The following is a 57671-nucleotide window of genomic DNA, read 5'->3' as shown; positions in this document are numbered from 1 at the left end:
GATCGAGCTGGTCAGGAAACGTTTTGAGGGAGCTCTCATTATCGATCACCACTTTTATTCCGAGTTCTTTTCCACGTCCCACTTTGCTTAACAATAGACCTGCAAGACTCTCGTTCTTAATTCTTTGATTTAAAAAACGAGTGAGTGAACCTTTTTCTTCTGATATTTGAAATACATATTGCATCGCTTTTTTCATATTGCCTAACTGAAGAAGCCCTGCAATCGTATGAAGCTTGTTCATGTGTTCGTGATTCTGAACTCGTAGTGCCTCTACAAATGCCTTTACACCCGTTAGTTCTTCCGCCATCTTCGCAACTTCTGTCCTATCTTGGAAGATAGCAACAGCACCAACTATTCTGTTGTTCACTTTTATTGGCACTCTGTTACTCATGATAACTTTTCCACTTACACGAATCTCTTGATTATAAACAGGACGACTCAGTTCAATGATTTCAGGAAGACGCGTATCTGGTATCACTTCACGAATCTGTTTTCCAACAACGTCTCCGCTCACTGAGAATATGCTTTTTGCTTTTTCATTAAAGATCGTGATGAGCTCCTCTTTATCAATAGCGATTACACCTTCATGCATAGAGTGGAACGTTGCTGTCCTCTCTTCGAACATACGAACGATCTCGTGCGGTTCTAAATAGAACATCTGCTGTTTAAGATGACGAGCTAACAGATAGGAACCGATCACACCAAACGAGAGAACTAAGAGTAGGATGAGAGTCATCTCATCTGTCAGATCGTGAAACACTTCATAATATCCTGGGATTACATGACCGACCACCACAACGCCGATCTGCTCCAACTCATCATTTTTTATGGGAACAAAAGCCCTTACAGCTGTACCCATCTCTCCCTTAGCTTTTGAAATAAACGTATGGTCAGCAAAGGCTGCACCTTCATCACTCCCTTTAGACACCGTACCAATCATATCTTTAACAGGATGAGAATATCGGATATGATCCATGTCCATGACCACGACATAATCTGCTTCATTAATGATTCGTATCTTTTCAACGACTGGTTCTATCTCGTTCCAGCCTCTATTTATCTGAATGTATTTCTTCACTTCGGGAAGCTGTGCAACGGTGCGTGAAGTAATCATTGCCCGCTTACCAAGCTCTTCTTCCTGAATATCGAGGATCTTACCAATAATGACGACACCTCCGATTAGGATGGCATAGAGCACGATTCCAAACGTTAGGATCATGATTTTTGTTCGAATGGGTAATCGTTTCATCGTCATTTACTAGCAACCTCCTTTTCATTGTCACTATTGTATCATTTCAATTTCAATATGTTAGACTATTTAAAAAAGTAACGGATTTGGGGTAATTCATGGATGAAATCTTTCATTGGGATCGCACTGATACTGATAGCGGGTTTAGGAGTATCAATCTGGATTGGTTTTCATACAAAAATGGCCGAAGGAACACTTCCCTATGATGATGATCAAAAAGGCATACAGGACCAAGTTGTCATCAAGTTTAGTCACGTGGTTGCAGAGAATACTCCTAAAGGACTTGCTGCACAGCGTTTTGCAAAACGGATAAACGAGAAATCTAATGGTCAGATTAAAATTGAAGTGATTCCAAACGGTGGACTCTACTCCGATCAAGAAGAACTTGAAGCGCTGCAGCGTGGTGATGTGCAGATGATCGCACCTGCTACGACAAAGCTAAGCACATTTTCACCTAAATGGCAGGTTCTTGATCTTCCTTATGCCATGCCTACTCGTGAAAGTATTATAAAGGCGTTAAACGGAGACATTGGGAGCACGTTGCTTCAATCACTAGAAGAGAAAAATATGAAAGGCCTTACGTTATGGATTAATGGATTTAAACAAATTACAACAAACGACGGGCCGGTCGTTCACCCTAATGATCTAAAAGGGCAAAACCTGCGAATCATGCCTAGTTCTGTGCTTGAGAATCAATTTGATCAAGTTGGAGCTAAAGCAATTGGATTGGATTTTAACGATACGTACCGATTATTGGAATCTGGAGAATTAAACGGTGAGGAGAACACGATCTCTAACATCTATTCTAAAAAATTCTTTGATGTGCAAAGTCACCTTACGATAAGCAATCATGGATTTTTAGGATATGCTGTAATCATGAATGATGAGTTTTGGAGCAATCTTACGAAGAAGCAGCAAAGAATCATAACTGAAGCTTTGGATGAAGCTACTAGCTGGAACCAGACTCAATCTTTCGCGATGAACCAGGAACAGCTTGCATTAATCGAGAGAAACTCTTCGATCGATATTCATTATCTGACAGAGGAAGAAAAAAGAGAGTGGGCGAAGATTTGGGAGCCTGTGTACCGAGAGTTTAAAAGTGAGATTGGAGAAGATTTACTTTCCAAGATGATAAAATTAAGAAATTCATATAAAGACTTTTAACTACTAATGACAAAATCCGGGTGCTGTTCACTTACTTTCAGCACCCTTTTTTGTTCCAATCATTCACACATTTTTGGCAAATACATGTTTCGCGATCTGAAGCAGCAGCTTTTAGAAGTTGAGATGGAATCTGAACTTTCATACACCAACATGTTTCCGGGTTCTTTTCATCTGAAATCGAACAGGCGTTATTACCTTTACATAACGGGCACTCAGACATGATTTTTGACCGTTAACTGCATCTCTTTTCCCCATTCTGCTAAAGACTTTAGTGATGGAATTAAAGCTTCTCCTGTCTCCGTTAATGAATACTCCACTCTAGGTGGTATCTCCATGTATTGCGTTCGCACCACGAGACCTTGTTTTTCCATCTCTTTTAAAGACTGAGATAAAACCATGTTTGTAATTCCTTCTACCTGACGCTTTAGTTCGTTATATCGTATCGTCTTATTTTTCCACAGTGCCCATATAATCGGAAGTCTCCATTTACTCCCTATTAGTGTTAGAGCAAATGTTAACGGACAATCCTCTTTTCTTTTATAACCTTCATCACTCATGTTAAGGCTCCTTTAATCAGTTTTTACTGACTTAGTAAGAAATTACTGCATACTTGTTTTCGTCTTTCTATGTACTAAAATTATAGCGTAATGAATTACGTATGGGAGTGATTAAAATGGACTTAAATTACGAGATTATTCCTGATCAAAAGATTGAGGTTTGCCGACAACTCTGCAATGAACTCATGAAATATCAACAAAAAAAAGCGGTAATCAGCCCTGAATTATTTGATTTCATGAACTTCGACACACGCTTGGTCCCATCTGTAAAGAAAGCCATACATAACTACATCGTTGTTGTTAAAGATAGAAATGAGTATGTGGGATATGTGTATGCAAACATTTCTCCTAAAGAAGTGTATCGCAATGATTTCGCGACTTTTTTTGACATGAATTCTGTACAAAATGAAGCAGTCGGGTGCTTATCTCAATTTTATATAAAAGAAAAGTACAGACAATTTGGAGTGGGTTCTAAACTATTTAGTATGTGTATGAACTGGCTCTCTTCTTTTAATGGAGTGAATGATTATTTTATCTTTGTATCCAATGGGAATGATGACGCACTGTCCTTTTATCAACGTAAAGGGTTTTCAAGCAGTCATGAGATATTAGACGGTTTCATTACGGTGCTACACAGTAAGAAAGTAATTGAAAATGAAGATTCTATTACATTTTAGGCCCATTTAACTGTTTTCATCTCCTATTTAGTTCCTTCCTTTGTAGCTAGTTTTCTCGTTTTACAAATCTGTAAAATGAAATTAATAAAAGTATTGTAGAATAAAACCTGTTTCACCAACATTTTGAAATATGTGAAACAACTAGAAATGAAGCTACAAGGGGAAAAAACTAAATGGATGGAGGCGTTGATGATGAAAAGGCATGAAAACAAAAAGTTCCTTTCACTTTTCTCAGTTGTAATTGCTTTAGTGGTTAGCACGCTAGCATTTATACCAGCTCTTCAAGCAGCTGGCGATGGATCGTGGACTAGTCCTTATTCAGTTTCTCAAAGTATTTCGAATCAGAACAATTCTGCAAAAACTGTTCAAGGGTATGTGGTGGGACAACCAACTGCCACAACCACCGTAGTAACAAGCAATTATCCAAATGATTATGCACTTGCTTTAGCAGACAGTCCTACTGAAACAAACACAGCTAACATGGTGTATGTTCAGATTCCAACTTCTTACCGGTCACAGTTTGGCCTAAAAACAAACCCTACTTTAAAAGGTCAATCCATAAAAGTTACGGGAAGTCTGGCGGCTTACTTCTCACATGCAGGCTTAAAAGATCCAACAGCTATGGAAAAAGCATCTGGTACAACACCAACAGATCCGCCGACAGATCCTACTGACCCACCAACATTTGATGAATCGTATTATGATCCTGCTCAAGGAAAAACGGGAGCAGCATTAAAAACAGCTCTTCACAATATTATTGATGATCATACTGAGCTCTCTTACGATGCCGTGTGGAACGCACTTAAAGTAACCGATCAAGATCCAAACAACAGCAACAATGTTATCCTTTTATACACTGGCCGTTCACAGAGCAAAACAAGTAACGGTTCTGGAGTAGATAATTGGAACCGTGAGCACGTTTGGGCAAAATCACATGGTGATTTCGGAACCGCGATGGGTCCAGGTACGGATATCCATCACTTGCGCCCAACGGATGTCAGCGTAAATAGCTCTCGTGGAAACCTTGATTTTGATAACGGTGGCACACAGCATTCCGAAGCACTTGGCAACTATTATGACAGCGACTCATGGGAACCACGCGATGCCGTAAAAGGCGATGTTGCCCGCATGCTGTTTTACATGGCTGTTCGTTATGAAGGTGACAGCGGTGAACCACAACTAGAATTGAACAACAACGTCAATAATGGAACGGCTCCTTATCACGGTAAAATGTCTGTGTTGCTTCAGTGGCACTTAGAGGATCCGGTTGATAACTGGGAACGCAACCGCAACAACATCATTTATGAAGACTATCAGCACAATCGTAATCCATTCATCGATCACCCAGAATGGGCTGAGGAAATCTGGTAGGAAGTTTGTTGAAACTCCAATCCCTATATCAAAGGGCAGACTCCATTTTAGAGTCTGCCCTTTGTTTAATTTTGTTGATGAGGAAGATCATGCTTTTTCGTCGTTTTACGGTACGTGTTTTTATTTTTGTTACACGTTAGCCGGTAAATGATGTTTTTCCACCTGAGATCACCATAGATTAACCGCTAATATCTTTACTTCTACCTATAATGAACCTCGTTCCACCTGAAAATGCTTAGGTTTCACCTCATCAGCCATCTTCCACATCAAAATCCTTAATAAAAATAAAACCAGCTTAAAAGGGCATTGTGTAACCCCCTTAAACTAGTTTTACATGAATAATTCATAATAGATGAGACAAATGCCACACGCCGCCCAAGAAATCATCGCAAACACGGTTACAATCATATTTTCCGACCATCCGTACTTAATACCGTAATGATAATGAATGGGCGTGAATCGGAAAAGCTTCTTTTTTGTGCGTTTAAAATAAGCCACTTGAATGATGACAGAAAGCTGTTCTGCAAGATAGATTATGAACAGGATTGGTATCAAAATCTCCACGTTTTCAATGATGGCGAGAAACGATAAAGTTCCTCCAATCGCGAGTGAACCCGTATCCCCCATGAACGCTTTTGCCGGATACAGATTATAGATTAAGAATCCTAGAATCGTAGCAATCATCACTAAGCAAAAGACTTTCACTTCCGTATACTCACTGATTACAAAGAAAAAGAAGTATGTAGGAATCGCCACCATACCGAGGAGCCCGTCCATGCCATCAGTAAAATTGATCGCGTTTGCCGTCCCGACAATAAAAAGTGTGATGATGATTAGGTAAATGATGTATGGAAGAACAAGGTTCAGTGATTCCGTCACCCGTATGCTTGTATCAATGTCGAAAAGATCGATGCCGACATATAAGAGTAGGATGGTGAACGCGAACTGAAATTTTAGTTTTGTCTTTCCTGATACCCCGCCAGGATCCTGTTTTGAAGCTTTCCAAAAATCATCTAAAAAACCAATAAAACTAAACAATATAAACGTTGCTATTAGAAAGAGCATGATGGGACTTGTCGTGTAATAATAAAGCGCGACAAAAATCCCTACAAAAAACACACTTCCTAACATTAAGGGTGTCCCCTTCTTTTCTTGATGATCTTGAGGAAGTTCTACTCGAATGGGTTGTGTGAGTTTTAGTTTCTTTAACGTCAGTATTAACAGAGGGGCAAATATTACAGTTAACAAAAATGTGATAAAAGCAGGTGCTAGCTGTAACAACACGATTGTAATCTCCTCTCTTATTTGTCCACTGTAACTATTCGAGAAAAGATGAAAAGTTCCTTTAAATTGTAGGGGGTCTGACCCGGGTCAGACCCCCTACAATTTCTCTACAATTTAACTAGTACAAAATGCTGTGGGACTTCCGAGTGATAGACACCTCAACGCGGGCTTGCTACTGTAAGTAAGTGTAAGAATATTCAGAATAAGGAGAATGACTCATGAGAGGAAAACGTGTTTTAGTATGTACCATGCTAAGTACAGCCATGTTGTTATCCAGTTTCACTCCTGCTATTTTTGCAGAAGGTTCCTCCAATCATAATAATCGAACACATCACGGTGACTGGAACCAGCCCTCTAAATCATCACCTGTTCTTCATCCTGGAACACCTGAAAGTGCCTCACTAAAGAGAGAACCACTAGAGCAAATCGGTCCGTTTATTGAAAGCGAAATCGAGAAACGAACCATGCCAGGCGCTGTCGTTCTTATCGCTAGAAGTGGAAGCATCGCAAAACATGATGCATATGGCTTCTCCGCTCGCTACATAGACGATCAGTTCACAGAGATGGATCAACCTGTTGAGATGAGAAAAGACACCATTTTTGACATTGCCTCGATCTCTAAACTCTTCACAACGACAGCTGCAATGAAGCTATACGAACAAGGAAAGTTCAATCTAGATGATCCTGTCGGAAAATATATTCCAGAGTTCAATGAAAACGGAAAAGAGAGCGTAACCATCCGGCAGATCATGACGCATACTTCCGGGTTTACAGCATGGATTCCTCTTTACAGTATGGGAGCAAATCGCGAGGACCGGTTGCAGATTGCTTTAAAGTACGGGTTAAAAAATAAACCTGGTACAACGTATACATACAGTGACTTAAATTTAATTACACTTGGTGTTTTAGTTGAAAGATTGTCAGGTCAACGTCTCGATGACTATGTAAAAAAGAACATCACTGAGCCACTCGGAATGAAAGATACGATGTACAATCCTTCGGCAGAACTTCGTAACCGAATTGCTGCCACAGAATATCAGCCAACAATCGGCCGTGGCATGGTTTGGGGTAGCGTGCATGATGAGAACGCGTGGAGTTTAGATGGTGTTGCAGGACATGCTGGTGTGTTTTCCACCGCTAAAGACCTCGCCATTTTTGGACACATGATCTTAAAGGATGGTAAGTACGGCAAAACACAGATCCTCCAGCCAGAAACGGTTAGCTTATTAACAGAAAACCAACTGCCACAGTTTCCAACCAATTCACACGGACTTGGCTGGGAACTAAATCAAGGTTGGTATATGGACGCTCTCAGTAATGAAGAAACACTTGGACACACTGGATATACGGGAACCTCAATGGTTGTGTCTCCCAAAAATAAAACGATTGTACTGACCTTGACGAATCGCGTCCATCCTTCTCGTGCTACAGTCTCGATGAATCCAATACGACGTAAGGTCGCACAATTAACAGCTGATGCGATTTCAGTCCCGCTTCATCAAAGAGAAAAATCTTGGTTTGCAGGATATGGCGATAACCTGAAAAAAGGATTAACGTATGAAGTCGGTGAAAATCAGGATACTCTTCATTTTAACCACTGGTTTAGTATTGAAGATGGAAGTGACAAAGGTACCATTCAAGTTTCAAGTGATAATGAAACTTGGACAACACTACCAAATATATATACCGGAAAAGAAGAAAGTTGGTCTCGTGAGAAAATAGAGCTCCCTGTGGGAACAAAGTTTGTTCGTTTCCTCTATGAAACTGATGCATCTGTTAACGGCAGAGGATGGTACGTGGATGATGTATACGGAAGTGATCAGCGAGGAAAGAAAAACCGATTAGCAGTCGTTCAAAACGATTGGATAGAACGTGGTTGGTAAAAGTGGTTGGTGCAACAAAAAGCAGTTTCGCCTTTTTTCGCGAGACTGCTTTTTTTATCTTAATTATCGTTGTTCTTCTTGTAGTTGATACACATTATGAATGAATTCTTGAGTGAGTTTAAATTGATCTTGATATTCAACAGGTAATTTTTCAATTACAATTGGCCCTTTACTCGTATCAATTTCAGCCTTTGCTAGAATGGTTTCGTATGTCATGAGCGCATCAATAAATAATTTGTATTCATAGGATGAAAGCAATTCCTTGCTCGGAACATCACCGTTCAATTTATCAAAATAAGGTTGAAGTACAAAAGAATTTACTCTTATCTTTTCTTTTTCTTCTTTAGGCATCAGGTCATAATTAATATTACCAAATTGATCACCATACTTGAGCTTTGCATCTGTCAGTACATTCAGTGCTTCTCGAAACTTCTCATACTCTTCCTTACCCATTTCCCCTTTTGCTTCTGATAACTTTGCATCAAGAGTCATGTAACCCTCTAATGTAGCTGAAGCCACATGCTTTTTTACATTAGCAAAAGAACCATATAAACCATCCGCTAATAGCGATTGATAAGCAAAAGCGCTCGTTGGAATGATAAATAATGCAATAAGGAAAGCAGCAACATATCTTTTCATGCCCCAATTTCTTTTTTGTGTAAACTGACTCATAACCTTGTTTTTCAACTCAGGAGGTGGACAAACATTCCTAGCCTCTTCATTCAGTGCCGTTTTTAACTGGTTTACATGTGCCATTATACATTCTCCACCTTTCTTAGAAAAATGTTTCCTAACTCTTCTTGCTTACGCAGCTTCTTGAGTGCTGTATGAACTCTGGACTTAACTGTTCCAACAGGAATTTTTAAAATGGCCGCTACCTCTTCTTGGGAATGCTCATTAAGATAGCGCAAGATTATGACTTGTCTCAATTTAAAAGGAAGTTGTTCTACTAGCTGAACAAGTTGTTTATTTACAAAGCCATCAACGACTTGTGGAGAAAAATCATCTTCAACCTCAGAAGGTTGTTGAGATATCTTTTGATAGTTTCTAAAACTGATCCACCGCCTTCTTCTATAAGCAGAAATTTGTTTGATCGCAATCCCTTTTAACCATGGCCGAAATGGTTTGTCGGTGTTGAAACGGTGTAAGTTTCTTAGTACTTCTACATAAATTTCTTGAACGACATCATCAACATCTGATTTATCGTCTAGTAAAAAATGAACCGTTTGATAAACATCTTGAACTGTATTTTCATAAAGTTCTCCATAAGCATGTTTACTTCCCGATCGTGTACGTCGTATAAGTTCTTCAAACTCTGTTTTTGTATCCACTCTCACCTCTCCTTTACCTTTCACTATCTATTGGTAAGAACATTCCATTTCGTTCATTTTTTCTCAAAATAAAAAGTAGTTCCGCAATAGGACAGAACTACTTGGACAGTTTTTCTTTAATTCTTATGCTCATAAATGGGGTGTCACACTAGGATTTCTTAAGTAGATCTCGTAAACCCTTTGGGAAAAGGAGCTTACGATTTTCCATAATATCATCTAGGTCTATCCATTTCGCAATTGTCTTTTGCTGTCCCTCTGTTACAACAAATTTTTCTGCCAGATATAAATCTGAATCTACGAATTCTACTGAATAAATCTGTGAAATTTCATGCCCCATCTTTTTATCGACAAAAAAAATATTCTCTACACATGTCATGTAATGCTTTACCTTAATAGCTGCGCCTATCTCTTCGTAAAATTCACGAACGATCGCTTGGTCTGATTTTTCTCCAAATTCTATCGTTCCACCTATAGGTCGGTAATATGTCCCCGTTCCTTCCGAATGATTTCCTTCACGTTCTTCTAACAAAATTCTGCCATTGTTTAAAAGAATACCAAGTGTGTTGACTCTTAGACTCATACAACAATCCTCTCAGGACGTGTATAGACATTCATAGAATCTCCTCTTACAAAACCAACCGTCGTGATTCCTAGTTCTTCCGCTGATTGCAGAGCAAATTCTGTTGGAGCTGATTTAGAGAGAACAATTTCACAGCCGATCTTTGCTACTTTTAACAAAATCTCAGATGAAATCCGACCACTAAACACGAGAATCTTATTCCCTATGAAAATATCATTTCTTAAGCAATATCCATAGATTTTATCCAGTGCATTGTGACGTCCGATGTCCATTCGGCTCAGCACAATTCCGTTCACATCACAAAGTGCTGCATTATGTACACCGCCTGTTTTTTGAAAAACCCCTGCTCCTCTCTGCATCTCTCGCATCAACCGTAAGCAGTCTTCAGGCGTAACTCTCACCCTAACTTCATTCATCGTTTTCGCTGTTCGTGCATCATTCGCAAAAACAAAGCCTTGCCTGCTCATGCCACAGCATGAAGTTATGTATCTTTTATTCTGTAGATTTTGATAGACCGGATTCAAGCGATCTGTTGTCACGTGTACAAAGCTTCCATCTTCTTGCACCCATATGTCTTTAATATCTTTATAGTTTCGGATGATTCCTTCAGAAGCTAGATAGCCTACGACCATATCCTCAATGTACTCAGGGCTGCATACCATCGTAACAAATTCTTCCCCATTGATCTTGATCGTTACAGGAAGCTCGGTTACGATAGTGTCTTCTATGTTCACTGCATGTCCGTTCTTAATCTGCAGAATGCTACGCTTAGTCACAATCGGTTTCATAAGACAATCACCCCTTCGCTATGCGATTGGTTTATCAAAAACAAAAACAGACACCGCCATGTCTTCATCCACTTTAAAATCTGAGAACAGATGGATGAATTTTGCGCCCGTCACATCTTCTAATCCTTCTGGTGGTGCTGTTGCATAAACGTCCTGAATCAGACGCGTCCTTGCAGCATGCACCATCTCCTTGCCTTCAGCCGTTCGAGCAATGAATTTTTCAGTTGGTGTTAAATTCCCGTACATGGTTGAGATTGCCATGTTTTCTACAAAGACCGTATGTATTTTCTCAGGTCCTTTTCCTAATAAGTTCTTACGGAGTTTACGAATAATATCATTAAAGTCATGCACTTTCTTCGTCATTCGAACATCACCACTATTTCTCCATTTTTTACTAATCATACATGACGTACTTACTTTTCGCACGTGATTAAATGAAAAGCTAGAATACAAGTCTTGTTGTTTCTTGATCATGTAAACGCTATAATAAAGAAGAAAAGTTGGAAGAGAAAATCGTTCACACTGTTTTTTCTTCCATCTCTAAATTACATAATGATCTATCTTTTATTCCAAATAAAAGAGATCCAATGCTGGATTGGCCTAATGGTATGACCTGCTATTACACTATTCCACCATGAACTCACATTTTCTGTACGTCTATAGAATTTGTGCTTTCGTGGTGGATTTTTTTGTACGATCAGTAAGTTTTACGATGCTTAAGTATCGAAAGAAAGGAAGAATACAAATGGATAAGTTGATTCAAATCTCAATTGACGGAAACAAATACGAAGCTCCTTCTGGCACTTCCATTCTCGATATTATAAATAAAAATGAACTATCTCACCCTCAAATTTGTTATACCCCACAAGTTGACCCGATCGAAACGTGTGATACTTGTATCGTGGAGGTTGATGGCAAGCTGATGCGTTCATGCTCAACGATGGCACTCGACGGTATGACGATCGAGCGATCTTCTAAACGAGCAAAGGATGCGCAGAACGAGGCGATGGATCGCTTACTCGAAAACCACCTTCTCTATTGCACGGTTTGTGATAACAACAACGGCAACTGCAAACTGCATAACACAGCTGAACTGATGGAGATTGAACATCAAGCGGTTCCATATTCGCCAAAAGAAGAAATGGTGGATCTTGATATGTCTCACCCGTTTTACCGTTATGATGCCAACCAATGTATCACATGTGGTCAGTGTGTGGAGGTGTGTCAAAACCTGCAGGTGAACGAGACGCTTTCGATCGACTGGGAACGAGAACGTCCACGCGTGATTTGGGATGCCGGATCAAGTATCGACGATTCCTCATGTGTCAGCTGTGGACAATGTGTTACCGTCTGTCCGTGTAACGCTCTTATGGAAAAATCAATGCTTGGCGAAGCGGGCTTCATGACGGGATTAAAGGAAGAACTACTTGAGCCGATGGTCGAACTTGTAAAAGAAGTTGAGCCTGGCTATAGTGGTATTTTTGCCATTTCTGAAGTGGAAGCCGCTATGCGTGAAACACGTACGAAAAAGACAAAAACGGTTTGCACGTTCTGTGGTGTTGGCTGTTCGTTCGAAGTTTGGACGAAAGGCAGAAAGATTTTAAAAGTAGAACCGAGTGAAGGTCCTGTGAACGCGATCTCCACGTGTGTTAAAGGAAAGTTCGGCTGGGATTTTGTAAATAGCGAAGAACGCCTTACTACACCACTCATTCGTAAAGACGGCGTTTTTGTAGAATCCACTTGGGACGAAGCACTTACACTGATTGCTGATAAGATGAGCGCGATAAAAGAAAAACACGGTAGCAACGCACTTGGCTTTGTTTCGTCATCTAAAATTACGAATGAAGAAAACTACTTGATGCAAAAGTTCGCGCGTCAGATCATCGGAACGAACAACGTTGATAACTGCTCTCGTTATTGTCAGTCCCCTGCAACCGACGGATTGTTCCGTACGGTCGGTATGGGTGGTGACGCAGGAACGATTCAAGATATCGCGCAAGCTGGCCTTGTCATCGTTGTTGGTGCGAATCCGACAGAAGGACATCCCGTTCTTGCCACGCGTGTAAAGCGCGCGCACAAGCTGCACGGACAAAAATTAATCGTAGCCGATCTTCGTAAACATGAACTTGCAGAACGCTCGGATATTTTCATGAGTCCGAAGCAAGGCACAGACCAAGTTTGGCTCATGGCCGTTACGAAGTACATGATCGATCAAGGCTGGCACGATCAAACATTTATTGATGAGAACGTGCATTATTTTGAAGATTTTAAAGAAGTACTTGAAAAATATACGCTTGAATATGCCGAGGAACATACAGGGCTATCGCAAGAAACGATTATAGACGTGGCGAAAATGATTCGTGACGCTGACGGCACATGCATTCTTTGGGGAATGGGTGTAACGCAAAACACAGGTGGAAGTGACACTTCTGCTGCGATCTCAAACTTGCTGTTGGCAACCGGCAATTATCGTCGTCCTGGTGCTGGTGCTTACCCGCTTCGTGGCCATAACAACGTTCAAGGTGCTTGCGATATGGGTACGTTACCTGCATGGCTTCCGGGGTATCAGCATATTACAGATGACCTCGCCCGAGCGAAGTTTGAAAAAGCATACGGTGTTACGATTGATAGCAAACCTGGTAAAGACAACATCCAGATGGTTGAAGGCATCGGAACGGGTGAGATCAAATCCATGTATCTAGTCGGTGAAGACATGGCGCTCGTTGATTCAAACTCCAACCACGTTCATGAGATGCTCAGTCAGCTAGAATTTTTTGTTGTTCAAGATATTTTCTTAACGAAAACCGCACAATACGCAGATGTCGTTCTACCTGCAGCTCCTTCTCTAGAAAAAGAAGGAACCTTTACGAATACCGAACGCCGTGTGCAGCGTTTGTATCAAGCACTGCCAACAACAGGAGGATCTCGTCCGGACTGGGAAATCATCCAAGCCATCGCCATTCGAATGGGTGCTGATTGGAACTACAGTCATCCGAGTGAAATTTTTGAAGAGATGGCGGGACTTGCTCCCCTGTTTGGAGAAGCAAACTATGATGTGCTAGAAGGATGGGGCAGTTTCCTTTGGGGTGACTTTAGCGGGAAGAGTACACCACTTCTTTACACAGATGGCTTTAATTTTCCTGACAAAAAAGCACGCTTTGCATTATCTGACTGGATGCATCCAGCTGAGTTTCCTGAAGAGTTCGACCTTCATATCAACAACGGGCGCATGCTCGAACATTTCCATGAAGGTAACTTAACGAACAAATCAAAAGGTATCCAGCACAAAGTACCGGATGTTTTCGTTGAAGTGTCCCCTAGTCTGGCAGAAGAACGTGGTGTGATCGATGGATCTGTTGTACGGTTAATCTCGCCGTTTGGAGCCGTGAAGTTGAATGCACTCGTTACGGACCGTGTAAAAAACAACGAGTTGTATCTTCCGATGAACTCCGTGAACAACGAGACGGCGATCAACTTTTTAACCGGTCCAGCTGTTGATCATCGTACACATACACCAGCTTACAAACAGACGAAGGTACGAATGGAAATCATCAGCCGCGAAGGTGAAGTGAAGCTACCTGGCAACAATCCAAGAAATAAAAAACGTTATCCGCAAAACGGTGTTGAAGTACAGCGTAAATGGAACCGTCCGGGCTATGTTCACCTGACGGATGAAGTGTAAGGGGGCGGAATTAATATGGCACAACCAACTACTGTAATAAAAAAGAACATAAAAACTGAAGAGCAGATTCAGCAAGAGAAGCTAACTGAACTGCAAAAAGCATTAGCTGAGAAGGAAGTAGCCCTGTCGAGAGCACTCGATGTGATTGGTGAGCTTGATAAGATCGGAGCTCTGGAAGCCGCAAACTCCATGCTTGTCGCAAAAGATAAAATCGCAAGCATCGCACTCGGTCAAGCAACGCGCGAACCCCTCACGAACATGATCAACAACTTGATGGGTGCAGCAGGTGTTCTGACCAAGATGGATCCAGAGGTTACGGCTAAGTTGCTCGATAGTGTTGTTTCTGGCTTGAAGCAAGGGGAAGAGTTTGTGGAGAGCGATAAGAAGGTCGGCGCTTTTGATATTGTGAAGTCGCTTAAGGACCCTGATATTAATCGAGCGATCGGATTTGGTCTTCACTTTTTGAAAGGCATGGGGCAGGAATTGAAGAAATGATGATAGGGTGAGGTGACGCTTTGTTGGCGTCACCTCTCTATATTAATCCACTAAACTAACTTAACTTGCCTTTGAGTTTGGACAGATTATAATGGAGATTGGACAGATTACTCAACGAATAGGACAGATTATTGCTAAGATTGGATAGATAGTCCTCAAGATCGGACAGATTATCATGTCAAACCCTATATTGGAAAGTCCAATAAAGCAATTAACCGCTCTCTGCCAACAGAATGTATGAGCAATGGTATGCGGGGACCACTATTGCTGCTCAAAACAAGCTGATAAATGATCCCGAATAACCTTTTTTGGTTACTCCTCTTCTTTTTAGGATCATCTTTCACATGACAAACATCGTAAACGCTTCTCATCAACTCGTCATCTTGTAAATCTATACCATCAAGTAAAACATTTACAAATTCTGCAATCCACTGTCTCTCAAGATCAGTAAGAGTCTTAAAAAATTCTTGATTTATCTTGTCATTAATTAGAAGCACTTTCTCTGAACACCAATTTTTCAACCAATATTCAGCTCTTTCACAAACTCCAGCTACCTCTTTCAGCGTATACTCCTCCCCTGTTCTCTCCAACACTTCTCGAACGAGTGAGACATCAAAATTCACAAGGGGCATTATACTCGCCACATGGCTAAATTTAGGTTCACGTCTTATCCTTGAATGTACTGAAGAAAGTTCCAAAGCTGCTGAAATCTCTTCTTTCAAACGACCTTGCTCTGCTTGACTAAATCTTTCATACTCTGTATAGTTTCTGATCACGTCATCATCTAACCCAATATGAAAAGGTGCATTCGGCTGATACTTGGCAAACATGAAAAGGATAACTTCTGGTGTATAGATCTTTAACAAATCTCCGGGTGTAATGTTGTTTCCTGAAGAACTCGACATCTTCTCACTAGATCCTTTTATGCAGATAAAATCATACGGTTCATACTCTGGTGCTTGAAAGTTAAAGATGTGAGATGCGATCTCCTTGGAAACATTAAAGCTTCCTGTCGCAGAAGAATGGTCTCTTCCACCTGGTTCAAACACCACTTCTTCAGCCTTCCACCTCATCGGCCAATCCACTTTCCAATTCAATTTAATGTTTGTCGCTAGTGCTACCTCGATAGAGTTTGAATGACCACATGAACAAATGTAGCTTAGTCTTTCGTCTTGAAATTCGTGAATGTTCACCGTATCTTTCCTGCAAACTTCACAATACACATTAACTGGATAAAATCGCTCTCGCTCTTCCATACTGTGTTCACTAGTTTTGAAATTCATTAAGATATCATAAATCTGTTTGCGATTTTGAAGAGCATGAACGATCTGAGTTTGATACCTTCTTGCCCCATACTCCTTGCTTTGATAGATGAAATCAGGAACAATCCCAAACTCTCTCAATGACTGTTCAAACTCTTTTTCAAAGTGCTCAGCATAAGAAATGTGGCACCCAAACGGACATGGAATCTCTGAGTATGGCATTCCAATGTATTGCTCAAAAGTAGGATCCACATTTTTAGGAACCTTACGAAAACGATCAAAATCATCCCATGAAAAGATAAAACGTGTTTTCTTCCCTAGCTGTTGCAGTGCTCTTACAACGAAGTATGTGGTAACCACTTCTCGAAAATTTCCGATATGAACCGAGCCCGATGGACTGATGCCTGACGCACAAACATACGCTTCACGATCTGGGTGCTTTCTTATTAATTCTTCTGCTATTCGAAATGCCCAATGCATGTTGAAATCACTCCTCATTTTTTATAAAAGAAAAACAAAAAAAGCCCTCACCCCCAAGATTATTCATCTTGAGGACGAGAGCTTATTAGCGTTCGCGGTACCACCTCAGTTTGTTCATATGTCACCATATCAACCTCTTCAGGTACGGCAATGAAAAATAATCACTTGCGTATACCCTATCTCTATAACGAGAGATCCCGTTGTAGTATCAGCAAGCTTCCTTGCATCCTTACAAAGCTCTGAGTCTTTTTTCGTTAAGTTCATTACTGCTCTTTCACACCAACCAAGAGCTCTCTGGAAATAATGTTACTTAACTACTTTTCTCTTCATAGCCATAAATTGTTAAATTTTTATTAGTATAATCAGTTTTGTGGAAGTTGTCAAAGCATTTTGAGATATAAAAAAATAACAACCCCAAATCTTGTTTGATTGGAGGTTGTTATAATCCATTCTTTAATGTTTCTCAATGAACCTTAAAACATAATCACATAATTCATAAAAGATTATTCCTGCAATTGTATAAAGAAAAGCATATCCTAAAAGATAAATTCTTTTTACAAACCAATTATGATGATCGACTCTCTTCCCTGACCAATAAGCGATGCCCATTAAAAGTGCCGAGAGCACATTGACTGTTTTAGTAAAAAAGGTATCTGCCTTCCTAAACGTGCCCCATTCGTACCAATCAATCATCGTGTTTCCTACTAAAAATATGGCTAAAAAGTAAGCTCCTTGCGTTCCTAGTATCGCCATCAAACCAATTCTTACTAGTTCGGTCATTACAGAAAAACATTCCTCTCGAGGTAAATGAGAACAGAATTTATCAGTTTAAAGGCAATCATTGCAAGGATAATATAAAGAAATAAATAACCGCTTAGTAGCACTGGTCTCAGAAACCATTTCCTCTTTTTTACTTTTAAACCTGCCCAATAAGCGACACCAAATACGAGTGCCGTTAAGAAATTCACAGTTTCTCAAATATATTTTTAGGCTTAGGAAAAGTACTCCATTCATACCAATCCATCATAACTTTGTACAGAAAAAATATTGCAAAAAAATATGCAGCTTGTGATGCTTAGCTCTGCCATCATTACTCCTAACTACTAAATCTAACTATCAAAATTCTCATCTCAATTATTAATCTCAAACTCCTCCCTCAAAACCCCCATAACAATAGTGTCATAATACTTCCCATCAATATAAGTATCATTTCTGAGGCGTCCTTCAACAGCAAAGCCACATTTTTCGTATGAACGAATGGCACGCACGTTTCCACTCCACGTATCAAGCTGTACACGGTTTAAATTCATCGTCTTAAATAAATAATTGAGCAAGGCCTTTAACGCATCGGTCCCATATCCTTTACCCCAAAGTTCCTTCTCACCAATCCCTATGCCTACCACACATCGCCGCGCGATAATATCTAAGCTGCGGTATCCGATCGATCCAATATGACGCGCGTCTTCCCCTCTTGTATAGATCGAGAACTCTCCTACTTCACGTTTATCAATGGTACGAATATCTTTTTCATAGCTTGCTTCGATCTGTTCAAGCGGCATATGACTATATCGATAATAACCAGAACCTGCATCAAAACGTGCGGTTTCTTCATCATTTCGCCAGTGGTATGTTCGCTTATGATCTTCAAGTGAAACTGGTCGTAACTCTACTTTTCTTCCGGATATCATAGTGGTGATCCCTTCTTTCAGCTCGTAATCTAGTAAAATACTTCATATAAAAACCGCAGATACGTACCATTGGCATCACCCCTCTCACAACTGTATATTATTTTAAAAACGCCTTAATCTTCGGGAAAATCTTTACCGCCGTGTTGTAAAAAACATCTTCATGATATTCTTCAGGAATGATATCTTTTATAAAGTCTATATACGGCTGCACCGGCACAAGCGGCCAGTCTGTTCCGAACAAAAATTTTTCATAGTTATCCGTAAACGTTAACGCATGGCGCAAGTGATTAAAGAAGCGTGGTGAATCTTTGTATCTCGTAATATCTTCTCTTGTTCCAACCACTAACCCCGACAGATCGGCATACATATTACGATTCTTGTAAACAACTTCTGCTCCGTCTAATGTCCATGGATCGCCGAAATGCGCCATCATAAAATTTATGTCCCGATGCATAACCGCTACTTCGTCTAGCGTCAAAGGATGAGAGTATTTCAACAAACCACGCTCTGAATAGGTATCACCTGTGTGAAAAACGACTGGCAATCCGTATCTAGCCGCTAGCTTATAAACTGGCTGATACACCTCATCATACGCATAGTACGGATAATAACCGAGGTAGATCTTGATACCAACAACTTCAGGGCGCTGCACCGTTTCTTCAAGCTGTATCAATTCTTTCTCGCCTAAGTGATACGGATTGATGCCTGCACAATACACGATGTTTTCAGGTATGACTGTATCTAGATCAATACCCATTGGGGTTGGAGCTAGAGGGTCAGGAAAACCCTCTACCTCCTTTTCTGTTAAACCCATCGCGATGCCGAGCACAACGCCAGATTCTCGGTACTCTTTGATGATTCCTTCATACGAATAGTCAAGTTTAGAAAGGTTTGTTGCCGTATGTTTAAAGCTTTCAATGTTTGAAAAATGCATGTGTGCATCGATTATTTTCATAAGTTTGCCCTTTCTAGTAGAACTTAATTTTCTTCAGATCTTCTAATGCGGTATCGGGGATAACTCTATCATTGAATACATAAAACACCGGTGAAGTGAATTGCTTAGCACCGTGCTCAAGGCTCACCTTTTCTGTGTAACCAAGCTCAATGACTTCTAAATTGATATACGAATCAACTTTTATAGCGTTTTGGTCTGCTACAATTTGAAGCAGGTTCTCATGATCATCAGATCCGTAAATCACGCTGCGTTCTACTGTCATTTCCTGCTCACCTTTTGCACCAGAAATCATGGTCCACTCCCCATTTTCAGATTGAAAGCTTCCCCAGCTCTTCGCAGGCTCTGGTCCTGGATTCAAAAAACATCCTGTGTAAAAGTTCTTACCTTCCAAATAGCTCTCCATGTTCTGGACGATTTCCGTTGTATGACAGAGTACTGGAACTCCTGGCAGCATCAAGAAATATTTATAAATGTGAACGCCTTTAAACATCTCATGTTTCTTGTAAATAGTAGATATCTTAAGCCCTTTCCACATGTTCCCTTTGTTGTCTTCCTTTTCTACAAATTCAACAGTGCTTTCTTCTTTTAGCAAAGAATGAAGACTCATGCCTTGCAGGAGGCCTGCAATACCGCCGAACCAAGGATTCCACCACGATTTTGGTGTTGGTTTTGGAAACGGTGAATCCATCCACTCTTGGTCTCTGTATTGAAGAGAGAACAACGTTGGTGCGAACTGTGCTGAAGCAGAAATCTTCATTTCTCCATTATCTACGGAGTACACTTCGAGACCATCTTCTATCGACTTTTCCAACTGAACGGGTTGATCCTTCTTCATAAAAGCGGCTGATTGCCGTGTAACATGAACAGCACCTAAATTCATTTTGGAAGTTAATACATGTATCCCTCTATCGTCAGGTAATTCAATATCAAACTCGGCCTGTGTTAACTCTTCATCTGAAGCGAATAGGTGACTCTGCAGAATCTCATCGTCTAACTTCAATTCAATAAACCCGTTAAAAAACGAAGACTTATAATCTCTCACAACAGCTTTGCACTCACCATTATCAACAAAAGGATTTCCCCCGTTAACCGATACGTTCATGTGATTGGTTAAGCTGGTTGGTTTATCATTCTTTTGCGTCGCATATTCTCTGAACGATTGCCAATCACGGAAAGCACCAATTGTCATGGTGATCGGTTCTGTAGCAACGGTTTCTTGAGGAGATAATTTGCCTAACTTATTTTCAAAATACATGAACCAACTGGAGAAATTCACCTTTCCTTCTCTTGGCCATGAAATGCCTCTAGGGTTATCATTTCCACGAAGAAAAAGCCAGTTTTCCGTAAGTTTACTAGGATTCCAATAAGATAAGCCAGATCCCATGGAATCATTTAGTTCAATGTACTTTCCTTCATAAGGCAAGACACCTTTATCGAGCATCGGACACATAATTGGCGTATTCAGCCATACCTCGTCAGCTGTTTCTACATCGCTAATATTTGTAATTTCATCATATCGTTCTACTAGACCTTCACTGTACAACTTCACCACGGTTGCAAGCTGCAATTCTGGAAAAGCCTGTGATTGAAAAGTTGCTCTTAATCCTGCATAACCATCTTCTTGCAATGGTTCAATTTTCTCAGGACGAAGTCGCGTTATCTCTTCTGAGAAAGGCTTGCCAAGCTGAGGCACCATGAATGCCAATTTGTAATCCACATCATCTTTCCCGGGTGAAATCCAATTGTTGAATTTATCAAGTTTTATTGTATATTGTCCGTTGCATACATGATAAAAATCGTCACACTCTCCAGCGAATTTAGCTCCAATTCCCTGTAGGGCAACACCCAGCTTTTTCGTAAAAGTAATGATATCTCCATTGGATTTCGTTGCGGAGATTTGGACTTCGGCAGAGTAAAATCCGTTCTTTTTTATCACAAAAGGAACAGTTACCGATTGCTTTCCTTTCGGTGTCAAAGCAACACTCACATTTCGATTCTGAATGGTAACCAATTCTGATGATGGAAGTTCAAAGCTAAATGTGACTTGTTCATCAAAATTATTTTCAAAGTTAAAATAAAGTTGAGAAGAACGACCAACAAAACTAAGGTTATCTGGCGTGTTACAGCTTAATTTAACGGGATACTTAGGACGAATTCCTACTCTAAATTGCGCCTTTTTCCCATTGATTAATAATTGAGAAGTAACAGCTGGGTGCGTTCTCCAAACACTTTGATCTTCAGTAATCGGATTTACCACGAAAGGAATCTCAATCTCTTCTTCCTTTTGAACCGTGATTTTTCTTGAAGTCGCAAACTGAATGTTCTTATCGTCCACACCTTGGATCTCTACGGTTAACGGCTTACCTGTTTTATTAATCATGTGGTATCGAATCTTGTATTCAGAGCCAAAAACAAGATTAAAGTGTTCAACATCCGCTAAGATTTTATAATCGTCTGTTTCGATGGAGCGAAGCCCTCTTCCAAAACGCTCAAATTCCATCTTCAAGTTACCGAGAGTCTTATGATTCCAAGAATACCCATAATAATGAAATTCATTTTCGTTGTTTCCATCAGGTGTCGTTTCAATCGTACGTGTACTGTTTTCGTACCATTTACCATCCGTAAAATAATCTAAAACCGCTTCTGTTTGCATCACAGAAGGCATAAAGTTCATAAGATGTGTCGTGTCATCCCGATCTTCCCAGAAAAAGCCGCATTTTTTATACAGTGGAACTGCCTTTGTGTTCCCTGGCCATGTATATAGATCCAAACGCGGCCACTTCATTTCAATCGCTTTTTGAAGCGCTTTTAGTACAAGCTTCTTACCGATCTTCTTACCATGATAATCTCCTCTTACATTCAATAACGGGATGTAGAGCGCTCCCTCATCTTCTCGATATTCTCCTAAACTGCAATAGCCTACGACTTTATCTCCATCGAGTGCAAGATATAAATGGAGGTTTGATGAGTTCGATTCTTTCTTTAATACTTGTTCTTCCGTCATGATTGAGTTTCCGCCGCCCCAGCCATCTTGGCTTTTATTCCACATTTCAGCGACTGCTGCTGCATAGCTCGAATCATATTCTACTATCGTGATCTGATCGGTAATGTGCTTATTCAATACTTCCATTTTTTCTAACCTCCGCTTTTTCAATATTCAATATCGTACCGTTGTTTCGTTCTACTCAGCTTCTTCAAAATAAAAAGCCACCCAGAAATAGATGGGTGACTTTTTATACAAAAAAATACATAAAAAGGCCCCAGAATGTATACACATCCTGAGGCTCTGATTCACGTTTCATTAACAGATTGAGGTCTCATTAAGAAGGTTGTGTATTGGACAATATAATGTTGTTTTTGTAGTGTCTAAAAATTTAATCATGTCCAACGCCTCCTTATCTTGAAATTTTTTCCTTACCTTTTGTATTGTAAAACAAATGGATATAAAAGTATATATAATTTTCGGAATATTTATTTTTTTACCGTTACGCTAGGATATTCGCTAAAGCTAAGCCTATGATTAATAAACCTGCTCCTTTGTTGATGGTACCTAAGTGCGGCTGAATACTTTTTATTAACAGGCTTACCACTATGCTTAAAAACATCCACCAACAGGTAGCACCGATAAACACACCGCTTATTAAGAGCAATGCAATTTGTAATGTCATCTCACTCTCACCAAACCCGAGACCTACAAACATTGCTGTAAAATTCAAAATTGTAACAGGGTTTGTAAGCATTAAGAAGAAGGTCGAGAAAAACATCATCAACTTGCTTTCCCCTGCTAACTGAGCGGCTTGATTTGGTACTTTCTTTAAGATTGTTTTCACCCCTAGGTAAAGTAAAAAGATGGTACCGAATATTTTAAGTAACATTTCGTATTGGATCAATAATGATGACACAGCTGAAAAGCCTAATACTGCAATGCTTGCATAAACAATGTTAGCTGTAACTGCTCCAAAGCCAGTTAAAAATCCCGCCGACTTCCCTTGTGAGAGTGTTCTTTGTATACAAAGCAGACCGATTGGCCCAACTGGAGCGGATATAGAAAAACCTAGAATGATACTCTTTAGTAATAACATTAAAAACTCACGATCCAATCATTAAACGTATAAGTGAAAACATACCGAACAAACATATGATAATTCCTGAGATAACATTAATCATAGCCATGTGCTGCTGATTCATTCTTCTACTCATCATACTCACTGTAGTTGTTAAAAAGATCCACCAAGCAGCCGAGCCGCAAAAGATTCCAACAATCAAAGTGATGGAAGAGATAGCACTTGTGTGAGTATTAACAATACCTAACCCCGCGAATATGGCAGCAAAAGATAATATGGTCATGGGGTTCGTTAATGTTTGTAGAAAGGTTGTAAAAAAAGCGGAAGTAAGACTACTACTCTTTTGAGGTGTGCCATCCATAGGTCTTGCTTTAGAAGTTAAGATTTTCAGACCTAAGTACAATAGGAATACTCCCCCAATTAGTTGAATCCACAATTTATGGCTCATTATGAATTGAGAAACCATCGTGAGACCAAGCCCTGCAATCAAACCATAAATAACATCTGCACATGCTGCACCCAGTCCCGATACAATTCCCACCACACGACCTTGCGTTAATGTGCGCTGCATGCATAATACACCGATTGGTCCAACTGGAGCCGCTATTGAGATTCCCAGTATTAAGCCTTTTATAAAAAGTTCGGAAAGCACCTTTTATTCACCTGAAAAAACATGCGGTTGTATAGGAACTTCGATCGACTCTTTTGTCGTATCCATCACAATCGTTGTTTTGGTACGAACAACCCCTGTTAGTCCTTTTAATTCATAGCTAATAATTCGATCTAAATCCTTCGTGTTTCGAGATCGAATTTTTAATAAGTAATCATCTTCTCCCGCGATATGATGACATTCCATCACTTCTATTAACTCTTCAATACGTGCTAAGAATGGAGCGCGATGCTCTGGACGTTCCAGTGAAACCGCAACAAAAGCTGTGAGTTCACTTCCCACCTTATCAGCTTCAATTCTTGCACCAAATCCTTTGATCACACCATTTTCCATCAAACGGTTAACGCGTTCAGCGGTAGCTGGAGCGGATAGACCTACCTGAGTAGCTAAGTCTGCCCATTTCATTCTCGCGTTTTTTTGAAGAAGATGTATCAATTTTCTATCAAATGCATCCATAACCCAAAACCTTCATTTCGTAGTATTTTTAACTACATTACCTTCTAAAATAAATTAAATCAATAATTTTCATTTATAACATAAGAAAAGAACCTCTTATGTAAGCGAGGTTCTTTTGCAATCTATCAATTTTAGAGTTAGGACAAATATTATTCAAATACTTGCCTTAATTCGATCTGACCTTCTCCGTTTCCTTGTGGATCAGGCATCTTCATCGCCCATTCAACGGCTTCTTCCCTAGAGTTCACATCAATCAGAATAAACCCAGCGATCAATTCCTTCGTTTCGGTAAACGGTCCGTCCGTAACCACTGGTTTTTCTCCTGGAAGCAGATAAGAGATTCACATACCATTTGAACTTGGGTGTAATCCTTTAGCAAGAACCCGGACGCCAGCCTTAACTAATTCTTCATTGTACTTTCGCATCGCTTCATTAAGCTCTTCATTCGGGCGGTTACCACCTTCTGAATTTTTTGAAGCTTTAACAATCAGCATGAATAGCATAGCCATTACTCCCTGTATGCAGAAGCTATTTTTTCTTCTTTTAAGTATACAACGAACGGAAACCCTCAAAATCGACAACTCAACTAAATAAATTTATTAAAGAGCTGACCTGCTTAAATCTTTCCTGCGATAAACGCTCAGCACAACTCCAATCAAGATAGCGTTTAATAGAATCGGTACCAACCCGTAACTAATAAACGGCAGTGACATGCTAGTAAGTGGGAAAAATCTGAACGCCATGCCGATATTACTCACCATTTGAAAAAGTAATAAAGATAAGCTGCCTATGATCAGAAGTTTTCCAAAGTAATCTCTAACTTGCTGTGTCGCGATAATCACTCTTGCTAGTACTAATAAAAGAATAAGCGTAAGAAAGATCGCCGCTATCCAGCCATAGTGATACGTGATGCTTACAAATGCAAGATCAGTGTGTGCTTCAGGTATGAACTGTTTAATACTCTTATTTTCCCCGAACCATCCTGCACCAGATATTAACTTCTGAATTTGAAGCACCTGATACCCTGCTCCATCAGCTACTTTTCCAGGATTCAGAAAACCTATCATTCTATCTTTTATATAATACGGTTGATACTGCCAAGAGAAAATACCAATTAATAGTAACGAACCTACCGTAATGCCTGAAACAACACCTTTTTGACGATTGGAAAATTTGCTCCACCATAACATGGACAGGACCATGGCAAGATACAAGTAAGTCGTTGCGATACTTGGAATCATGAAGAATAATAACAGCGAAACAAAGAATAATAGTATAAATTGATAGACTTTTAAGGTATCTCGGTTAAAGAAACAAGCCCAAGCAATCATAAAGAATGGAAGTGCAGCAATACTTTCTATCGTTAGCTGTCCGATATGTAAAAATGGTTTCCCATTGATCGTACCACTTGAAAAGAAAAGTAAAGATAACAGCAACACAGTACCTACCCCGTAAAACACCCATCCCCACCTTACTAACTTCCGATAATCAACAAACATCAGACCTAAAGCAACAATCATGCCAAGGACAACCAATATCATCTTTCTCATTAGAAAGTAATGATTGCTGTCATATCCAAGAGAAAGTACAGGCAGAAATCCTAGCAAGAGTACAGCCGTCAATAAAGTCAGTAAGATCCAATCAACTCTTGGACGATGAATATTGTTTAACTGAATACCTAGAGTGATTGGACTTCCCATCTGCTCAATCGCTTTTTGTTCGGCATCCACATCAGAGTATCCTTTATTTACCCATCGCATTTTTGCTTCTTTCATATGATAATTCAACTCAGCAGAAACTTGTTCTTTTGCTTCCTTTGAACGAATCTGATTCGTAACTTCGTTTAGAAACGACTTTCTGCGATTTTCCATTCCGCTCCTCCTATCAGCTGTTGCAGAATGACTGATGATCGTTTTCCCTTATGTTCTGCTTGCTTTAATAATCTTTTACCTTTACTTGTTAACTGATAAAACTTGGTTTCTTCTTTTGATATCCAGCTTGATTGAATGACCCCATTACTCTCTAAACGGTGCAACAAAATATAGAGAAATCCTTCATTGTCATCAAATTGTTTTATACCGCGAGCAAGAAGTAAGTTCGCTAACTGATAGCCTGTCTTTTCTTGGTTCAATAACTGCAAAACGTTTAATACAATCTGTTCCCTATTTCCTTGATTACTCAATTTATTTTGTATGGTTTCGCGATGTTTTTCTGTGAACCTTACCTGTGAAAACGTCTTGTCGTTCATGATTTTTTTTAAGTTTTTCAAACGGTTCTCCATCTCTAACCCTCCAAACGTATTTTCAATAGTTCTTTAGCTCGGCGCATTCTCGTTTTAACCGTATTTTCACTAACTTCAGTCACCAAAGCGATCTCCTTAATAGGTAGCTCCTCATAATAAAAAAAATAGATAACCTCTCTGTACTTGATTTCTAGCTGCATGATTGCCTGAATTAACTTCTCATCATCTTCTTTTTGAATGACTTCATGTTCAACTACATCCACCTCAGTCCGATGTAAAGAAGGCTCCTCATCAGTGGCGAAAACTTTATTTTTATACCAGCTTTTCAAAAAGTCCTTACAATGGTTAATGGCAATTCGCCATAACCATGTTTTAAATTTTGATTTTCCGTTATATGTATGCAATGCGTTATAACACTTAACAAAGATATCTTGTGTTAAGTCTTCAGCAATGCTTGTATGGTTCACATAAGAATAAACCAACTGCAGCAAATCTTGTCCGTGCTCATTCATAGCTTCATTGAATATGTGCTCTTTATCTTCAGCCGAGATCACTTCAACTAACATGTTTTCCATACCAATCCCCCCTCTCTTATTATTAGACGACGAACGATGATTGCAAGTTTTTGTTAATCAAAAAAAAACAGCGTTTTATAACGCTGTCCTGCTTTTACCCTTTGAAAGAATATGCTGGCATTCCTTTCACACCTGGTCTTACTTTAAACAAACCGCCCGCTTCTGGAAATCTTTCTAGGTTCTCTGCACTTGTATTTTTCCTAGCTGTTGTTACATACAACTCGTCCATATTTTCTCCGCCAAACGTGCATGATGTAACATTTAATGATGGGATTGGAATAGAATATAGCTGTTCGCCTGTTTCTGGGTTCCACCGGGAGACTTGCGCACCGCCCCAATGAGCGATCCAAAGCATGCCCTCTTCGTCAATCGTCATTCCATCTGGAGCACCTACTCCTTCTGGAAAGGAAATCACTTCTGTTGCATTTTGGATATGGCCCGTTTGAAGATCATATTGGAATCTCGTTACTTTTTTCGTTGGTGTATCAATTAGATACATATAGGATTGATCAGGCGACCACGCCAAACCATTCGAAATCGTTAAATTTTCTCGCTTCTTTTCCACATGAAGATCGTGATCTAAACAATAAAGAGAGCCTTTTTCAGCTTCTTCACTTAAACTCATCGTTCCTGCCCAAAACCTACCGAACGGGTCACACTTCCCGTCGTTAAAGCGATTCTCAGGAAGCTCTTGTTCAGGGTCAACAATAGGTGTAAGTTTTTCCGTGTTAAGATCTAGAAAAAAGAATCCGTTCTGAAGAGCTACGACTACACCATCTGACTCCCTCGGTACAACCGTTCCTACCATCTGATCTAGTTGAATCTCTCGATTTTGGTGGGAGCGTGGATCGTAGATGTTAACCTTTTTATCTAAAATGCTAACCCAATACAAGACGCCTTGTTCCGAGTCCCAGCACGGTCCTTCACCTAAAGGGGCTTTTGCAGAAACAACTAATTCCGCTTCACTATTAAACATGATTTATTCCTCCCTAATCTATGTTGTATGTAATATGTATCTTCATAAAGATAACTTTGTAGCATCAAGTATATCATGAAGTATTAATTACTTTATTAATGAATCCATCGGAGAGTTGGATGATACCATTTCTTATTTAGCTTATAACATATAATTCAAGAAATTCCTTGAGTTAACCAAAATATCCAAATCTATAACCTAAAAAAAGTGACGGATCACCATTCCCCGTCACTTTCCTCATTTATGCTGTTTCTTTCCCTTCACTCACACGTTTAAACTGACTTTCCTCCGTCAATTGCTGAGACAGGCTGGACAGCTTAGCTCCAACGAGATACGCCTGTTTAATTTTTTCATTTTGTTTAATTGAAGTTATAGACATTTCTTCAGAACTCGCTAGAGTTTCTTGGGAGATGCTTGAAAATTGAATAGCTGCCGTTTCAATCTCAGGCAATGCCACTTTTAATTCTCGAAGAGCAACACTCATTTCACCCATTCGTTCATTGTTGTCTACCACTGAATTCATTAAATATTGAATGAATCCAGTCGTATCCTTCACTTTCTGCACATGTGAGAGATTTGCTTCTCCAAGAAGGCTTGACTCCTGAATTGCTTGTAAGGCTGTTTGGTTCATTTGGTTTACTGTCGCAATGATATCTGCTGCCGCTTTACTCGATTGGTCCGCTAATTTGCCTACCTCATCCGCAACTACCGCAAAACCTCTTCCTGCTTCTCCTGCTCTTACCGCTTCAATTCGAGCGTTTAATGCTAGCAGTTTGGTTTGTTCAGAAATCTCTTTAATCGTAGAGATGACATTCTGGGAGTGGCTCGAATATGTGCCCATCTCATCAATGATTTTGTTTAGTTGGACGAACCGGTCATGATTATCATGAATCTCGCCTACTAACTCATCCACTTTTTCTTGGCCGGAAACAGCGTTTTGATTCATAGCTGAAAACTCATCCATCACCGACACAACTGTTTTATTCAGCTCACTTACTTTTTCTTGCATATCTGAGAAAAGCCGCACACTATGCTCTGAACTTATCGCTGTTTCTTTTGCGCCAGTCATTACATTCTCTATCGTTTTAACAAGTTGCTCATTATAGTGATTCGCATCACTGTAGGTATGTTCGAGTTTGTTGCCTTGTGAGGTTAGTTCACCTGAGATTTGCTGAATCTGCACATGAACATTTCTTATAAAAATCATCATATGATTGAAGCTCTCAATCAACCTCTGAATCTCAACATGTTTAGATTGATAATCAACATTATTTTGAAAGTCACCCTTTTGAACGCGCTTCATGATGTGGCCAAGCGCCGATAAAGGTGAAGTGATGCTTCTAATTAAGAATATGATTACCAAAGCAGTTAAAAGAATACTAATGATAACCGCCACCGCTATAAAGTTTCTAAGTTCGTAAACCGACTGCATGTAACTTTCTGTTTCTATGGCGATCACGTAGATTCCGTTCAACTCTTGAATCTGCTTAAACGCTAGTGTATACGCCTTATCCTGGACTTCCACGTGCAGCACACCATTTTCTAAGTCACTAATCTGCTTCTTGCTTCCTGAAGACAAAGAGAAAGTGTCTTTTCCATTCGTCTTATACGGTGTAAGCGTTCCATTTTGCATTAAGAAGATATTCGCTTTCATATCATCTTGCTGAAGGCCCACATACTGTGTATTAATACTTTCAGCCAAGCGTTTGTTAAACATTTTTTTGTCTCGAATAAAGCTGAACTTAAGATTTTTTGCAATGTCATAAGTTGTTTCTGTTTCCCGTTCCAAACGGTTTTCAATGATTGTTCTCGTTGTATCTGATGCTTTGTTATAGCTAAATACTCCTACGATGGAAATCGTTAAGACAACCAATGAGAGCATCATTAATAATAATTTTGTCTGTAGGTTCAGTTTGAACTTAAGCTGTTTAGGAAATTTTAATAGACAATTAATCTTTATATTCTTAAATCCTTTGATGTTCTTAAAAACTGTTATCCTCTTCATCTGCGTCATGCACTGTTGTATGACCTTTTTCAAACCTGCCACCCCTTTTGTCTATGTATAGAAATTATGACAATATTTACTAAGGAGTGGTGTAAAGGTTTGGTTAAGACTTTGTAAAGGTCTAAAGACTCATATGAAATATTAGTTCTATGCCATATTCCCCATCATAGTTCTCACCTTTATGTATGAATCCGGCTTTTCTGTAAAGAGATATAGCAGCATTGTTCGTGTCATGAACGGTTAATATAATTTCATTCTTATCTTTGTACTGCTGCTTCACGATATTCGGTAGTAATTTCAAAGAATCCAGCGCGAATCCCATTTTTTGAAACCTAGCATCGATCGAAAATGACTTTAATAGAATGGCCTGCTTATTATTTGTATAAATATTACCGGAACCATCTGTATATAAAGCAAACCAACCTACAAGTTGTTGGTCAGCGTAAACGACAAAAGGCTGATTGAAGATATCACATTGAAACGTTTTAAGGACCTCAACAGGCATGGACGTATATAATGCTTGTTGTGGTGGTAAACAGTACTCAAGAGCAGCCTGAAAATCTTTACTTTCGTACTTTCTGATTTTCACGCATCCACCTCCATTCTTAGAGTTAATTGAAACAAGGAATTCACCATTAAATAAAGAATACACTGTTAGGTAGTGGATGAGAGGAGCGGTGGAGAATGAAAAAGAAGCTTATTTTAGCTGCTGTTTTATTAATAGGATTTATTTCTGTTTTAACGATTTTCTTTAAAGATTCAGCTCCAACTTTAAGTAACAAAGGACCAACATCCAAAAATGACTCCCTCGTTTATTCTGGAGAAAATGATTACTGGCAAGCAGCGTTTTCTATAGATCGTACAAATCAATTAAAGCTCACACATATTGAAGAGAGTAACATACTACCGAAGGAACTGACGTTCACCCTTAGTACAGGTTATGGTCAAGAAAAAAAGCAAACAGAGATTGGCGAATACACCTTTTCTATTAATCAGTTTCCAAACCAAATAACCGTAACGTTCGATGGGGAAATTAATAGTCTACAAGAAAACAAAAAACTCGTTCTAAAGATTACCGGTAAAGATCATTATCAATTTTTCAACCTTTACAAAGAAGAATAAATTATTTATTTTTTATTTCTTCTAGTAGTGCAATCATTTTTTCATTCTGTAAAATAACCGTCTCATTTTGTTTTCTAAATTTTGCAGCGTCGAACAAAAAAATGACTAAAATAATTAAAATAAAGAAATCCATTGTTTCACCTTCCCTATTAGATTTTAATAAATATTAACATAAATAACCATTTAAGGAATGAAAACATGAAGAATCCAATATTATTCACATCTCCTCCTACATTAGAAAACAATGTCATTCAGTTAGTTCCTATGGAAAAGGAACACTCCGTATTCCTTTATCAGATTAATCATTCGGATCACTGGCATTATATGTTATCGACCATACAAACTCAGCAGGAAATGGATACTTGGGTTAAAAATGCAATACATCTTCGTGAAGAAGGATTATCTCTTCCTTTTACTATTATTAACAAGAAAAACAATCAAATCGTTGGAACTACTCGTCTTTATGAAATAAATTCTACACAACGAACCTGCGAGTTAGGCTCAACGTGGTATGGTAAGGATTATCAGCGTACATTTGTTAATTCAACTTGCAAGCAACTACTTCTCACGTATTGCTTTGAAACCTTAAACTTTATTCGCGTGCAATTTAAAACAGATGAGCGAAACGAACGCTCGCAAAAAGCGATTGAACGACTAGGTGCAATAAAAGAAGGTGTAATCAGGAATGAACGCATACTTTCTAATGGATATATTCGAAATGCCGTTTTGTATTCTATCACTAAAGAAGAATGGATAGATGTTAAACAGGGTTTTATTGAAAGAGAAGCAAAATATAAATCACGTTCAATATAAAAGCCTGCAAACGTTTTGCAGGCTTTTACTTCAATTTTGATTCATATTATTTTCTTCTGGTACTAAAATATGTCCGTTCTTCTCTTTGTTCAGCAAAACTTGGAGAATAAACGAAGTTAATTGGCTTGGTTGATATGGTTTGATCAAGTATCCTGCAGCACCTAGGTTAAGTCCTCGCTGCTTTTCATCAAGTGCTGTTGAGATGAATATTGGAATGTCTTTTGTGTTCTCATTCGCTTTAAGTGTCTGAATCACTTGCCAGCCATCCATCTCACCTTCTAGAAGAATATCTAATATGATCGCTTCAGGCTGTAACTTCTCGATCATGAGTAAAGCTTCTTCACCTTTGTTAAACTGTGCGATTTGAAAGCCTCGTTCAATTAATTCTTCGGTGATGAGTCCTGCAAGATGCCTATCATCTTCAATAATGATAATATCAGCTTTCTGTCCTTTTTCCATCGTTATGGAGGCATTCACATATACATCTTCTATGACCGGAAACTTTACGGTAAATGTACTTCCCTGACCTAATGTTGACGCGACCGATATTTGTCCTCCATGCACTTTCACAATTTCTTTAACGATAGCAAGACCCAGACCAGTACCACCAATTTTTCTTCGATCGGAGTTATCCACTCTATAGAACTTCGTAAACAGATCGCCTATTGCCGACTGCGGAATGCCAAGCCCCTCATCCTTAACATCTATGATAAGATGTTTATCGGTATGGTAGAGTCTTACCGAAACTTTGCCTCCCTCAGGTGAGTACTTTATCGCATTCGATATTAAGTTCATAAACACTTGTGATAACTTATCTCGATCTCCGAACACGGATAATTTTTCGGTTTGGATATCAATGTCAAACACGTGTTTGTCACTACTTACCTTTTGAACGTCTATAACATCTTGAATGATCGGCAAGATCGAGTGATACTTTTTATCGAATTCCTGGCTTCCGCTCTCCATCTTTTGCACATCCAGAAAATCGTTTATGAGTGAAGTCAGCCTAAAAGCTTCTTGGTGGATTGTTGTTAAATACTTCTTTTGACGCTCTGGTTTTAACTCACGTGTGAGCATCAACTCCGTAAATCCTAGAACGCTAGATAACGGAGTTCGAAGCTCGTGACTTACCGTTGTAACAAACTCCGACTTCATCTGATCCACTTCGTGTTCTTTTGTAATATCACGATATACGATAACGGTACCTAATTTTGTATCGTTTTGGATGAGACTTTCGGAATATATCTGAATGACACGCTTTACTTCACCATCTAACTCAAACACATGTGAAATGCCAACATCGTTCTTTTCATGAACCGCATTCTGAATAAATGCCAGTAGTTCACGAGCTTCTTGAACTCTTCCTTTTAACCGACGAGTCCATTCCTCAAATTTCATGTTAGTCAATTGGTCCGGTTGGTTGCAGCTCATAAACTCACAAAATTTTTGATTGGCAGAGATGATATTACCTTCGTTATCGATTAGCTGTATGCCTTCGTGAATGCTGTTCATTACATTTTTCATCGTTACTCGCTGTTTCTCACTATCTTCATACAACATGATTTTTTCAAGTGAAAGAGCGACCTGCCGTGCGAGACCTTGGTACTCTGTTACTTCATCACACGAATAAGTTGATCCTATTCGAGTCACGACCAAAACTGCTATAATTTCACGTTTTCCGGAAAAGATGGGAATGTACAGATCTCCTGATTTATACGTTCCTTCCACATAACCTTTTTCAGATGTTGAAGTATCTCTCATCACTTGATGTGATAAGCTACTCTCTTTTAATTTTACTAACATTCCAGAGTCAGGAAAATGTTGTTTAAATTGAATTAGTTCACTTTCTGATAGACCTACAGATGCGGTTTGATTCCCATCAATCACCCAGATTGATCCCTTACTTGAATAGGTGATCTCAACCATATTGGTAATGATGCTCTTCAATAGATGATCCTTATCAAGTGTATTAGAGATTGAATGAATAAAAGAATTCATTCGAAGAAGCATCTTTTCATTCTGTTCTGTAGTCGATAATGCTTCACGAAGCTTTTCTTGTTGCTCATTTAATTCATCCTGCTGAGCTGCAAGTTCTTCATTCTGTGCAATTAATTCTTGTTCATTATCCTGAGTACTACGAATCATCTTCTCAAAGGCTTGTGAGAGTAAACCGATCTCATCAAGTCTTTTCGTATGCGGAACATCGGTAACATAGAGGCCGTTCGTAATTTGGGATGATACATTTGCAATATCCCGAAGAGGTCCTCCAAATTGTTTCATCATCAATCGGATAAGAACGATGAACACCAATACCATAAACGTTAAAAAAGAAAAATAGATCCATTGACTCGTACTTGTCTTTTCATCTTTTTCTTTATATATAGAATCAATTTCTTTTTGGACATCTGCCTCAAAGCTATTTAGTGATTGAAGTACAGCATTTACCTGTTGTGTTCCTCCTTCTTCCTGTGACATATCCACAAGTTCATTGAGTTGTCCTTCTTGTTTGTATTGAATGGCACGAGGAAGCATTTCTTTAAAATAACGATTGGTAAACTCTTGTATTTCGCTCGATAGTTCTTTATCTTGATCGGATTGATATACTTTGTTAAACGTTGTTAGATCTTTGTTGATCTGCTTTTCTTTCTGTTCAATATTTTCTAAGAATGTCTTTGATCCAAAAGCAAAATAACCCCTAGAATCAAACATCACTGAGTTTAAATTCTCTCGCATATTCTCAACAAAGTTTAATTTGTTCTGTTTCGCTGAGATCTGTTTATCAAGTGATTCCGTTAAATTGACATGATAGAGTCTCAGGGAGACCATACCTGCTAGGAGCAGGAAAACAAAAACAAGATTAATTAGGATTACTTTCCTACCTAAGCTCCTTTTAAAATAGTTACGCACCCAAGATCTCCCCTATCGTTTCAAGAAGCTGCTGAGGGCTAAAAGGCTTTGACATAAAGAAATCAGCACCTGCTTCCTTCATCCTTTCACGATCTGCTTGTTGATTTTTTGCTGAAAGAATCATCATTTTCGTGTTCTTTTTGTTTAGAACATTCCTTGTCTTTTCAACAACTTCAAGCCCTGTCATACGCGGCATCATATAGTCTAGGATGACAAGGTCATAGTCATTCATCGATAACCTCTCATACGCTTCTTGTCCGTCCGTCGCCTCATCGATCTCATAACCTTCATCTTCAAGGGTATCTAGAACAAGCATGCGCAGTATTTCTTCATCCTCTGCTAAAAGGATTCTTGTCATGAATCATTCCCCCGCTTCTTTTACATTTCCAAACGTTTTCTGCAGTTCATAATAAGATTGTTTTAATCGTTCCTGATATACAGGTTCATCCCATTCATTCCAAATATACTTTCTTACGTTTTGAAGAGAGATCACACCATCTTTTGATTGTGGCAGGGAGTCACTGACAGGTCCGTTTGCTTTATACGTGTAAGCACCAATGGCAAAACCTTCTGTTTTTTCACTAGCAGTTAACGTACCTTTCCACATATCTCCCATCACTTCATGCAGACTTGGATCTTTCACGTTAAGAAGAAGCCAAGGAATTCTTATCTCTATAACCCCTTCTTTTTCGTTCACGCTGACATCTGTAAGAGAATCATAGTTTTTATTTTGCGGATTTCCATTGCCGAAACGTAGTTTACCTGTTTCAAACGACTGAAACGGAATAACTTCTTTTGTACTTGGTATGGTTAGTTCTTTGTTTAAAGCCATTTCTAATGGATGGTAGATTCCATTGTTTTTTTGATTGGCATACCTTTTTTGCTCGATCATCTTTAGTTCATGTCCGTACATGTAATAGTTGCTGTCATAATAACTATCCACTAGTATTCTTGAATTCTTCTTGTTCGTTAGGTTTATAGCAAACTCGGCACCAGCATCTAATTTAACTACTCCGTCCGGTGATGACAGCTGCCCTTGATTACGAATGGTATCTATTAAAATCGTAGTGTTCAAACTCTCTAAATCTATTTTGCTGTTATAATCCATTCGCATATATACAAATCGGTTGTCACTCGTTACGTATAAAGCTTTTAGTTCGTTGCTTTTTGAGCTGCTTTTTTGATAAGGAGCTAGATCTACCCAGTCCTCGACTTCACCATCTACTTTAATAGGTGATTCTGGATCAAACGATAACAATCCAAACTGCTGTTCATTCGTCTGAGCATTAGACCAAAACGGCCGTCTGTCTGGGTTGTCAAAGTCCATCGTATTCCATGTCCGTTTAAACCATTCATCCTGCCATGTAAATACCATACCGCCTGCCATCTGTTCTTCAACGATGTCTTCAAACAGCCTCGTATTATATTTCCCTTGATCCTCTTCCGAATGGTGGCCCTGGTTCCAACCAAATGCGTTCTCATGGGTTATTCCTCTTGAACTGGGCACTCCAAATTCCGCAACGACGACTGGCATATTGTGAACTTTCCTTAAATCGTGTAAATAACCTGCATAATTGTTCTTCTTTCCACGATGGTCCACATACTCCAGATACTTTTTCTCATAATTTAAAAAGTCAGGATAGTATGGATATACGTGATACGAAGCGAAATAACCTGATTGAAATGCATTTTTTGGTTTAATGTTATTTGGATTTACAGACACTTTATCCTCTTTTTCAAAAGGTTCTGCAGGATGTTTCAACGTATCCGTCGTTACCCAGTTCACGTGACTAACTGCGTGCTGCCACTGATACGTTTTCGTTTCATACTCTGTTGTATAGTTCAGCATAGATGTTAGCCAATTCTCAAAAGGAGAGGCATTTGAGCTAGCGAAGTATTCACCGGCGTAACGTTTTTCCGACATATGTTTTTCGTTCGTTGAAACCACGACTTCCGGGTCCCACTCTACCCCTACAATAAAGCCTAAAACATAAGGCGAAATATCGTTCTTATACTCTCCACCCGCATGTCCTGGCACCTTTGGAATCTTAGCCTGACCGTGAACAATATCCACGACATGTTTGATTTCTTTCTTAAATGACTCAGTTACTTCTGGCGCATAAACATCTTGCTTCGCCTTTAACTGATCCTCATTCACCCATACACCATGAAAAAGGTACAACGGCTTTTTGGCGATCTTATTATATTCATAAAAAGCTTCATAAAAGCCTGGTGGATGAATCGTATAAACACGAATAGCATTTGCGTTCATCTCCCCGATTCGTTTAAACCACCGGAAATATTCACCTTTAGAAATGGCTGTCTCACCTGGGAAGCTTCCTGGTTTCGCAATTCCCATGTTCACTCCTTTAATCAAGAAGTTTTTCCATTTGCCGTTGTCGAGAATCTGCAAATAATCCCCAGATGCTTTTGCATTTATCCTAATTCCGTTCTGTTTTTCAATCTCCACCGCTTGTTTTGTTTTCTCTTTATGCTGTGCATCCTCCAAGATGGCCCTCATCAATGGCAGATACACCTTCCAATAAAACGTACTTCCTTGCCCATCATCTAATGCAAACTTTTGTTTAATAAAACTGATGCCCCATGTTTGATACAACTCAGGAAGCTCCGCTTGATCGGCATAGTCCCCAGCGAAGTAAGTAGCTTTATATGCTGCATTCTGATGCTGTATGATGGCAGGGAACATTAAAGGAATATGGTGCTTTTGAATCTTTCTCTTCCCTGTATCCGTTAGGTTCAATTCGTACTGTGCCATAATTTCATCTTCATTCAACGGTTTAATAATATCGAACCAATAATGATAAGGAACTGATGCATCCAGTCCATATGTTTTCTTACCTTCTTTTGTAAAAAAGAACTGTGCACCTTTTTTCTTCATGTCTTTATTCTCTAAAATAACCATCTCGCCTTTTTCATGTACGAACAGCATGCCACCGCTCTTAAACGACCACTCTCCATAACGATCTTTATAGTTCTCCTTCACCCAGCTAGGAACTTCTTTGCCGTTAAGATCTGAAAAGTACCTGCCGATCCATCCGGACCATTCCACATTTAACAGCTCTGATATTCCTTCTCGTGCTTCTTTACCTGTTGGGCTTGCAAACGTATTGAATTCTGCAATGAGGTTCGTTGTTCCAGACATCACAGTACGTCTGATATTCTCAACTTCACTAGGTGTCAGACCACCTTTGACACTCGGTTTGTTTTCTTGGTTCAGCACTTCAACACCATAGCTATCAGCGACATAAAGAATATCTGGCTCTTTACCTTTATTAAACGTTGGCACAGACCTGCTAAAATGCTTATTTTCTTGGTAAGCTTCTTCTTTCTTATTTACGATCTTTAAATGGTTTAACGTCCAAACTAAACCACTATGTTCTCTAAAGGAATCTTCATTTATCGTTTTATCTACGATTGCCACGTCCAGGATGTTGTCTTGTTTAATCCACCACATCCAAAACGGTGAAGTGATCAATCCGATGATGAGCAGAATAAAAAGAAAAAAGAAACGTTTCCTTGATTTTTGTTGTGAATTCATTGTGAGATTCCCCCGGATACACCTTTTCTTTTCATTTCTCCCCATGACTTTTTACCACGAATCGCTTGAACCAATCCTTGACAACGCCAGATCACAGTTAATGGACGATACCAAAGCGTTTCTGTTAGTGAATAAACAAATAGTTTTACGATGTCCGATATTTTCGGGTATTTACGAAGACTCCATTCCTCCAAGATCACTGCTCCCATGGAAGAAAGTGAACCGATCAAGACGGAGAGTAGGAAGAACAGCAAAGCCATCTCAATATAGATTCCTCCTAGGAAAAAAGAAAGAACCACAAACAAGTAACCACATAGCTCTACGACAGGTCCAGCGAGTTCAATGATCCAGAAATAAGGTAAAGAGACCATTCCGATGGAGCCATACTTTGGATTAAAAAGCATAGATTTGTGGATCCAAAGACTGTCAAACAAACCTCTATGCCAGCGATTTCTCTGTCTATGAAGATATTTAAAGTCATCAGGAGCTTCTGTCCAACAGACTGGATCTGGTACGTACACAATCTTTTTGTTCTCTTTTTTATCTTTGATTAACCTTTGAAGGCGTACGACAAGCTCCATATCTTCTCCTACCGTATCTCGCTTATAACCACCTGCTTCAATTACCCATTTTTTTGAGAACACACCAAAAGCACCTGAGATGATCAGCAGCCAGTTATAACGGCTGAGTCCAATACGTCCCATCAAGAACGCTCTCAAGTATTCAATAACCTGCATAATAACAATCGGGTTCTTCGAAAGACCTATCCTTTCAACCTGCCCCTCATGAATATCACATCCGTTAGCAATTCGAATGCTTCCACCTGATGCAATCACCGTCTCATCTGAGTCGATGATCGGTTTCATCACTTTTAGAAAAGCGTCTCTTTCAAGAACTGAATCACCGTCTAGTGAACAAAAGTAAGGATAGTTGGAAACATTGAGTCCCGCGTTCAGTGCATCCGCTTTTCCACCGTTCATCTTATCTACAAGCCATAGATTAGGATAGATAACTGATTGGTAGACACCTTTTATGGTCATTGTCTCAAGTCTAGTCTGAATAACCTTCTTCACCTTTTTCATTTGAAAATGTTCGATAACCGTTTCTACCGTTGCATCTCTAGACCCATCATTTACAACAATTACTTCAAACTCTGGATAGTTGATGCTCAAAAGAGAACGAACGCTTCCTTTAATCCCAAGCTCTTCGTTATAAGCAGGTACGATAATGGAAACTGGTTTCGTGTAGCTCGCATCCATATAGTCTTCATACCGCTCGTAGGAGTCAATCTTTTCTTCCCTTTTCAACTGAAAGGCAGCAAGAATAAAAAGAAGTCCGTAAAACAGTACAACGCCTGACATATAAAACAAAATAAACCAGCCAAAAACACGAACAAGTTCGAGCCATAACTGACTAATAACTGTAACCATCTTCAATTCCTCTCTCAATCCATTCTGATGCCATGTCTCTGGCAAAAGGATCATCACTCGTAAAACGAATATCATACAAACGTTCAAGACCGTCGTTATAACTTAAAAATGACTTTGCAGCTTCAGCACGTACCATCCACGATGAATCTTTTATTAGCGTTTCAAGTATTTGGAGGCCGTTCAAGGCTCGTGTCTTTCCGATTACCTTCGCTGCCATCAATCGTTCTTCCCATCTATCTGATTTTGCAAAACTCTCTATGCCGTCAGAGTCAGATAGAAACCCAACCTCTCCAATCGCTTTCATGGACCGTATACGAATTTCAAAACGTTCATCTTCTAACTGACTTTCTAAAAAGATAACGAACTCCAGTTTCTTCTGAATTCCAATCATATCAATAATGGCTAACTTTAATCGCTCGGGAAAATGTAGATAGTCGCCTACCAAATTTGTGAACAGCTCCTCTTCAACCCTATTTAAAATACTTCTGTACTCCAATACTGAAAATAAATTTGGAACTGACTGAAACAAATGAGAAAGTTCATGGTCTTGGTTATTTGCAATACAACGGAAAATAATAAGTTTCTCTTCTTTTGAAACATCCTGATTGATTAGCTTCTCTTTAAGCACTTCTGAAAGTGAGCTCATCTTAAAACCATCAACCTTATAAAGGACATTCATCCTGCGGCTCCAATTTTTTTGTTTTAAGATAGATTCATATCTTTTCTGAAAAATTTCATCTGCTAAGGAAGAGATACGCAGCTTACCTGCTCCATCAATTACCGTTGAATACTCTGTTAAAAGACGTTCAATCGCAATAAACTTAATCGCTGAATCCGGGACTAAAAGACGTGAGTTTTGTTCACGATACAAGTAATCGTAAATCGTCTGTTGAACTTGGTCCTTATAATTATTTATCTCTTTCTCTTGAGAAATCTCAACGGCCTTTTTAATGATTAAATATACGAACATGCCTGTTAATAGAGTCAATAAAACCATTGCGATGCAAACTAAGAGAAAAATTTCCTCTGACAACATCATTTCACCCTTTGCACTAACACTTTTATTCTCGCCTCTAACTCACGAATACTAAAAGGTTTAGTTAAATAATCATCCGCACCTAAATGCAGAGCCCTTACAATGTCTCCCTCCGCTTTTCGTGCTGTAAGCATTAAAATTTTGTATTGGTTCGTATCTGAATAAGTGCGGAGCTTCGTCAATACTTCGATTCCGTCCATCTTTGGTAACACACCATCTAAGATGATCAAGTATTCATCGTTTGACTGGTGCCAATCATCCGCAAAGAATGAAACACCGTCTTGGTATGTTTTTACTTCAAGCTCATAATTTTCTACGTCAAGATCGGTAAAGAAGCTTTCGAGCATTTTACGAATAACTTCCGAATCATCGATGACCGCTACGCGGAGTTGTCGGTTTTTCTCTGCTTGGGAATTTGCAATTTCCACCCTGCCTCTCCCGTTTTCTTTTGCCGCATATAGTGCTCGATCCGCTGTTCTTACTGCTTCTGTTAAAGAAACTGGACTGCTGACTTCATAAACTCCTGCCGAAAACGAAACGAGGAATGAATGTTCTTCATAAACAAAAACGTTCTGACTCAAATTTTCTAATAGTCGACAAGCCGTCTGTTCCGCTTCTTCAAGCTTCGTATATGGCAAAAGAAGAAGAAATTCTTCTCCGCCATATCTAACAACTACATCCTGACTCCGAAGATGCGTCCTAAGAAATTCAGCAAATTTAATAAGCACGTGATCGCCAGCTGAATGACCATATGTATCATTTATTTTCTTGAAAAAATCAACATCAATCATAATCATCGAGAAGATATCTTTGTGCCTTAAATGCTCTGAAGCAATTCTTTGATAGATCTCTTTAAGAAATTTGCGGTTGTATACTTTCGTTAATTCATCCTTCATAAGGGTGTCTTTTACAATTTTTCTTCTTTTCACTTGTCGATCAATCCTCGCTACATACTCATCCCAATCCAATGATTTGAGGAAGAAATCATCAGCACCTCTTTGATAAGCGGCAATTCGCATCTCTTTTTTGTCTGAAGAACTGATTACAACGATCGGAATAAGTTCAAAAGCAATGGTTTCTCTTACTTGTTTAATTAAATCGTACCCATCGATTTCTGAGCTATAAGGGTTTACGATCAAACAATCTGGATTTAGGTCATAAAACATGGAAAGAGCTTTTTCAATCGTTGGGGATACGACTACAGCATAGCCGTTATCCTCTAGTTTTTCTTTGCTATATATGAGATAAGGTACGTCTTGATCTACAATTAGAAGAAGGGGCTTATCACATTGATCTGCGATGGGAGTAAATTCGGAAGGTAATGATACGACAAGGTTCTTTTGCACAGCAGTGAACAAATCCATAACCGGACTTAAATATTGTGCAGCTTCTTTTGAACTCCAGCTTTTTTGTTCCCGATCCATCTTGTTCATTAAGTCTGCTGCAGCTCTCGAAACTTCTTGAAGCGAAATCGTACCGGCCGTACCTGTAATGGTATGCAAAAATTGATGAAGCTCTTGGTGAGATAATGGATATTCAGTATCTTTCCAATCATCAACTTGTTTTGTAATCTTTTTTTGTAGCATGATTTGATATTTAGTCAATTTGGAATCCATAATAAAAAACTCCCTACAAAGGTGTTAGATCTTACTCATTTATAATAAGTATTATTTATGACAGTGCCTAGTGATTTTGAACAGAATTTCAAAAAAGTTCCTTTTCACCCACTATACCTTTAAGTAAAAAGCATTTTCTCTCTAATTCATGGCAGATCTGTGACTGATTCTTGTTCCTTAGGCTTATATATCATTGCTTTTTGATTTTTTTTAGGCAATTAGCATGGTGTTAATCCTATATTCTTTATATCGACTTCATGCTAAAGACCTGCATATGTTTTTGATACCTTTCTAATGAGCGCTATTAAAATTGATAAGACTTTCCTCTTCTTTTTGAAGAAATTAACCGTTATTGTTAAGGAAGAGAAATTTTTGGGGAAGAGGGTAAATCTATGATCAACGAAAACATATGTAGACTTCTTGAAAAAGAACTCGTGGTGGCACTCGGATGCACGGAACCTGTTGCCATCGCTCTCGCGTCCGCTACTGCCAAAGAATATATAAGCGAACCGGTAACGTCGATCTCTGTTAGAGCGAGCGGCAATGTTATCAAGAACGCTTTATCTGTAGGAATTCCCGGCATGAATCATACAGGTATCGATTTCACAGCAGCTCTCGGTATGATTGCAGGAGACCCTGCAAAAGGTCTTCAAGTACTTGAAGGGGTTACGCTTACTGAGGAAGAAGAAGCGATCCGGATCGTTCAGAGCGGAATGGTTTCGGTTGCAACTGCAGATGGTCCTGAAAAGCTATTTATTGAAGTCGAGTTAAAAACTTCATCAGAGGAAGCGATCGTTGTGATCTCTGGTGAGCATACAAACATAAGCTATATTACTCAAAACGGAAAAGTACTAGTAGATAAATCAAGACCTGGGTCATCATCTAGCTCTAATAAAGCTGATAATCCTGAGTTAACGATTGAAGACCTTTATGCGTTCATTACAAAAGTTCCAGTTCATCGATTAGATCTTGTCAAACGAAGTGTCGAGTTAAATTCTGCGATATGTAAAGAAGGTCTTTCGAATGACTATGGTTTAAAAGTAGGAAAAACGTTGTATGAACAAACAAAAAAGGGCGTTCTTTCAGATGATCTAGCTACGTATAGTATGGCGCTATCTGCTGCTGGTTCTGACGCACGAATGGCTGGTTCTACCATGCCGGTAATGGCGAATTCAGGCAGTGGAAATCAAGGAATCGCGGTTACGATGCCTGTTGTAGCCGCAGCTGAAAAACTAGGTGTAACACAAGATAAAATGTTACGAGCTGTGACATTGAGCCACCTTCTTTCGATTCATATGAAATCAAAATTTGGCCGATTGTCTGCACTTTGCGGTGTGACTGTCGCTGGTGCTAGTGCATCTGCTGCGATCACCTACTTGCTGGATGACAACTTAGATAAGATGAAAGCTGCTATACAGAATACATTAGGCAACGTTAGTGGAATGGTTTGTGATGGAGCAAAAGCTGGATGCGCTATGAAAGTTGCAACTTGTTCAAGTGCCGCTGTTCAATCGGCAGTCTTAGCATCGAACGGATTGTGTATCCCATCGACAAATGGTTTTATTGAAGAAGATGTTGAAAAGACGATTGAGAATTTTTGCAGATTAGGTGCTGAAACATCAAGTACGACCGATTCTGTACTTTTAGATATGATGGTGAATAAGCAACGGTAAGCTCAATCAATTGAAATCAAAATGAAAAGAGCTGATCTTGAATCAGCTCTTTGTTGTTGTTTATTCTGTAACTGCCTGGTTTGATGCAATTTCCTCACGATCTGTGTTTTGCTCGATGGGTTCTTTCTTAATACGACTATTCCCTACCGATAAAGCAATAAATATGCCAATTCCAATAAAGATAAGTCCTGTTAAGAATACGCTTGAGAAAGAAGTTGACCATACGTCTTTTATCGTTTCAATGACAGGTCTTTTTAAATCGGCGGGAAGTGGTAACAAATCTGGATTGATTAAGATCCCAAACATCGCATCTGTCTTCTTCCCGATCTCTTCAAGCGCTTTTCCAAGAACGGGGTTTGAAGCGCTACTTGCTGCTTCACTAATCTTATCTGTAAGTGAATGGTTCATGACCGCATTTAAGATCGTTATTCCAATGGTTCCTCCGATCGAACGAAAGAAAGTAGAAGCAGATGTTACTTCTCCGAGCTGTGATTTTGGGAACTCATTTTGTACAGCAATCATGAGAGTAGGCATAACAAGACCCATACCAAATCCTAGAATCACCATATAAGCGTATGCCGTAAATTCATTAGAATCAACATCCATCGTACTCATTAACAAGAAACCAATAGCTGTAATCACCATGCCAGATGTTAATACTGTTCTAAATTTTAGCTTCAATAACAAACGACCACCAATAATGCTTGCTGTAATGAGCGCGATCATCATAGGAGTCATCGTCGAACCTGCTTTTGTCGGACTCACCCCTAATATTCCTTGCATGTACATCGGAACGAACATGATCGCTCCAAACATACCTAAACCAAGCAAAAATCCTAAAATGTTTGTCGTTGCAAATACCCTATTCTTAAAGAGCGACAGATTCAAAATAGGTTCTACAGCACGTTTTTCAATCGTAATAAATAACGCTAATAGAACAATTACTCCACCAAACAACAAATAACTTGTTGTAGACTGCCATTCAAATTTATCTCCACCAAATGTAAGTCCTAATAAAAGTAATACAACGGCTGGAATCAGAGTGAAAATACCGAAGTAATCGATATTTACTTTACCTGTCGCTGCCCTGATCGATTCATTCTTCATTCCGATCACGATCATAGCTGTTGAAATGATACCAAAAGGTACATTGATCAAGAAAATCCAGTGCCAGCTGATATGATCAACCATAAGTCCACCAATAAAAGGACCGATCACAGAACTTAATCCATAGATCGCACCAAATACACCTTGCCATTTTGCACGTTGTTCAGCTGTAAAGATATCACCGATGATTGTTTGGGAAAGTGGCATGATCATTCCGCCGCCGATTCCCTGTAACCCACGATAAATGATGAGTTCTTCCATAGAATTTGCTGTTCCACATAGTGCTGAACCTAGTATAAAAATAAAGTTTCCTAATAAATATAGCTTTCTGCGTCCATAAAGGTCAGAAAGTTTACCTACGATTGGAACAACCGTTGTTGATGTGATCAAATAGGCAGTGGTGACCCAAGCAAAGATAGAAAACCCGTTAAGATCAGCAATAATCGTTGGCATAGCTGTACCAACAATCGTTTGTTCCAAAGCACTAAAAAACATACCAATGATCAAACCAGCTAATATCAATTTTGTGTTTAACGGCTTTTGAGTTGTCTCCATGTTCTTCTTTCTCCTTATGAGCTGGACGTAAGTTCTTCACTAGCCCAAGCTTTTAAATTGGTTCTTTTCCTTCATCAACTAAATGCTTCACATAATTAAGTATTGCCCGTACCTCTACTTCAGAGACTCATTTTTAAGTGAAGGCAGCGTGCTTCAGTTTCTTCTAGGTTATAGATACTCTTATGACTCCCATCATATGACCACTTAGTCACAATTACCATTAGTTAGTATACTCGGGTCATGACCAGTCAGTCAAACAAAATATATGCACATTCATCCTCTTTTTAATGTGTTAAAATTATCCATATGGAGATTTTGAGCAGAGGAGTTAAACATTTTGGAGCACAATCAAATAATTGGTGAAGGAAGTACTGCACAGGTCATGATTTTTTCTCCAACTGAAGTTGTAAAGCTATTTCATGATCACATATCTGATGATTTGGTAGAACATGAATATACGATTAATAAAATCATTCTCCGATCAGGTCTTCCGGTTCCCGAAGTAAGATGGAGTAAACCGATTTCTGGGAAAAGAGCCTTGATATATAGAAGGGTCGAGGGAACCACGCTAACGAGCCTATTAAGTTCTCAACCTAAAAAAACACTTCATCATTTAAAAAGGATGGCTGCTCTTCAAGTAAGTGTTCACGATAAGAAATTATCTACTCTTCCCTCTCAATTTGGAGTTTTAAAACAAAAGATTATGTCAGTAAAAGAATTGAATGAGAACGACAAGAAAAGAATTATCAAAGAATTAGAAGAACTCCCCCTTGGTAAATGTATATGTCATGGTGATTTTCATCCTGATAATATCTTAATTACAAAAGACGAAACTGTAATTATAGATTGGTGTGATGCTACAAGTGGCAATCCTATGGCAGACTTAGCTCGTACCCTCCTCATCTTGCGTTACGGCGGGTTAAAAGACCGCACATCTTTTCTAAATTTTATAACTATTTTATATGTCCGAAAATTTTTAGCTATGTATTATAGAAAAAGTTATACTAGACATTACCAGTTCTCTTCTAAAGCTTTAAATCGCTGGATGATTCCGATAGCTGCAGCTCGTTTAAGTGAAAACCTTCCTGACATCGAAAAAAAGTTATTGTTATCATTTATCAGCAAAAAAAGTAAAGGATCTTAGTTTCCATGAAAGCTATATACTTACTACTATGTGTGTTATTTATTTTGTTTCTTAGTGGTTGTGTTGATTCTTCGCCATTACGTTCACATGTTGAGGTTCAGATCAATCAAGCCTTTAAAACAAGATTTGGATTAATTGACAATGTAATTGTCAAGGACCTTAAGAAAAATGAAACTTTAACGGTATTAAATCCTGAACTTTTTTCAAACTCCCTCGGTTCAATGAAAAGGGTCAAGATACATCTTCTCAATCCAGATTATTCTTTGAACATAAAAACATCGAAAGAGTCTAAAGAATACAGTAGAGAACAAATGAAAGCAACACTTCTTTATGATTCTAAAAAAGAAATCATCTGTACGAAAAATAAAAAAATCTGTTATGAAACCTCTGACTCGTTAAGAACGTTTTTATTAGATAACAAAATGAAGTAAAGGAGAATTACATATGATATATGAAATGACATTTCAAGTTCGTGTATCGAACATGGTTGATGGTCAAAAATATTATGAAACTCTATTGAACCGACCACCTGACTTCACTCCACATGATGGGTTTGCCGAATGGGAGCTGCTTCCTAACTGTTGGCTGCAAGTTGCAGAGGGAGACCCATCTATTGGTAACGGACCTCTTCGCCTAGGTGTTGTCGATCTTGATGCTGAGAGAAAACGATTGATCGACGTTTTACATGTGGAAGACTTTGAAATTTTTGAACGTGTCGAAGTTCCTGTTAGATGGGCTACTTTTTCCGATCCTTGGGGAAACTCCTTAGGATTGTTTGAATACAAAGATGCAGAAGCCATGAACGAAAAGCTTCGACAGGTAGTTAGGAGATAGTTATGAGAGTCATCATTTCATCCGTAATATCGGTACTTTGTGGAGCAGTGTTCTTTTTTGCTATTCCAGGCGGAAATCCATTTAAGCTTGATCTACAAGGTGTGTTATTCGGTCTATTCTTTGGGATTGTTACAGCTCTACCCTTTTTTCTTTTCTGCACATTGCCAATTGCATTTATTATTGAATCTTCTAAAGATAAAATGAGGTTGAAATTTAGGTTCCATCTTCTTTTATATGTAGCATTAAGTATTGTTTTTCTTTTGATATACCGCTTCACCATTTTCTACTGGGCTAAGTTTGAAGGACTGAACACGTTTGCTGTATTCGGCTATGGAATCACTTGTTCGATCGGTTTTTGTTTAAGTTATGCTTTATTCCGACCAAGAAAAAAACGCGATCCGAAAGAACCTAAAAAGCCTTCAGGTCCATCTGATGCAAGAAGATACAGAAGTAAAAGTACTGTTTGATAGAGAGGAAAGTGGGGATGAAGAAAAAAGGTGCTTTGAAGATTTTTCTAGGATTTCTCCTCTTATTCTTATTGATAAATTGGGTATTTCCTTATTCACCACTTAATATTTATAAATCAATTTCCTATGGTGGAGATCAAGTACTCATCGATGACTATAGATCGGAATTAAAAGCATTCAAATTTGAGTATGAATCTCGTCTCAATGCACAAAGAGAAGAATTGATTAAAGACCGCACCACGAGTGATATTGAATATCTATTACAAATGTATGAGCTTCCTTGGCTAATCGACCAGGATTCTAAAACCATCTCACAAAAATTGTTAACTGATATGGAGTTTGAAGTTAATGAAGCAAAAGATATACTCATCAGCCTCGCGTTTCAAGAGGAATATTCAGAAAGTACTAAGGTTTATTTGCACAGCTTATTAACGCAAACCTTAAGTCTTGAAAAAGAAATCGAAGAACTGAAACACCATTCGAGTCTTCATTCAAGAAGGACAATCGATCGGCAAATAAGGAATCTTCATGTTCATTTCATCTCAAATTTCGAAATGCTATCTACTTTCTATAAGGAATACCTAAAGTCAAAACAAGAAGCTTGAGCAATAGCACTCAAGCTTTTTTTTATTCAACCACTCTAACTTTGTACCAAACGGCTTCCCAATTCTTTTTCTTTACGCGCTCTTTATACTTGTTTCTTCTGTCTTCAGTTCTTCTGTAACTATCCGTTGGTCTTACCTCCATGCTTAGTACATCTTCTATTCCGCATGGAGCAGCAAGAATGACTTCGCCTTGTTCATTAAGCCTAACACCAAGAGCAGTTACCGTTTCAGGAAATTTAGAGATCGCATCTACCGTTGAAGTGTACGGTTCAAAATCATCGTTGACGAGATGCATTCTCGCTTCATTTTTTACAGACCACGGCAAATTTGGGATGAGTCCTAAAAGCATTTCCTCATACTTTTTTTCACTCACTTTTTTGAGGTCTTCAGGATTGAAATAAACAACATCGATATCAGCCAGTCTTGTTCTTTCTTGAAAGCCATGAAGGGTATCCCAAACTTTAGATCGAACAAACCCTGCACATATCCACCAATCCGGTAAATCTAATGTTTTGGCAGCACGTAAAACACGCATCATCCATTCATCATTTTTAATCATGTCTATTATATATTGATGTTGATTCACCTTTTTCATCCACTCTTTTCCTACGTATATATTTTAAAGGTACTATAATCGTTCACGTTTTATATTCCACATCTTTTACTGTTAAAAAAAATTGACAAAATTATATTCATCATAATATGATAATAGTAACTTCATAACTCCTAAAGGGGAGTAGCTTTTACAATATAGTCGTCATTTCGGAGCTTCGTGCTCTCGGCTATATTGGCAACTTCATTGTTGTTAGCAAGACCTTTACCGTTCGGTTGGTAAGGGTCTTTTTTATTTGTTAGACCTTTACCTGCTATTGGTAGAGGTCTTTTTTATTTGTTATCAGGAGGTCGCTTCATGTAAATTGTTCTCGCTTCATCCATGCATCTACCATTTTAAAGGAGGAACCAAAATGGAACTATCTATCTTGTTAGAATATGGTTGGATCTTGTTAGTGCTGATCGCATTAGAAGGCTTATTAGCAGCAGACAATGCACTGGTCTTAGCCATTATGGTAAAACACTTACCAGAAGAACAAAGGAAAAAAGCGTTGTTTTACGGTTTAGTAGGTGCGTTCTTCTTCCGTTTCGCATCATTGTTTGCCATTTCATTCTTAGTCAACGTATGGCAGGTTCAAGCTATCGGAGCTGTATATCTTCTGTTCATCGCACTTAACCATATCTTCAGAAAAGTTGTAGTTAAAAAAGCAGATGATTTTACGGAAAAGTCTAAGTCTGAAAAGAAGAAATCTGGTTTTTGGACTACAGTATTAAAAGTTGAACTAGCTGATATCGCGTTTGCTGTGGATTCAATCCTAGCAGCTGTTGCATTAGCGGTGGCACTTCCCGATTCAGGTCTTCCGAACATCGGTGGTCTAGATGGCGGAAAGTTCTTAGTAATCTTTGCCGGTGGGTTGATCGGCCTAATCATCATGCGTTTTGCTGCTAACTTTTTTGTTAAGCTTTTACAATCGAAACCAGGTCTTGAAATTGCAGCCTTTCTTATCGTAGGTTGGGTTGGGGTTAAGTTGGCAGTATATACACTCGCACACCCTGACTTAGCAATCCTTTCTGAAGGTTTCGCAAAGTCACCAGAGTGGAAAATCACGTTTTATGTTGTTCTCATCTTGATCGCTGTTGGCGGTTGGTTTCTCTCTAAAGAAAAGTCACCACAATCACAAGCTGAATAATTGAATACAAAAAGAGGAGCTTATCGTAGCTCCTCTTCCTTGTTTATCGTTTTCTTACGGAATCCCCTTCGATCAGGCTTACGTTGATTCTCTCATGTTCAGGACTTTGCTTTTTTTGTATTAAATTCAGCAGCAGTTCTGAAGCTAATGCTCCCCATTTATGCTTCGAATAGTTGATCGTCGCAAGTCTCGGTTGAATATATTGAGACACCTCAATATTATCAAAACCGATTATATGAACATCTTCACCAATACGAAGATCCGTTCTGCTGAAATAATTATACATACCGATCGCCATCTCATCATTCAAACAAAACACACCTACAGGCTCTGTAAAGTCTTGATGAATTTTCTTACCTGCTTCTTCACCTGAATGCTTGTTAAAATCACCATCGATTTCGATGTACTCAATATGCGAATAGCGTTGTACCGCTTTCTGTACAGCTTCTAACCGCTGCCTCGCATCAAAAGAGATATCGGGACCTTTAACAACACAGATCTTTCGATGACCTTTTTCAGCTAAATAATCGATCGCGAGTGTAGCCCCAGCCTTATTATCAAGCAGTACTTGAGAGATGTTCGGATGGTCCATTCTTCGATCCATCACGACCAGCTTATGTCCTCGTTCCGCGTGACTTAACAATTCTTTCGTTTCATATGTGGCATCTAGAATGATCGCGCCATCGATCATGCGCTCAGGAAGAAAGCGATGTGATTCTTTCCCGCTGCAGACGATAAGCTCATAGCCGTTCTCGCTTAATGTCTCCATCATCCCCTGCAGAAGCTGACCATAAAAAGCACCACTATAGTTCGTTAAATAGATGCCAATGATTTTTGTTTCTCGTTTTTTCAGTGATCGAGCAGCTGCGCTTGGGATATAATTGAGTTCTTTAGCGATCGCCAATATTCGTGCTGATGTTTCCTTCGTAACTTTCGGACTTCCGTTCAAGGCATAGGAGACCGTGGAAATGGAAACACCGGCTTGTTTTGCAATGTCTTTAATACTTACCAACGAACTTCTCTCCTATCTCACTTGTTGCAAACGTTTCCTTTATTATAACGAATGGTTATGAATAAATCTCTACAGTATTTACGTCTGCTGACAATTTATTTACAAATTCAGAGCGATTCACACATACGCCTCCATCTCGGTAGATGTTCTGATACGTGCTGCTCTCCATTTTTTGACCATTAACGATGAGTCGATTACTTTCCCCACCGCGGTCTCGGAATACCATTTTGACAGGTTTTCCATCGATCATATACTGCAATTCAAGGCCATTCATTTCTTCTGTTAATATTGGATCAATGATTAAGTTCTCCCCTTGTGGGCGAATACCTAAACAATTTGAGATTAACTGGTTCATGTAGATTCCAGGTCCAGAAGAATAGATTCTCCATCCACCTTTAACTTTGGCTTTTCCATCTTTTAGTTCACCAAATCGTTCTTGTGCTTCATAGCGAGTTTTAAAATCACCATCAGAACTTGAGAAATAAGCATTACTCTGACGTCGCTCTGCATTTGGAACTTTTTCTTGAATCATAACAGGATTGATCTTCTCTAATCCGCTCCACACTTCTTCTTTTTTACCTAGCTTCGCCATCGCTTCAACAAAACGAATATGAGCATGAACATATTGAAGTCCGATTTCACGTCCAAAGTTTGATGCTTGTTCAGCACGTTTGAAATGCGTACTCACACCGCCTTTGTAATGAGCAGGTTTGTCCATCAATCTTACTCCATCTGGGCAATAAAACTTATCCATGATCAGATCAAGGTGCTGTTCCGCTTGTTCAGGTGTTAACAATTCTGCAATCATACTCCGCGTCATCGGTAATAAACGATAGTTGATACCTGTCGTGTTATCACTAGGATGAAGCATTAGTTTTGGTGATTTTGGATCCTCCATATATACAAATCCAGGAATAACATCTGTGCCTAACATATGTTCTTGATAGTCTGCCTGAATATTTTTAGCGAGCTCGCTCAGTTTTGCAGCTTCTTCTTCGTCCACATGCTGTAATTGTTGAGAGAACTGAGTCATAACTTGATAGGTTAATGCAACCGTCCATGAACTTACCATGTATTTTTTAAGCTGTGGATTTGCAGGTTGAAGCGTATCATCCCAATCACCGTCTCCATATGAGGAAAGGTGTGTATCATGCAAAAAGTTCTCTCTCATGTAACCGATCTGTTTTTGAATATGCTGTAATAATGTTTCTTTTTTCTCAGTAAAGTTAAAATCCCGGTTAGACGTGTAAGGAACTTCCTCACCTAAAATATCAAAATCATTCGTAGCTGCTAGGTAATCCGTCACTAATTTCAGTGGCCATACGATGATATCGCCATGTGAATCATCTTGCTGGATTTTGAAGTATTGATCAAACATGAACCATTGTGGCCAGTTCCCTGTTTCTTCAAACTGATGAGAATATACAGTAAGCAGGATGTCTTTTACTGCACCATAATGCTGAGTTGCTAAGAAGTATTCAGCAGGCCCTTGGCAAACATCACGAGTTCCCCAAGCTGCACCACCATATTGCTCTAGACCATGTGGAACAGAATAGTGTATAAGCATGTTGTGGGTATACCAATGAGCTAAGGCGTTCATCTTCTGAAGCTCGTGTATCTCAACTCCATCCTTAGTCAAACGGAATCCACGGTTCGTGTTTTGGATAAATGTACGGTAACGCTCGATCTCCGTTTCAATCGTCTTATTTGTGAATGGAATCTTCTTTCCGTCGATTAGACCTTGATGAGAGATTCCCCACTCATTCGTTGGTTCTAGATCACAAACCACGAGGGAAGCAGATCCTCTATCCACGTTTTCTCCGAAGATTGTCTCGTCTGTTACGCTCCACTCGGCTCCCGTAATCTTCATTCGATAACTTAAATTTTCATACGTTTTTCCACTGTCTGAAGCGGCATCCGCGAAGAACGAAAGAACCCCATCTTCTTCATTTTCCATCTTAAATGGCACTTCATATTCTTGATTGTTCAAGGATACTTGGTTCGTCACAACGAATCGGTATGACCTACCGCTCAGAGCTTTAACATGCAGCTCAACTTCCGGTGTATCGACAGTTGTGTAGTTTGTGATGATGAATGTCTCATCTTCCGTTTTATAGAACCAGCGCGTATAGTTAAAGCCCATCTCAAACAAAGAAGGCATCGTTAATAATTTGAGCTTTCCATCCAACTCAACATAGATTCGTTGACCAGATGTTTTCATAACATTCAACGCATTACGGGCATTTGTCATCATCTTATGAAAAGAAGTGTTTCCTACTACTAACTGAGAATTAAAGATTCCATACATATAGGAAGTTGTCGTAATCGTATCTTCTTTTAAAGACACGTTATCTCCCGTTACGAGAATATGTCCATGAGGTCGTTCTACGATTCTTTCTTTCTCTTTTAAGACAATATGTTCATAGGTGGGAGTAAAAAAGGATAGAAGAGTATCTCCCTCATATTCTTCTAAAATTCGTTCTGGAAAAAGAGCTTCCACTTCTTCCATATGAAGATCCACTGTTTTTAATGTCCCGTCAAACTGTTTATTACGGTTGATCTTTTCAAGTATAGTCGTATCTACTTGTGATTGAGCTTGTACTTCATTCCAAGCTGCTTCAATCTCATCCTTAAAATCAATGGACGTAACAGCTTCCTGATGATCTTCTTTAAAGCAGCCATAAAAGTTTATGTGATGTTTGCCATCAAGTTCAAATCGTTCTGATTGAAGAGCTATATAAGCAAATTCATATTGATATACTTCATTTGCTAGGTCTTCCTCATAAAGAGCTTGTGGAATATCTGTTTCTTTATAAGAAGTACCAAAGAACTGAAAACCATCCGTTATATAGCCGGTAGATTTCGTTAACGATCCTTGTTGTAGGTAAGGAAACGCTTTTCCATTCGGCTGGTTTTGGCGAGAACATATGACGTAACCTAGCTTCTCATCTTCAAATACGCCATGGTCTACATACTGAGCAATGAATGCTTCATTTGTTCGAACAGCACCTATATGAGCAAGCCCAACGTCTTGGCCATAAATAATATCAGCTTTCTCTGCCTTCCCTTGGAGCTCTACATCCCAAAACCAGATACCGTTCTCTTTTAATGAAAAAGTAACTACATAAGAAATGTCTTGAAATGTGCCCCTCCAATAAACTTGATTTTCATGGTAATAAACTGTGCTGTTGGATTTACTACCTAGAAGAGGGATAACCTGCATACCCTCGTTGTTAAAGACGCGTAAATACAGATTGTTTAATGATCCATCGATCGGATTACTCATCCATTGATTGATCATCGTATCATGGTGGGAAGCTTTGTAGATATCACCCGTACTTAAGAACGTAAATGCAAAATCACCAGCTTTAATCGTGATGTTCCCTTTCGTTAATGTCGTCATCGTCTATCCCTCAATTCTTTTTATAATGGCTATTTTGTTTTAAGGCTTAATACTGTAAATTCTGTTGAAATAAACATGAAATTTTCTTCTATTCTTGTATAAATGAAAGCATTTTATCGAAACGTTTCAATTAAAATCAAGACAGTTTCAAGGTTTTTGGACTTCATATTGCTATCTTTCCCCTGCCCTTATAGAACAAGGGAAACAGCATACAAAGCCTGATGTTTCCATCAAAATATGGAAGGAAATCTCTTTTTGAAAATTCCATGTTGTAAACGATTACAACTTGAATTATAATGTGCTTATCGAAACGTTTCAACAATAATCTCAAAGAAAATTCGGGAATAATAAAAATTGAATTGCTTTTACGAGCAAATTATAGGGGGAACTCACATGAAAAAACGCTGGTTTAAAAAATCAATGGTTACGTCGATGGTTGGTGCACTTGTCCTATCTGGCGTATTAGCTGGCTGCTCTTCAGGTTCAGAAGATGGAAAAACAACAATTACGGTTTGGGGAATGGGTGAAGAAGCAAAATCATTTCCTAAGATCGCTGAAGAATTTGAAAAAGAAAATCCAAAGATTGATGTTAAAGTTCAAGCCCTTCCTTGGGATCAAGCACACGACAAGCTTTTAACAGCAGTTGCTTCTAAAAAAGGACCCGATGTTGTTCAGATGGGTACAACTTGGATTCCTGAATTTGCATCAGCTGGAGCATTAAAAGATTTAACACCTCATGTTAAAGACTACCCGGAACTTGATCCAAAACATTTCTTTGAAGGTTCTGTTGAAACGACTAAGTTTGAAGACAAAATGGTTGGTGTACCTTGGTACGTAGATACTCGCTTACTCTACTATCGTACAGATTTGCTTGAGAAAGCTGGATTTAAAGAAGCTCCAAAGACTTGGGAAGAGCTAAAGGAAGCTGCTGACAAGCTAGCTGACCGCGGAAAAGGTAAATACGGAATTTCAATCGATGCTAAAGAACAAAGCTTGTCCTTCATGTTCGCTCGCCAAAACGGCGCTGAACTATTAGGACCTAACAATGAACCTAAATTCAATGATCCAAAATTCGTTGAGGCGGTTGAGTACTTGAACAGCTTTTATGAAAGCGGAGCAGCTCCAAAAGAAGAACTTGGAATGGACATCGTTCAAGGCTTCCGTGGAGACGGTATCCTGCCTATGTTCATCAGCGGTCCTTGGATGATCAAACTGATCAACGACCAAGCTCCTGAGCTTAAAGGTAAATGGGGTACGGCTGTTCTTCCAGCAAAAGAAAACAACATTTCTGCACTTGGTGGATCTAACCTTTCTGTATTTGAACATACGAAGCACGAAAAAGAAGCGTTGAAATTCGCAGCATATATGAGTAAACCTGAAACACAATTAAAATGGATGGAGATGACGAACTCTCTTCCAGCAACACAAAAAGCATGGGAAGACGAATCACTAACTGGAAATGAATTTTACAAAGCGTTCGGTGAACAGATGGAAGCTTCACAACCGATGCCTGTTATTAAACAATGGGAAGAAATCGCTCAATCTTATTTGAAGAGTTTTGAGAAGATCTACAGAGGCGGGGCAGATGTTCAGAAGGAATTAGATAACTTTGATAAAAAGGCTGAAGAGATCTTAAAGAAATAAATCCTGTTGATCCGGGGTATAACGAGCAGGTTATCCTGCTCGTTCCCTTTTTATCATCAACACGGGTAACGATGAAGGATGTGAAAACATGAAAAGCTATTCAAAAACGACTCCTTACCTCTTCATTGGACCAGCGCTTCTATTATTGGCTTTATTCTCTCTTTTTCCCATTGTTCTTGCATTGGTGATTAGTTTTACAGATATTGACCTAGCTGGACTTGCAGACTATTCAAATATTAGCTTTATTGGAATCGAAAACTATATAAATATCTTTAAAGATCCTATTTTTCTAAAATCAATCGGTAACACTGTCTTTTATGTAGTGTTTGGTGTTCCCCTCGTTATCGCATGTTCACTTGGTATCGCCCTTTTGATCAACTTCGGGACAGCACGTATCTTCAAGGCCTTTCGTCTTGTTTTTTATATGCCTTCGATCACAAACGTTGTGGCAGTAGCTGTTGTATGGACTTACCTATACAACCCACAGTTCGGTCTGTTCAACTATCTGCTTGGTCTTGTAGGCATTCCTGCTATTCCTTGGTTGCAGGATCCAACGATTGCTAAGGGA

50 protein-coding genes, 1 pseudogene and 1 other annotated feature (2 of these 52 running past the window's edge) are annotated in these 57671 nt (G+C 39.0%); of the genes and pseudogenes, 17 read left to right on the top strand and 34 right to left on the bottom strand.

Annotated features, from left to right (window positions below):
• Nucleotides 1-1255 carry the 5' portion of an ATP-binding protein gene (locus tag I5J82_RS02400; RefSeq protein WP_198766504.1) on the bottom strand. Its footprint begins 344 nt before the window's first position, so only the first 1255 of its 1599 coding nucleotides appear in the window; it begins with the start codon at nt 1253-1255; its stop codon lies off the left edge, out of view.
• A gap of 96 nt (nt 1256-1351) precedes the next feature.
• Here I5J82_RS02400 and I5J82_RS02395 point away from each other — a divergent pair, with 96 nt between their 5' ends.
• Nucleotides 1352-2413: a DctP family TRAP transporter solute-binding subunit gene (locus tag I5J82_RS02395; protein ID WP_198766503.1), complete on the top strand. Its 1062-nt coding sequence runs from the start codon at nt 1352-1354 to the stop codon at nt 2411-2413.
• Nucleotides 2414-2450: 37 nt separating this feature from the next.
• On the opposite strand, the gene I5J82_RS20645 is transcribed toward I5J82_RS02395, so the two are convergent.
• Nucleotides 2451-2633: a cysteine-rich CWC family protein gene (locus I5J82_RS20645; protein WP_198766502.1), complete on the bottom strand. Its 183-nt coding sequence runs from the start codon at nt 2631-2633 to the stop codon at nt 2451-2453.
• Complete coding sequence (locus I5J82_RS02385; protein ID WP_198766501.1) at nt 2626-2970, bottom strand: winged helix-turn-helix transcriptional regulator; 345 nt, start codon at nt 2968-2970, stop codon at nt 2626-2628. The genes I5J82_RS20645 and I5J82_RS02385 overlap by 8 nt, the downstream gene beginning before the upstream one ends.
• Nucleotides 2971-3086: 116 nt before the next feature.
• Between I5J82_RS02385 and I5J82_RS02380 the strand changes: the two genes are divergently transcribed.
• On the top strand, nt 3087-3647 hold the full coding sequence (locus tag I5J82_RS02380; protein WP_198766500.1) for a GNAT family N-acetyltransferase: 561 nt from the start codon (nt 3087-3089) through the stop codon (nt 3645-3647).
• A gap of 192 nt (nt 3648-3839) precedes the next feature.
• On the top strand, nt 3840-5018 hold the full coding sequence (locus I5J82_RS02375) for an endonuclease (RefSeq protein ID WP_198766499.1): 1179 nt from the start codon (nt 3840-3842) through the stop codon (nt 5016-5018).
• A gap of 330 nt (nt 5019-5348) precedes the next feature.
• Here the strand turns inward: I5J82_RS02375 and mraY are convergent, their stop codons facing one another.
• A complete protein-coding gene (mraY, locus tag I5J82_RS02370) occupies nt 5349-6302 on the bottom strand; it encodes a phospho-N-acetylmuramoyl-pentapeptide-transferase (RefSeq protein ID WP_198766498.1) in 954 nt (317 codons plus the stop codon).
• Between the two features lie 218 nt (nt 6303-6520).
• Between mraY and I5J82_RS02365 the strand changes: the two genes are divergently transcribed.
• The gene (locus tag I5J82_RS02365) at nt 6521-8185 is read left to right on the top strand and encodes a serine hydrolase domain-containing protein (protein ID WP_233096383.1); all 1665 of its coding nucleotides are present in this window, start codon (nt 6521-6523) and stop codon (nt 8183-8185) included.
• 63 nt (nt 8186-8248) lie between these two features.
• On the opposite strand, the gene I5J82_RS02360 is transcribed toward I5J82_RS02365, so the two are convergent.
• From I5J82_RS02360 to I5J82_RS02340, 5 genes are all read right to left on the bottom strand, one after another.
• Nucleotides 8249-8941, bottom strand: coding sequence for a DUF3600 domain-containing protein (locus I5J82_RS02360; protein ID WP_198766497.1), 693 nt, complete (start codon nt 8939-8941; stop codon nt 8249-8251).
• Nucleotides 8941-9516: a sigma-70 family RNA polymerase sigma factor gene (locus tag I5J82_RS02355; protein ID WP_198766496.1), complete on the bottom strand. Its 576-nt coding sequence runs from the start codon at nt 9514-9516 to the stop codon at nt 8941-8943. Before I5J82_RS02355 ends, I5J82_RS02360 begins: the two co-directional genes overlap by 1 nt.
• 148 nt (nt 9517-9664) lie before the next feature.
• Nucleotides 9665-10096 carry an NUDIX hydrolase gene (locus tag I5J82_RS02350; protein WP_198766495.1) on the bottom strand — a complete coding sequence of 144 codons (432 nt, stop codon included), beginning with the start codon at nt 10094-10096 and terminating at the stop codon, nt 9665-9667.
• Complete coding sequence (fdhD, locus tag I5J82_RS02345) at nt 10093-10884, bottom strand: formate dehydrogenase accessory sulfurtransferase FdhD (protein WP_198766494.1); 792 nt, start codon at nt 10882-10884, stop codon at nt 10093-10095. Before fdhD ends, I5J82_RS02350 begins: the two co-directional genes overlap by 4 nt.
• Nucleotides 10885-10902: 18 nt before the next feature.
• Complete coding sequence (locus tag I5J82_RS02340) at nt 10903-11247, bottom strand: Na-translocating system protein MpsC family protein (RefSeq protein ID WP_198766493.1); 345 nt, start codon at nt 11245-11247, stop codon at nt 10903-10905.
• A gap of 382 nt (nt 11248-11629) precedes the next feature.
• Between I5J82_RS02340 and fdhF the strand changes: the two genes are divergently transcribed.
• Together fdhF and I5J82_RS02330 are read left to right on the top strand one after the other, a co-directional pair.
• Nucleotides 11630-14566, top strand: coding sequence for a formate dehydrogenase subunit alpha (gene fdhF / locus I5J82_RS02335; protein ID WP_198766492.1), 2937 nt, complete (start codon nt 11630-11632; stop codon nt 14564-14566).
• A gap of 15 nt (nt 14567-14581) precedes the next feature.
• A complete protein-coding gene (locus tag I5J82_RS02330) occupies nt 14582-15061 on the top strand; it encodes a helical membrane plugin domain-containing protein (protein ID WP_198766491.1) in 480 nt (159 codons plus the stop codon).
• Between the two features lie 185 nt (nt 15062-15246).
• Here the strand turns inward: I5J82_RS02330 and lysS are convergent, their stop codons facing one another.
• The 15 genes and pseudogenes from lysS to I5J82_RS02255 form a co-directional block, all read right to left on the bottom strand.
• On the bottom strand, nt 15247-16803 hold the full coding sequence (lysS, locus tag I5J82_RS02325; RefSeq protein ID WP_198766490.1) for a lysine--tRNA ligase: 1557 nt from the start codon (nt 16801-16803) through the stop codon (nt 15247-15249).
• 67 nt (nt 16804-16870) lie between these two features.
• Nucleotides 16871-17142: a binding site (T-box leader), on the bottom strand.
• Nucleotides 17143-17256: 114 nt separating this feature from the next.
• A complete protein-coding gene (locus I5J82_RS02320) occupies nt 17257-17583 on the bottom strand; it encodes a hypothetical protein (protein WP_198766489.1) in 327 nt (108 codons plus the stop codon).
• Nucleotides 17584-17933: 350 nt separating this feature from the next.
• Complete coding sequence (locus I5J82_RS02315; protein ID WP_198766488.1) at nt 17934-18491, bottom strand: GNAT family N-acetyltransferase; 558 nt, start codon at nt 18489-18491, stop codon at nt 17934-17936.
• Between the two features lie 97 nt (nt 18492-18588).
• On the bottom strand, nt 18589-19446 hold the full coding sequence (locus tag I5J82_RS02310; RefSeq protein WP_198766487.1) for an amidohydrolase family protein: 858 nt from the start codon (nt 19444-19446) through the stop codon (nt 18589-18591).
• A gap of 13 nt (nt 19447-19459) precedes the next feature.
• The gene (locus I5J82_RS02305) at nt 19460-22576 is read right to left on the bottom strand and encodes a GNAT family N-acetyltransferase (RefSeq protein WP_198766486.1); all 3117 of its coding nucleotides are present in this window, start codon (nt 22574-22576) and stop codon (nt 19460-19462) included.
• 355 nt (nt 22577-22931) lie between these two features.
• Nucleotides 22932-23528 carry a LysE family translocator gene (locus I5J82_RS02300; protein ID WP_198766485.1) on the bottom strand — a complete coding sequence of 199 codons (597 nt, stop codon included), beginning with the start codon at nt 23526-23528 and terminating at the stop codon, nt 22932-22934.
• 7 nt (nt 23529-23535) lie between these two features.
• Entirely contained in the window at nt 23536-24162 is a 627-nt protein-coding gene (locus I5J82_RS02295; RefSeq protein ID WP_332873622.1) for a LysE family translocator, read from the bottom strand.
• A gap of 3 nt (nt 24163-24165) precedes the next feature.
• A complete protein-coding gene (locus I5J82_RS02290) occupies nt 24166-24636 on the bottom strand; it encodes an Lrp/AsnC family transcriptional regulator (protein ID WP_198766484.1) in 471 nt (156 codons plus the stop codon).
• Between the two features lie 149 nt (nt 24637-24785).
• Nucleotides 24786-25139, bottom strand: a pseudogene (locus I5J82_RS02285) (YciI family protein).
• A gap of 96 nt (nt 25140-25235) precedes the next feature.
• Nucleotides 25236-26507, bottom strand: a complete 1272-nt coding sequence (locus tag I5J82_RS02280; RefSeq protein WP_198766483.1) for an FtsW/RodA/SpoVE family cell cycle protein — start codon at nt 26505-26507, stop codon at nt 25236-25238.
• Nucleotides 26480-26917, bottom strand: coding sequence for a PadR family transcriptional regulator (locus tag I5J82_RS02275; protein WP_198766482.1), 438 nt, complete (start codon nt 26915-26917; stop codon nt 26480-26482). Before I5J82_RS02275 ends, I5J82_RS02280 begins: the two co-directional genes overlap by 28 nt.
• 2 nt (nt 26918-26919) lie before the next feature.
• Nucleotides 26920-27453 (bottom strand): sigma-70 family RNA polymerase sigma factor, encoded by a 534-nt coding sequence (locus tag I5J82_RS02270; protein WP_198766481.1) that lies wholly within the window; start codon nt 27451-27453, stop codon nt 26920-26922.
• A gap of 94 nt (nt 27454-27547) precedes the next feature.
• Nucleotides 27548-28429 (bottom strand): SMP-30/gluconolactonase/LRE family protein, encoded by an 882-nt coding sequence (locus tag I5J82_RS02265; protein ID WP_198766480.1) that lies wholly within the window; start codon nt 28427-28429, stop codon nt 27548-27550.
• 241 nt (nt 28430-28670) lie between these two features.
• Nucleotides 28671-30467, bottom strand: coding sequence for a methyl-accepting chemotaxis protein (locus tag I5J82_RS02260; protein ID WP_198766479.1), 1797 nt, complete (start codon nt 30465-30467; stop codon nt 28671-28673).
• A gap of 88 nt (nt 30468-30555) precedes the next feature.
• The gene (locus I5J82_RS02255) at nt 30556-31023 is read right to left on the bottom strand and encodes a GNAT family N-acetyltransferase (protein ID WP_332873621.1); all 468 of its coding nucleotides are present in this window, start codon (nt 31021-31023) and stop codon (nt 30556-30558) included.
• A gap of 95 nt (nt 31024-31118) precedes the next feature.
• Between I5J82_RS02255 and I5J82_RS02250 the strand changes: the two genes are divergently transcribed.
• Nucleotides 31119-31556 (top strand): hypothetical protein, encoded by a 438-nt coding sequence (locus I5J82_RS02250; RefSeq protein WP_198766478.1) that lies wholly within the window; start codon nt 31119-31121, stop codon nt 31554-31556.
• 198 nt (nt 31557-31754) lie between these two features.
• Entirely contained in the window at nt 31755-32369 is a 615-nt protein-coding gene (locus I5J82_RS02245; protein ID WP_233096382.1) for a GNAT family N-acetyltransferase, read from the top strand.
• 30 nt (nt 32370-32399) lie between these two features.
• Here the strand turns inward: I5J82_RS02245 and I5J82_RS20590 are convergent, their stop codons facing one another.
• Genes I5J82_RS20590 through I5J82_RS02215 form a run of 6 tightly spaced genes read right to left on the bottom strand, consistent with a single transcriptional unit; the run spans nt 32400 to nt 42917 of the window.
• Nucleotides 32400-35276 carry an ATP-binding protein gene (locus I5J82_RS20590; RefSeq protein ID WP_198766477.1) on the bottom strand — a complete coding sequence of 959 codons (2877 nt, stop codon included), beginning with the start codon at nt 35274-35276 and terminating at the stop codon, nt 32400-32402.
• Nucleotides 35269-35634, bottom strand: a complete 366-nt coding sequence (locus I5J82_RS02235; protein ID WP_198766476.1) for a response regulator — start codon at nt 35632-35634, stop codon at nt 35269-35271. The genes I5J82_RS20590 and I5J82_RS02235 overlap by 8 nt, the downstream gene beginning before the upstream one ends.
• 3 nt (nt 35635-35637) lie before the next feature.
• Entirely contained in the window at nt 35638-38835 is a 3198-nt protein-coding gene (locus I5J82_RS02230) for a hypothetical protein (protein ID WP_198766475.1), read from the bottom strand.
• Complete coding sequence (locus I5J82_RS02225) at nt 38832-40265, bottom strand: glycosyltransferase family 2 protein (protein WP_198766474.1); 1434 nt, start codon at nt 40263-40265, stop codon at nt 38832-38834. The genes I5J82_RS02230 and I5J82_RS02225 overlap by 4 nt, the downstream gene beginning before the upstream one ends.
• Nucleotides 40249-41298: a HEAT repeat domain-containing protein gene (locus I5J82_RS02220; RefSeq protein WP_198766473.1), complete on the bottom strand. Its 1050-nt coding sequence runs from the start codon at nt 41296-41298 to the stop codon at nt 40249-40251. Before I5J82_RS02220 ends, I5J82_RS02225 begins: the two co-directional genes overlap by 17 nt.
• 2 nt (nt 41299-41300) lie before the next feature.
• Entirely contained in the window at nt 41301-42917 is a 1617-nt protein-coding gene (locus I5J82_RS02215; RefSeq protein WP_198766472.1) for a GGDEF domain-containing response regulator, read from the bottom strand.
• 392 nt (nt 42918-43309) lie between these two features.
• Here I5J82_RS02215 and I5J82_RS02210 point away from each other — a divergent pair, with 392 nt between their 5' ends.
• Nucleotides 43310-44590, top strand: coding sequence for an L-cysteine desulfidase family protein (locus I5J82_RS02210; protein ID WP_198766471.1), 1281 nt, complete (start codon nt 43310-43312; stop codon nt 44588-44590).
• 60 nt (nt 44591-44650) lie between these two features.
• On the opposite strand, the gene I5J82_RS02205 is transcribed toward I5J82_RS02210, so the two are convergent.
• Nucleotides 44651-46252, bottom strand: a complete 1602-nt coding sequence (locus tag I5J82_RS02205; RefSeq protein WP_198766470.1) for an MDR family MFS transporter — start codon at nt 46250-46252, stop codon at nt 44651-44653.
• A gap of 337 nt (nt 46253-46589) precedes the next feature.
• On the opposite strand from I5J82_RS02205, the gene I5J82_RS02200 reads away from it, so the two are divergent.
• From I5J82_RS02200 to I5J82_RS02180, 5 genes are read left to right on the top strand one after another with little or no spacing between them, the layout of a single operon-like run.
• Nucleotides 46590-47396: a phosphotransferase family protein gene (locus I5J82_RS02200; protein WP_198766469.1), complete on the top strand. Its 807-nt coding sequence runs from the start codon at nt 46590-46592 to the stop codon at nt 47394-47396.
• A 5-nt stretch (nt 47397-47401) separates the two neighbouring features.
• Nucleotides 47402-47827 (top strand): hypothetical protein, encoded by a 426-nt coding sequence (locus tag I5J82_RS02195; protein ID WP_198766468.1) that lies wholly within the window; start codon nt 47402-47404, stop codon nt 47825-47827.
• A 13-nt stretch (nt 47828-47840) separates the two neighbouring features.
• A complete protein-coding gene (locus I5J82_RS02190) occupies nt 47841-48230 on the top strand; it encodes a VOC family protein (protein WP_198766467.1) in 390 nt (129 codons plus the stop codon).
• Between the two features lie 2 nt (nt 48231-48232).
• The gene (locus I5J82_RS02185) at nt 48233-48697 is read left to right on the top strand and encodes a hypothetical protein (RefSeq protein ID WP_144702140.1); all 465 of its coding nucleotides are present in this window, start codon (nt 48233-48235) and stop codon (nt 48695-48697) included.
• A gap of 17 nt (nt 48698-48714) precedes the next feature.
• On the top strand, nt 48715-49302 hold the full coding sequence (locus I5J82_RS02180; protein WP_198766466.1) for a hypothetical protein: 588 nt from the start codon (nt 48715-48717) through the stop codon (nt 49300-49302).
• Nucleotides 49303-49324: 22 nt separating this feature from the next.
• Here I5J82_RS02180 and I5J82_RS02175 read toward each other — a convergent pair whose 3' ends face one another.
• Nucleotides 49325-49897 (bottom strand): nucleotidyltransferase family protein, encoded by a 573-nt coding sequence (locus tag I5J82_RS02175; RefSeq protein ID WP_198766465.1) that lies wholly within the window; start codon nt 49895-49897, stop codon nt 49325-49327.
• Between the two features lie 370 nt (nt 49898-50267).
• Here I5J82_RS02175 and I5J82_RS02170 point away from each other — a divergent pair, with 370 nt between their 5' ends.
• Nucleotides 50268-51044, top strand: coding sequence for a TerC family protein (locus I5J82_RS02170; protein ID WP_198766464.1), 777 nt, complete (start codon nt 50268-50270; stop codon nt 51042-51044).
• A gap of 43 nt (nt 51045-51087) precedes the next feature.
• On the opposite strand, the gene I5J82_RS02165 is transcribed toward I5J82_RS02170, so the two are convergent.
• Together I5J82_RS02165 and I5J82_RS02160 are read right to left on the bottom strand one after the other, a co-directional pair.
• A complete protein-coding gene (locus I5J82_RS02165; RefSeq protein WP_198766463.1) occupies nt 51088-52056 on the bottom strand; it encodes a LacI family DNA-binding transcriptional regulator in 969 nt (322 codons plus the stop codon).
• Nucleotides 52057-52111: 55 nt separating this feature from the next.
• On the bottom strand, nt 52112-55459 hold the full coding sequence (locus I5J82_RS02160) for a GH36-type glycosyl hydrolase domain-containing protein (protein ID WP_198766462.1): 3348 nt from the start codon (nt 55457-55459) through the stop codon (nt 52112-52114).
• Between the two features lie 393 nt (nt 55460-55852).
• On the opposite strand from I5J82_RS02160, the gene I5J82_RS02155 reads away from it, so the two are divergent.
• Nucleotides 55853-57103 carry a sugar ABC transporter substrate-binding protein gene (locus I5J82_RS02155; RefSeq protein ID WP_198766461.1) on the top strand — a complete coding sequence of 417 codons (1251 nt, stop codon included), beginning with the start codon at nt 55853-55855 and terminating at the stop codon, nt 57101-57103.
• Between the two features lie 88 nt (nt 57104-57191).
• On the top strand, nt 57192-57671 hold the 5' portion of the coding sequence (locus I5J82_RS02150; protein ID WP_066392036.1) for a carbohydrate ABC transporter permease. It continues 405 nt past the right edge of the window; only the first 480 of its 885 coding nucleotides appear in the window; the start codon lies at nt 57192-57194; its stop codon lies beyond the right edge, outside the window.

This window comes from Fictibacillus halophilus (assembly GCF_016401385.1).
Taxonomy (GTDB): Bacteria; Bacillota; Bacilli; order Bacillales; family Fictibacillaceae; genus Fictibacillus; species Fictibacillus halophilus.
Note: the sequence above shows the minus strand (reverse complement) of the source record. Positions and strands in the feature narration are given on the sequence as shown.

Bases quoted from the DNA above. Each gene is read 5' to 3' on its own strand.
- I5J82_RS02190 (WP_198766467.1), top strand. From the start codon at position 47,841: ATGATATATGAAATGACATTTCAAGTTCGTGTATCGAACATGGTTGAT.
- I5J82_RS02210 (WP_198766471.1), top strand. From the start codon at position 43,310: ATGATCAACGAAAACATATGTAGACTTCTTGAAAAAGAACTCGTGGTG.
- I5J82_RS02385 (WP_198766501.1), bottom strand. From the start codon at position 2,970: ATGAGTGATGAAGGTTATAAAAGAAAAGAGGATTGTCCGTTAACATTT.
- I5J82_RS02265 (WP_198766480.1), bottom strand. From the start codon at position 28,429: ATGTTTAATAGTGAAGCGGAATTAGTTGTTTCTGCAAAAGCCCCTTTA.
- I5J82_RS02195 (WP_198766468.1), top strand. From the start codon at position 47,402: ATGAAAGCTATATACTTACTACTATGTGTGTTATTTATTTTGTTTCTT.
- I5J82_RS02375 (WP_198766499.1), top strand. From the start codon at position 3,840: ATGAAAAGGCATGAAAACAAAAAGTTCCTTTCACTTTTCTCAGTTGTA.
- I5J82_RS02365 (WP_233096383.1), top strand. From the start codon at position 6,521: ATGAGAGGAAAACGTGTTTTAGTATGTACCATGCTAAGTACAGCCATG.
- I5J82_RS02275 (WP_198766482.1), bottom strand. From the start codon at position 26,917: ATGGAGAACCGTTTGAAAAACTTAAAAAAAATCATGAACGACAAGACG.
- fdhF (WP_198766492.1), top strand. From the start codon at position 11,630: ATGGATAAGTTGATTCAAATCTCAATTGACGGAAACAAATACGAAGCT.
- I5J82_RS02250 (WP_198766478.1), top strand. From the start codon at position 31,119: ATGAAAAAGAAGCTTATTTTAGCTGCTGTTTTATTAATAGGATTTATT.
- I5J82_RS02230 (WP_198766475.1), bottom strand. From the start codon at position 38,835: ATGAATTCACAACAAAAATCAAGGAAACGTTTCTTTTTTCTTTTTATT.
- I5J82_RS02320 (WP_198766489.1), bottom strand. From the start codon at position 17,583: ATGACCGAACTAGTAAGAATTGGTTTGATGGCGATACTAGGAACGCAA.
- I5J82_RS02175 (WP_198766465.1), bottom strand. From the start codon at position 49,897: ATGAAAAAGGTGAATCAACATCAATATATAATAGACATGATTAAAAAT.
- I5J82_RS02160 (WP_198766462.1), bottom strand. From the start codon at position 55,459: ATGACGACATTAACGAAAGGGAACATCACGATTAAAGCTGGTGATTTT.
- I5J82_RS02155 (WP_198766461.1), top strand. From the start codon at position 55,853: ATGAAAAAACGCTGGTTTAAAAAATCAATGGTTACGTCGATGGTTGGT.
- I5J82_RS02395 (WP_198766503.1), top strand. From the start codon at position 1,352: ATGAAATCTTTCATTGGGATCGCACTGATACTGATAGCGGGTTTAGGA.
- I5J82_RS02300 (WP_198766485.1), bottom strand. From the start codon at position 23,528: ATGTTATTACTAAAGAGTATCATTCTAGGTTTTTCTATATCCGCTCCA.
- I5J82_RS02310 (WP_198766487.1), bottom strand. From the start codon at position 19,446: ATGAAAATAATCGATGCACACATGCATTTTTCAAACATTGAAAGCTTT.
- I5J82_RS02315 (WP_198766488.1), bottom strand. From the start codon at position 18,491: ATGATATCCGGAAGAAAAGTAGAGTTACGACCAGTTTCACTTGAAGAT.
- I5J82_RS02215 (WP_198766472.1), bottom strand. From the start codon at position 42,917: ATGGATTCCAAATTGACTAAATATCAAATCATGCTACAAAAAAAGATT.
- I5J82_RS02330 (WP_198766491.1), top strand. From the start codon at position 14,582: ATGGCACAACCAACTACTGTAATAAAAAAGAACATAAAAACTGAAGAG.
- I5J82_RS02225 (WP_198766474.1), bottom strand. From the start codon at position 40,265: ATGGTTACAGTTATTAGTCAGTTATGGCTCGAACTTGTTCGTGTTTTT.
- fdhD (WP_198766494.1), bottom strand. From the start codon at position 10,884: ATGAAACCGATTGTGACTAAGCGTAGCATTCTGCAGATTAAGAACGGA.
- I5J82_RS02235 (WP_198766476.1), bottom strand. From the start codon at position 35,634: ATGACAAGAATCCTTTTAGCAGAGGATGAAGAAATACTGCGCATGCTT.
- I5J82_RS02245 (WP_233096382.1), top strand. From the start codon at position 31,755: ATGAAGAATCCAATATTATTCACATCTCCTCCTACATTAGAAAACAAT.
- I5J82_RS02290 (WP_198766484.1), bottom strand. From the start codon at position 24,636: ATGGATGCATTTGATAGAAAATTGATACATCTTCTTCAAAAAAACGCG.
- lysS (WP_198766490.1), bottom strand. From the start codon at position 16,803: ATGCATTGGGCATTTCGAATAGCAGAAGAATTAATAAGAAAGCACCCA.
- I5J82_RS02180 (WP_198766466.1), top strand. From the start codon at position 48,715: ATGAAGAAAAAAGGTGCTTTGAAGATTTTTCTAGGATTTCTCCTCTTA.
- I5J82_RS02270 (WP_198766481.1), bottom strand. From the start codon at position 27,453: ATGGAAAACATGTTAGTTGAAGTGATCTCGGCTGAAGATAAAGAGCAC.
- I5J82_RS02340 (WP_198766493.1), bottom strand. From the start codon at position 11,247: ATGACGAAGAAAGTGCATGACTTTAATGATATTATTCGTAAACTCCGT.
- I5J82_RS02305 (WP_198766486.1), bottom strand. From the start codon at position 22,576: ATGGAAGTATTGAATAAGCACATTACCGATCAGATCACGATAGTAGAA.
- I5J82_RS02170 (WP_198766464.1), top strand. From the start codon at position 50,268: ATGGAACTATCTATCTTGTTAGAATATGGTTGGATCTTGTTAGTGCTG.
- I5J82_RS02185 (WP_144702140.1), top strand. From the start codon at position 48,233: ATGAGAGTCATCATTTCATCCGTAATATCGGTACTTTGTGGAGCAGTG.
- I5J82_RS02280 (WP_198766483.1), bottom strand. From the start codon at position 26,507: ATGGAAAATCGCAGAAAGTCGTTTCTAAACGAAGTTACGAATCAGATT.
- I5J82_RS02380 (WP_198766500.1), top strand. From the start codon at position 3,087: ATGGACTTAAATTACGAGATTATTCCTGATCAAAAGATTGAGGTTTGC.
- I5J82_RS02360 (WP_198766497.1), bottom strand. From the start codon at position 8,941: ATGGCACATGTAAACCAGTTAAAAACGGCACTGAATGAAGAGGCTAGG.
- I5J82_RS20645 (WP_198766502.1), bottom strand. From the start codon at position 2,633: ATGTCTGAGTGCCCGTTATGTAAAGGTAATAACGCCTGTTCGATTTCA.
- I5J82_RS02205 (WP_198766470.1), bottom strand. From the start codon at position 46,252: ATGGAGACAACTCAAAAGCCGTTAAACACAAAATTGATATTAGCTGGT.
- I5J82_RS02350 (WP_198766495.1), bottom strand. From the start codon at position 10,096: ATGAGTCTAAGAGTCAACACACTTGGTATTCTTTTAAACAATGGCAGA.